Annotated in this window: 55 protein-coding genes and 2 pseudogenes; 34 read left to right on the top strand and 23 right to left on the bottom strand. The window is 64.9% G+C overall.

Annotated elements, in window-relative coordinates; all coding sequences use genetic code 11:
• Positions 1 to 45: 45 nt before the first annotated feature.
• The 6 genes from F3J15_RS14235 (at position 46) to F3J15_RS14210 (ending at position 7599) form a co-directional block, all read left to right on the top strand.
• Positions 46 to 2145, top strand: a complete 2100-nt coding sequence (locus F3J15_RS14235) for an EAL domain-containing protein (protein WP_345891541.1) — start codon at positions 46 to 48, stop codon at positions 2143 to 2145.
• 54 nt (positions 2146 to 2199) lie between these two features.
• On the top strand, positions 2200 to 4530 hold the full coding sequence (locus F3J15_RS14230) for an EAL domain-containing protein (RefSeq protein WP_166891788.1): 2331 nt from the start codon (positions 2200 to 2202) through the stop codon (positions 4528 to 4530).
• A 208-nt stretch (positions 4531 to 4738) separates the two neighbouring features.
• A complete protein-coding gene (locus F3J15_RS14225; RefSeq protein WP_089487124.1) occupies positions 4739 to 5056 on the top strand; it encodes a co-chaperone GroES in 318 nt (105 codons plus the stop codon).
• 76 nt (positions 5057 to 5132) lie between these two features.
• Positions 5133 to 6755 carry a chaperonin GroEL gene (groL, locus tag F3J15_RS14220; RefSeq protein ID WP_166891786.1) on the top strand — a complete coding sequence of 541 codons (1623 nt, stop codon included), beginning with the start codon at positions 5133 to 5135 and terminating at the stop codon, positions 6753 to 6755.
• 110 nt (positions 6756 to 6865) lie between these two features.
• Positions 6866 to 7120, top strand: coding sequence for a hypothetical protein (locus tag F3J15_RS14215; protein WP_069250263.1), 255 nt, complete (start codon positions 6866 to 6868; stop codon positions 7118 to 7120).
• A gap of 137 nt (positions 7121 to 7257) precedes the next feature.
• A complete protein-coding gene (locus F3J15_RS14210) occupies positions 7258 to 7599 on the top strand; it encodes a hypothetical protein (RefSeq protein ID WP_166891783.1) in 342 nt (113 codons plus the stop codon).
• A 214-nt stretch (positions 7600 to 7813) separates the two neighbouring features.
• Here the strand turns inward: F3J15_RS14210 and F3J15_RS14205 are convergent, their stop codons facing one another.
• From F3J15_RS14205 to F3J15_RS14195, 3 genes are all read right to left on the bottom strand, one after another.
• Positions 7814 to 8377, bottom strand: coding sequence for an Hsp20/alpha crystallin family protein (locus F3J15_RS14205; RefSeq protein ID WP_069249562.1), 564 nt, complete (start codon positions 8375 to 8377; stop codon positions 7814 to 7816).
• Between the two features lie 208 nt (positions 8378 to 8585).
• Positions 8586 to 8993, bottom strand: a complete 408-nt coding sequence (locus F3J15_RS14200) for an Hsp20/alpha crystallin family protein (protein WP_089487128.1) — start codon at positions 8991 to 8993, stop codon at positions 8586 to 8588.
• A gap of 15 nt (positions 8994 to 9008) precedes the next feature.
• The gene (locus F3J15_RS14195) at positions 9009 to 9449 is read right to left on the bottom strand and encodes an Hsp20/alpha crystallin family protein (RefSeq protein WP_089449507.1); all 441 of its coding nucleotides are present in this window, start codon (positions 9447 to 9449) and stop codon (positions 9009 to 9011) included.
• A gap of 255 nt (positions 9450 to 9704) precedes the next feature.
• On the opposite strand from F3J15_RS14195, the gene F3J15_RS14190 reads away from it, so the two are divergent.
• From F3J15_RS14190 to F3J15_RS14170, 5 genes are all read left to right on the top strand, one after another.
• Positions 9705 to 10088 carry a hypothetical protein gene (locus F3J15_RS14190; protein ID WP_069249559.1) on the top strand — a complete coding sequence of 128 codons (384 nt, stop codon included), beginning with the start codon at positions 9705 to 9707 and terminating at the stop codon, positions 10086 to 10088.
• A gap of 282 nt (positions 10089 to 10370) precedes the next feature.
• Positions 10371 to 11663 (top strand): divalent metal cation transporter, encoded by a 1293-nt coding sequence (locus F3J15_RS14185; protein WP_166891781.1) that lies wholly within the window; start codon positions 10371 to 10373, stop codon positions 11661 to 11663.
• Positions 11664 to 11751: 88 nt separating this feature from the next.
• Entirely contained in the window at positions 11752 to 12987 is a 1236-nt protein-coding gene (locus F3J15_RS14180; RefSeq protein ID WP_345891540.1) for a DUF2252 family protein, read from the top strand.
• A 461-nt stretch (positions 12988 to 13448) separates the two neighbouring features.
• Positions 13449 to 13655, top strand: coding sequence for a hypothetical protein (locus F3J15_RS14175; RefSeq protein WP_166891778.1), 207 nt, complete (start codon positions 13449 to 13451; stop codon positions 13653 to 13655).
• Between the two features lie 54 nt (positions 13656 to 13709).
• Entirely contained in the window at positions 13710 to 13898 is a 189-nt protein-coding gene (locus tag F3J15_RS14170; protein ID WP_069249558.1) for a hypothetical protein, read from the top strand.
• A 317-nt stretch (positions 13899 to 14215) separates the two neighbouring features.
• On the opposite strand, the gene F3J15_RS14165 is transcribed toward F3J15_RS14170, so the two are convergent.
• The 4 genes from F3J15_RS14165 to F3J15_RS14150 all read right to left on the bottom strand — a co-directional run bounded on the left by F3J15_RS14165 (position 14216) and on the right by F3J15_RS14150 (position 17425).
• On the bottom strand, positions 14216 to 15586 hold the full coding sequence (locus tag F3J15_RS14165; RefSeq protein WP_166891776.1) for an MFS transporter: 1371 nt from the start codon (positions 15584 to 15586) through the stop codon (positions 14216 to 14218).
• Positions 15587 to 16055: 469 nt separating this feature from the next.
• Entirely contained in the window at positions 16056 to 16370 is a 315-nt protein-coding gene (locus tag F3J15_RS14160; protein WP_069249556.1) for a helicase, read from the bottom strand.
• Positions 16371 to 16562: 192 nt separating this feature from the next.
• Positions 16563 to 16793, bottom strand: coding sequence for a hypothetical protein (locus F3J15_RS14155; protein WP_166891773.1), 231 nt, complete (start codon positions 16791 to 16793; stop codon positions 16563 to 16565).
• Between the two features lie 50 nt (positions 16794 to 16843).
• Complete coding sequence (locus F3J15_RS14150) at positions 16844 to 17425, bottom strand: hypothetical protein (RefSeq protein WP_166891770.1); 582 nt, start codon at positions 17423 to 17425, stop codon at positions 16844 to 16846.
• Between the two features lie 1363 nt (positions 17426 to 18788).
• Between F3J15_RS14150 and F3J15_RS14145 the strand changes: the two genes are divergently transcribed.
• The 10 genes and pseudogenes from F3J15_RS14145 to F3J15_RS14100 all read left to right on the top strand — a co-directional run.
• On the top strand, positions 18789 to 20033 hold the full coding sequence (locus F3J15_RS14145) for an acyl-CoA dehydrogenase family protein (protein ID WP_240158890.1): 1245 nt from the start codon (positions 18789 to 18791) through the stop codon (positions 20031 to 20033).
• A 57-nt stretch (positions 20034 to 20090) separates the two neighbouring features.
• Positions 20091 to 20588: a PhzA/PhzB family protein gene (locus tag F3J15_RS14140; protein ID WP_069249553.1), complete on the top strand. Its 498-nt coding sequence runs from the start codon at positions 20091 to 20093 to the stop codon at positions 20586 to 20588.
• A gap of 89 nt (positions 20589 to 20677) precedes the next feature.
• Positions 20678 to 21235 carry an isochorismatase family protein gene (locus tag F3J15_RS14135; protein ID WP_269466155.1) on the top strand — a complete coding sequence of 186 codons (558 nt, stop codon included), beginning with the start codon at positions 20678 to 20680 and terminating at the stop codon, positions 21233 to 21235.
• Positions 21232 to 23163 (top strand): anthranilate synthase family protein, encoded by a 1932-nt coding sequence (locus tag F3J15_RS14130; protein WP_166891765.1) that lies wholly within the window; start codon positions 21232 to 21234, stop codon positions 23161 to 23163. The genes F3J15_RS14135 and F3J15_RS14130 overlap by 4 nt, the downstream gene beginning before the upstream one ends.
• A gap of 45 nt (positions 23164 to 23208) precedes the next feature.
• Entirely contained in the window at positions 23209 to 24417 is a 1209-nt protein-coding gene (locus F3J15_RS14125) for a PhzF family phenazine biosynthesis protein (RefSeq protein ID WP_166891763.1), read from the top strand.
• Entirely contained in the window at positions 24383 to 25093 is a 711-nt protein-coding gene (gene phzG / locus F3J15_RS14120; protein ID WP_235986628.1) for a phenazine biosynthesis FMN-dependent oxidase PhzG, read from the top strand. The genes F3J15_RS14125 and phzG overlap by 35 nt, the downstream gene beginning before the upstream one ends.
• Before the next feature lie 26 nt (positions 25094 to 25119).
• Positions 25120 to 25959, top strand: coding sequence for an SAM-dependent methyltransferase (locus F3J15_RS14115; RefSeq protein ID WP_166891761.1), 840 nt, complete (start codon positions 25120 to 25122; stop codon positions 25957 to 25959).
• Positions 25956 to 26999, top strand: a complete 1044-nt coding sequence (locus tag F3J15_RS14110) for an NADP-dependent oxidoreductase (protein ID WP_166891759.1) — start codon at positions 25956 to 25958, stop codon at positions 26997 to 26999. Before F3J15_RS14115 ends, F3J15_RS14110 begins: the two co-directional genes overlap by 4 nt.
• An 81-nt stretch (positions 27000 to 27080) precedes the next feature.
• On the top strand, positions 27081 to 28490 hold the full coding sequence (locus F3J15_RS14105) for a 3-deoxy-7-phosphoheptulonate synthase class II (RefSeq protein WP_166891757.1): 1410 nt from the start codon (positions 27081 to 27083) through the stop codon (positions 28488 to 28490).
• 14 nt (positions 28491 to 28504) lie between these two features.
• Positions 28505 to 28715 (top strand): annotated as a pseudogene (locus F3J15_RS14100) (IS3 family transposase); the annotation flags it as partial.
• Between the two features lie 553 nt (positions 28716 to 29268).
• Here the strand turns inward: F3J15_RS14100 and F3J15_RS14095 are convergent.
• The 4 genes from F3J15_RS14095 to F3J15_RS14080 all read right to left on the bottom strand — a co-directional run bounded on the left by F3J15_RS14095 (position 29269) and on the right by F3J15_RS14080 (position 32497).
• On the bottom strand, positions 29269 to 30390 hold the full coding sequence (locus F3J15_RS14095; protein WP_166891755.1) for a DUF2827 domain-containing protein: 1122 nt from the start codon (positions 30388 to 30390) through the stop codon (positions 29269 to 29271).
• Positions 30391 to 30621: 231 nt separating this feature from the next.
• Positions 30622 to 31620: an ABC transporter substrate-binding protein gene (locus tag F3J15_RS14090; protein ID WP_166891753.1), complete on the bottom strand. Its 999-nt coding sequence runs from the start codon at positions 31618 to 31620 to the stop codon at positions 30622 to 30624.
• A 46-nt stretch (positions 31621 to 31666) separates the two neighbouring features.
• Positions 31667 to 32011: a DUF3088 domain-containing protein gene (locus F3J15_RS14085; RefSeq protein WP_166891749.1), complete on the bottom strand. Its 345-nt coding sequence runs from the start codon at positions 32009 to 32011 to the stop codon at positions 31667 to 31669.
• Between the two features lie 120 nt (positions 32012 to 32131).
• A complete protein-coding gene (locus F3J15_RS14080; RefSeq protein WP_166891747.1) occupies positions 32132 to 32497 on the bottom strand; it encodes a hypothetical protein in 366 nt (121 codons plus the stop codon).
• Here F3J15_RS14080 and F3J15_RS14075 point away from each other — a divergent pair.
• The 4 genes from F3J15_RS14075 to F3J15_RS14060 all read left to right on the top strand — a co-directional run bounded on the left by F3J15_RS14075 (position 32496) and on the right by F3J15_RS14060 (position 36902).
• Positions 32496 to 33680, top strand: coding sequence for a porin (locus F3J15_RS14075; protein ID WP_166891745.1), 1185 nt, complete (start codon positions 32496 to 32498; stop codon positions 33678 to 33680). The two genes, F3J15_RS14080 and F3J15_RS14075, sit on opposite strands and share 2 nt — an antisense overlap.
• Before the next feature lie 133 nt (positions 33681 to 33813).
• Positions 33814 to 35088 (top strand): sulfite dehydrogenase, encoded by a 1275-nt coding sequence (gene soxC / locus F3J15_RS14070; protein WP_166891743.1) that lies wholly within the window; start codon positions 33814 to 33816, stop codon positions 35086 to 35088.
• Positions 35081 to 35605, top strand: coding sequence for a cytochrome c (locus tag F3J15_RS14065; protein ID WP_166891741.1), 525 nt, complete (start codon positions 35081 to 35083; stop codon positions 35603 to 35605). The genes soxC and F3J15_RS14065 overlap by 8 nt, the downstream gene beginning before the upstream one ends.
• Before the next feature lie 109 nt (positions 35606 to 35714).
• Positions 35715 to 36902 (top strand): LLM class flavin-dependent oxidoreductase, encoded by a 1188-nt coding sequence (locus tag F3J15_RS14060; protein ID WP_166891739.1) that lies wholly within the window; start codon positions 35715 to 35717, stop codon positions 36900 to 36902.
• A gap of 2 nt (positions 36903 to 36904) precedes the next feature.
• Here F3J15_RS14060 and F3J15_RS14055 read toward each other — a convergent pair whose 3' ends face one another.
• From F3J15_RS14055 to F3J15_RS14040, 4 genes and pseudogenes are all read right to left on the bottom strand, one after another.
• Positions 36905 to 38266, bottom strand: a complete 1362-nt coding sequence (locus tag F3J15_RS14055) for an LLM class flavin-dependent oxidoreductase (RefSeq protein ID WP_166891737.1) — start codon at positions 38264 to 38266, stop codon at positions 36905 to 36907.
• Between the two features lie 40 nt (positions 38267 to 38306).
• Positions 38307 to 39524: an acyl-CoA dehydrogenase family protein gene (locus F3J15_RS14050; protein WP_166891735.1), complete on the bottom strand. Its 1218-nt coding sequence runs from the start codon at positions 39522 to 39524 to the stop codon at positions 38307 to 38309.
• Between the two features lie 268 nt (positions 39525 to 39792).
• A pseudogene (locus F3J15_RS38215) lies at positions 39793 to 40072 on the bottom strand (oxidoreductase); the annotation flags it as partial.
• 467 nt (positions 40073 to 40539) lie between these two features.
• On the bottom strand, positions 40540 to 41478 hold the full coding sequence (locus tag F3J15_RS14040; protein WP_166891732.1) for a response regulator: 939 nt from the start codon (positions 41476 to 41478) through the stop codon (positions 40540 to 40542).
• A 230-nt stretch (positions 41479 to 41708) separates the two neighbouring features.
• Here F3J15_RS14040 and F3J15_RS14035 point away from each other — a divergent pair, with 230 nt between their 5' ends.
• Positions 41709 to 42182, top strand: a complete 474-nt coding sequence (locus F3J15_RS14035; RefSeq protein ID WP_069249535.1) for a thioesterase family protein — start codon at positions 41709 to 41711, stop codon at positions 42180 to 42182.
• Positions 42183 to 42195: 13 nt separating this feature from the next.
• Here the strand turns inward: F3J15_RS14035 and F3J15_RS14030 are convergent, their stop codons facing one another.
• From F3J15_RS14030 to F3J15_RS14020, 3 genes are all read right to left on the bottom strand, one after another.
• The gene (locus tag F3J15_RS14030; RefSeq protein WP_166891729.1) at positions 42196 to 43638 is read right to left on the bottom strand and encodes a sensor histidine kinase; all 1443 of its coding nucleotides are present in this window, start codon (positions 43636 to 43638) and stop codon (positions 42196 to 42198) included.
• Positions 43639 to 44109: 471 nt separating this feature from the next.
• Positions 44110 to 44322: a twin transmembrane helix small protein gene (locus tag F3J15_RS14025; RefSeq protein WP_006489184.1), complete on the bottom strand. Its 213-nt coding sequence runs from the start codon at positions 44320 to 44322 to the stop codon at positions 44110 to 44112.
• On the bottom strand, positions 44319 to 44669 hold the full coding sequence (locus F3J15_RS14020; protein WP_089449483.1) for a hypothetical protein: 351 nt from the start codon (positions 44667 to 44669) through the stop codon (positions 44319 to 44321). Before F3J15_RS14020 ends, F3J15_RS14025 begins: the two co-directional genes overlap by 4 nt.
• Positions 44670 to 44938: 269 nt before the next feature.
• On the opposite strand from F3J15_RS14020, the gene F3J15_RS14015 reads away from it, so the two are divergent.
• Both F3J15_RS14015 and F3J15_RS14010 read left to right on the top strand, forming a co-directional pair.
• Positions 44939 to 45697 (top strand): YoaK family protein, encoded by a 759-nt coding sequence (locus F3J15_RS14015; protein ID WP_166891726.1) that lies wholly within the window; start codon positions 44939 to 44941, stop codon positions 45695 to 45697.
• Between the two features lie 87 nt (positions 45698 to 45784).
• Entirely contained in the window at positions 45785 to 45970 is a 186-nt protein-coding gene (locus F3J15_RS14010) for a ribbon-helix-helix protein, CopG family (protein ID WP_021158209.1), read from the top strand.
• Positions 45971 to 46014: 44 nt separating this feature from the next.
• Here the strand turns inward: F3J15_RS14010 and F3J15_RS14005 are convergent, their stop codons facing one another.
• On the bottom strand, positions 46015 to 46851 hold the full coding sequence (locus tag F3J15_RS14005; protein WP_166891723.1) for a spermidine synthase: 837 nt from the start codon (positions 46849 to 46851) through the stop codon (positions 46015 to 46017).
• A gap of 43 nt (positions 46852 to 46894) precedes the next feature.
• Complete coding sequence (locus F3J15_RS14000) at positions 46895 to 47239, bottom strand: zinc ribbon domain-containing protein YjdM (protein ID WP_021158207.1); 345 nt, start codon at positions 47237 to 47239, stop codon at positions 46895 to 46897.
• 128 nt (positions 47240 to 47367) lie between these two features.
• On the opposite strand from F3J15_RS14000, the gene F3J15_RS13995 reads away from it, so the two are divergent.
• Positions 47368 to 47865 carry an HPr family phosphocarrier protein gene (locus tag F3J15_RS13995; protein WP_240158883.1) on the top strand — a complete coding sequence of 166 codons (498 nt, stop codon included), beginning with the start codon at positions 47368 to 47370 and terminating at the stop codon, positions 47863 to 47865.
• Positions 47866 to 47928: 63 nt separating this feature from the next.
• Entirely contained in the window at positions 47929 to 48150 is a 222-nt protein-coding gene (locus F3J15_RS13990) for a hypothetical protein (RefSeq protein ID WP_069249529.1), read from the top strand.
• 33 nt (positions 48151 to 48183) lie between these two features.
• Here the strand turns inward: F3J15_RS13990 and F3J15_RS13985 are convergent, their stop codons facing one another.
• From F3J15_RS13985 to F3J15_RS13975, 3 genes are all read right to left on the bottom strand, one after another.
• On the bottom strand, positions 48184 to 49311 hold the full coding sequence (locus F3J15_RS13985; RefSeq protein WP_166891862.1) for a porin: 1128 nt from the start codon (positions 49309 to 49311) through the stop codon (positions 48184 to 48186).
• Positions 49312 to 49482: 171 nt separating this feature from the next.
• Positions 49483 to 50364 (bottom strand): endo alpha-1,4 polygalactosaminidase, encoded by an 882-nt coding sequence (locus tag F3J15_RS13980; protein ID WP_166891720.1) that lies wholly within the window; start codon positions 50362 to 50364, stop codon positions 49483 to 49485.
• 116 nt (positions 50365 to 50480) lie between these two features.
• Complete coding sequence (locus F3J15_RS13975) at positions 50481 to 52616, bottom strand: glycoside hydrolase family 36 protein (RefSeq protein ID WP_166891717.1); 2136 nt, start codon at positions 52614 to 52616, stop codon at positions 50481 to 50483.
• A 363-nt stretch (positions 52617 to 52979) separates the two neighbouring features.
• On the opposite strand from F3J15_RS13975, the gene F3J15_RS13970 reads away from it, so the two are divergent.
• From F3J15_RS13970 to F3J15_RS13955, 4 genes are all read left to right on the top strand, one after another.
• The gene (locus F3J15_RS13970) at positions 52980 to 53882 is read left to right on the top strand and encodes a DMT family transporter (RefSeq protein WP_069249526.1); all 903 of its coding nucleotides are present in this window, start codon (positions 52980 to 52982) and stop codon (positions 53880 to 53882) included.
• Positions 53879 to 55174 (top strand): D-tagatose-bisphosphate aldolase, class II, non-catalytic subunit, encoded by a 1296-nt coding sequence (locus F3J15_RS13965; RefSeq protein WP_166891714.1) that lies wholly within the window; start codon positions 53879 to 53881, stop codon positions 55172 to 55174. Before F3J15_RS13970 ends, F3J15_RS13965 begins: the two co-directional genes overlap by 4 nt.
• Positions 55175 to 55196: 22 nt before the next feature.
• Positions 55197 to 56369, top strand: coding sequence for an SIS domain-containing protein (locus F3J15_RS13960; RefSeq protein WP_166891711.1), 1173 nt, complete (start codon positions 55197 to 55199; stop codon positions 56367 to 56369).
• A partial coding sequence (locus tag F3J15_RS13955; RefSeq protein ID WP_166891708.1) for a BadF/BadG/BcrA/BcrD ATPase family protein occupies positions 56366 to 57191 on the top strand: 826 nt, incomplete at its 3' end. The genes F3J15_RS13960 and F3J15_RS13955, both read left to right, overlap by 4 nt.

Genomic DNA, 57191 nt, shown 5'->3' with positions numbered 1-57191 from the left:
GGGAATGGCATCGGCCCATGCGACGGATAGGGGAAGAAAGGTTTGGTGACAGTTTTCGGGTGCATCGTTCATCGGCACAATCACTGGCTGGTGTTGCTTGCCGCACTGTTGTGCGGAGGCGGCTCGTGGGTCACCGCGCGCCTGTTCCAGCGCACGGTGAACACCTCCGGCACGCAGCGGCTCGGCTGGCAGGTGCTGACGGCCATTTCGGCCGGCGTGGCGATCTGGTGCACGCACTTCATCGCGATGCTCGGCTTCGACGCCGGCGCGCCCGTGCACTTCAACCTGCCGCTCACGCTCGTGTCGCTGTTCATCGCGGTCGGCGGCAGTACGATCGGCTTCGCGCTGACGACCTGTCGCATCGTCAAGATCGCGCCCGCGCTCGGCGGCGCGATCGTCGGCGTGGCGATCGTGCTGATGCACTACACCGGCATGCTCGCGTGGCGGGTCGAGGGGATCGTGTCGTGGGACGTCGGCTACCTGATCGCGTCGGTGGTCCTGGCGATGACGCTCGCCGCGCTCGCGCTGCATCTGGCGATGCGGCCGTCGGCGCACGCCGTCAACCAGATGGCCGGCGTGCTGTCGCTCGCGATCCTTGCCTTGCATTTCACCGGGATGTCCGCGCTGCGCATCACGCCGCTGATGCTCGACGGCAACTGGACCGACGTGGGCGAGCTGCGTCCGCTGGCGCTGGCGGTCGCGGGCACGTCGCTCGTGATCGTCTGCACGGGGCTCGTGAGCTACGTGATCGACAGCAACGTACGGGCCGAATCGCTCGAACACCTGCGCCGGCTGGCGCTGAGCGACATGCTGACCGGCCTGCCCAACCGGGCCAGCTTCAACGAGCGGCTCGACCTCGAAATCGCGCTTGCGCAAGAACAGCGCACGAAGCTCGCGCTGATCGGCATCGACCTGAACCGCTTCAAGGAAATCAACGATCTGCGCGGCCACCATGCCGGCGACGAGGTGCTGCGCATCCTCGCGCGCCGCATGACGAACCTGCTGCGCGAAGGCGAGTTCGTCGCCCGCATCGGCGGCGATGAATTCGCGGCGCTCTGCCGGATGGATGACGACACGCGCCTGATGGATCTGCTCGAACGGCTCGAGCCGGCGCTCTACAAGCCGGTCAGGCTGGACGACTACGAGGTCGTGCCGGGCGCGAGCTTCGGCGTCGCCATCTACCCGGACGACGCCGCCACCAAGGCCGTCCTCATCAACAACGCGGACCTCGCGATGTACCGCGCCAAGGGCAGCATCGCGCAATCGATCTGCTTCTACGAGCCGGCGATGGACCTGATCGTCCGCGCGCGCCGCAGCCTCGCGGCCGACCTGCGCCGCGCGGTGGCCGACAACCAGTTGAGCATCCACTACCAGGTGCAGACGTCGCTCGCGACCGGCGAGATCCGCGGCTACGAGGCGCTGCTGCGCTGGCAGCACGCGACGCTCGGCATGATTCCGCCCGCCGAGTTCATTCCGCTTGCCGAGGAAAACGGCGTGATCCTGGATATCGGCGCATGGGTGCTGCGCGAGGCCTGCGCGCGGGCGGCCACGTGGGAGCCGCCCTACGCGGTCGCGGTGAACGTATCGGCCCTGCAGTTCATGCACGCGGACCTGACGGCGCTCGTGGCGGACGTGCTCGAAGAAACCCGCCTGCCGGCGTCGCGCCTGCAGCTGGAGCTGACCGAATCGACGATCTTCGCCGGCCGCGAGCGCGCGCTGGACACGCTGCGGCAGATCAAGGCGCTGGGCGTGAGCATCGCGCTCGACGATTTCGGTACCGGCTATTCGTCGCTCGACACGCTGCGCTCGTTCCCGTTCGACCGCATCAAGCTCGACCAGTCGTTCGTCGCGGACGCGGAAGCGAAACCGCAGGATCGCGCGATCATCCGCGCCGTGCTCGCGCTCGGCAAGAGCCTGGGCATTCCGATCCTGGCCGAAGGTATCGAGACGCACGACCAGCTTGCGCTGCTGGCCGACGAAGGCTGCGACGAAGCGCAGGGCTTCCTGCTCGGCAGGCCCGCCCCCCTCAACGAGATCGTCGGCAGCGGGCAGATTGCGCTGACCGGCGGCAACCGCGTCCGCACGGCGGTTCCTGCGTCCGAATCGGCCGTCGAGGCCGATCTCGACCCGGGCCCGCGCGGGTAACCCCTCGACGCCGGACACGGCAGCCCGTCCCCGGGTTGCCGCCGGCACGCTCACATGAAAATCCTCTACGCACGGATGGCAAGACTGGCAAGCATCGCGGCGCCGGCCCGGAACCCGGACCTGCTCGCGGCGCAATACCGGGTATTCGCCGGCCAGATCCCGGTGTCGTACCTGATCCTCATCTCGAGCACCTGGAGCCTCGCCGTCACGCACCTCGGCAGCACGCCGTGGTGGCTGTCGGTCGCGATGCCGGTCGCGATGACGCTCGCGGCGCTCGCGCGGCTGCTGCACTGGCACCGCACCCGGCTGCTGGAGCCGACGCCGGACACCGTGATGCGCGCGCTCACGGTCACGAACTGGCTGGTGATCCCGGTCGCGGTGACGTTCACCACCTGGGCGCTGCTGCTGTTCCCGTACGGCGATGCGTGGCAAAAGGCCCAGGTCGCGTTCTACATGGCGATCACGGTGATCGGCTGCGTCTTCAGCCTGATGTACCTGCGTACGGCCGCGCTGAGCGTGGCCTTGATCGTCAACGTCGCGTTCATCGCGTTCTTCCTCTCGACGCGCCAGCCGACACTCGTCGCCACCGCGGTCAACATGGCCTTCGTGTCGGCGGCGCTGATCGCCGTCATCTCCGTCAACTACCGGGGCTTCCTGCGCACCGTCGATGCGCAGGCCGAATCGCGTCTGCGCGAGCAGGCGCAGACGCGGCTGATGCGGATGATCGACGACATGCCGGTGGCCGTGATGACGGCCGACCCCGAGACGTTCCGCATCAACTACCTGAACGCGACGTCGCGCAACCTGCTGCGCTCGATCGAGCACCTGCTGCCGATCCGCGCGGACGACGCGCTCGGCGCGTCGATCGACTTCTTCCATCCGCACCCGCAGCACCAGCGCCGCCTGCTCGCCGATCCGGCGAACCTGCCGCATCGCGCCCGCATTCCGCTCGGGCCGGAAGTGCTCGACTTCCAGGTCTCGGCCGTGCGCGATGCCCAGGGGCGCTACATCGGCCCGATGCTGTCGTGGTCGATCGTCACGCAGCAGGCCGAGGCGGAGGCGCGCATTCACCAGCTCGCGCATCACGACTCGCTCACCGGCCTGCCGAACCGCGCAACCTTCCTGGCCGAATTCGACGCGAGCCTGCGCCGCTCGGACAAGGTGATCGCGCTGCTCTTCATCGACCTCGACGGCTTCAAGCTGATCAACGACGCGTGCGGGCATTCGGCCGGCGACGCGGTGCTGCGCCAGGTCGCGGAACGCCTGCGCGGGCAGTGTCCCGAGCCGGGGATGATGCTCGGGCGCATCGGCGGCGACGAATTCGCGGTGCTGCTGCGCGACACCGACGCGGACGGCGCGATGGGCGCGGCCGCGCGGCTCGTCGACACGCTCGTCGCGCCCTATGCGCCGTCGCCCGACCGGCCGTTCCGCATCGGTGCGTCGATCGGCTGCGTGCTGGCGCCGCATCACGGCAACGACGCCGGCGCGCTGCTGTCACGCGCGGATATGGCGCTCTATGCGGCCAAGAAAGCCGGGAAGGGCACCTACCGGATGTTCTCGCCGGACATGGAAACGAGCGCGCAGGAGCGGGTCGCGCTCGAATCGAAGCTGCGCGTCGCGCTGGACGAGAACCAGGGGCTGTACGTGTTCTACCAGCCGATCGTCGATGTCCTCACCCGCCAGATCACGACGCGCGAGGCGCTGCTGCGCTGGCATCACCCGCGCGCCGGCTGGATTTCGCCGGGCCACTTCATTCCGGTGGCCGAGCGCGGCGGCCTGATCGACCGGCTCGGCCGCTTCGTGCTCGAGCAGGCCTGCCGGGAGGCGGCGCGCTGGCCCGACGGCGCACGCGTCGCCGTCAACGTGTCGGCGGGGCAGCTCGGCCACGGCACGATCGCGCCGACCTTCGCGGCGGCGCTGGCCGGCGCGGGCCTCGCACCCGACCGGCTGGAAATCGAGGTGACGGAAACCGCGCTGCTGCACGACGAGGGCAAGGCCATCGCGGACCTGCGCGCGCTGCGTTCGATGGGCGTGCGCGTCGCCCTCGACGACTTCGGCACCGGCTTCTCGTCGCTCGCGCACCTGCGTGCGTTCCCGTTCGACAAGATCAAGATCGACGGCAGCTTCGTGCGCGATGCGGTCACGCGTCCGGACTGCGCGGCCGTCGTGCGCACGGTGGCCGATCTGGGCAAGCGTCTCGGCGTGACGACCGTTGCGGAAGGCGTCGAGACGGAGGAGCAGCTGGCGTGCATCACGGATGCGGGCTGCCGCGAGGTGCAGGGCTTCCTGATCGGCAAGCCCGCGCCGGGCGAGCAGGATGCGCCGGCCATCCGCTGGATCGAGCGGGCCGCGCTGGCGGCGCAGGCCACGGCCAGGCAGGCGTGAGCGGCGGCGAGGCGGCCAAGGCCATCGTTTGGGCAGCCTGAAACAATTTGTTACATAGAGCCCATTTCGCCCCCCTTGAAGTGAGCGACGAGCACCTCTATTTCGCTTTCCGCCAGACAGTGGCACGGCTGCCCGGCAGCGACGCTTGCGTCGCGTTGCCTGGCAGGCGGATTCCTTTTTCGAACCTTCAATCGCTCAGGAGATGAGAATGCAGATTCGTCCCCTCTACGACCGGGTTATCGTCAAGCGAATCGAGACGCAGCGGACGACGGCCTCGGGCATCGTGATCCCCGATTCGGCCGCGGAAAAGCCCGAGCAGGGTGAAGTCGTCGCGGTCGGCAATGGTCGGCTGCTGCAGGATGGAACGCTTCGCGCGCTCCAGTTGAAAGTCGGTGACCAGGTTCTCTTCGGCAAATACGCGGGCCAGACCGTCAAGGTCGATGGCGAGGAACTCCTCGTCATGCGCGAAGAAGACGTCATGGGCGTCCTCGAGGCCGATACCAGCGCGTCCCGCAAGGCCGCCTGAGATCCCGGGCAGATCGCGAACACCCGCGGGTCGTTCGCGACACATCGAATCAACGACTTCTATCCAGAGTAACAAGATGAGTGCAAAAGACGTCAAATTCCACGACGGCGCCCGCGCCCGTGTCGTCGAGGGCATGAACGTGCTTGCCGATGCCGTGAAGGTCACGCTCGGGCCGAAAGGCCGCAACGTGGTGATCGAGCGCAGCTTCGGCGCACCCACCATCACGAAGGACGGCGTGTCGGTCGCGAAGGAAATCGAGCTGAAGGACCGCTTCGAAAACATGGGCGCGCAGATCGTCAAGCAGGTCGCATCGAAGACCGCCGACGTGGCCGGCGACGGCACCACCACGGCCACCGTGCTCGCGCAGGCGATCGTGCAGGAAGGCATGAAGCACGTTGCCGCCGGCATGAATCCGATGGACCTCAAGCGCGGCATCGACAAGGCCGTGGCCGCGGTGCTCGATGAACTGCGCAAACTGTCCAAGCCGATTTCCACGAACCGGGAAATCGCGCAGGTGGGCTCGATCTCGGCCAACTCCGACGAGGCGATCGACAAAATCATCGCGGATGCCATGGAGAAGGTCGGCAAGGAAGGGGTCATCACGGTCGAGGATGGCAAGTCCCTCGAGAATGAGCTGGATGTCGTTGAAGGGATGCAGTTCGATCGCGGCTACGTCAGCCCCTACTTCATCAACGATCCGGAAAAGCAGGCGGCGTATCTGGACGACGCACTGATCCTGTTGCACGACAAGAAGATTTCGAACGTCCGGGATCTGCTGCCGATCCTCGAGGCGGCCTCCAAGGCAGGCAAGCCGCTGCTGATCGTTGCCGAGGACGTCGATGGCGAAGCGCTGGCCACGCTCGTGGTCAACGCGATGCGAGGCATCCTCAAAGTCGTGGCCGTCAAGGCGCCCGGCTTTGGTGACCGGCGCAAGGCCATGCTGGAAGACATCGCCACCCTCACCGGCGCAACCGTCATCTCGGAAGAAACCGGCAAGCAACTGCAGAAGGCCACGCTCGAGGATCTCGGCGGCGCGAAGCGCGTCGAGGTTCGAAAGGACGACACGATCATCATCGACGGCGCGGGCGACGAGCAGCACATCGCGGCGCGCGTGAAGTCCATCCGTGCGCAGATCGAGGAAGCCACGAGCGACTACGATCGCGAAAAGCTTCAGGAACGTGTGGCGAAGCTGGCCGGAGGGGTGGCCGTCATCAAGGTCGGGGCGGCCACGGAAGTCGAAATGAAGGAGAAAAAGGATCGCGTCGACGATGCGCTGCATGCGACACGCGCGGCGGTCGAGGAGGGCATCGTACCGGGTGGCGGCGTGGCGCTTCTGCGCGCGCGTTCCACGGCGACGAGCCTGAAAGGCGCCAACGGCGACCAGGACGCGGGCATTCGTATCGTGCTGCGCGCGCTCGAAGCACCGCTGCGCGTGATCGCCGCGAATGCCGGGGATGAACCTTCGGTCGTCGTTGCGAAAGTGCTCGAAGGCAAGGGCAACTTTGGCTACAACGCGGCCACCGGTGAATACGGCGATCTTGTCGAGGCAGGTGTGGTCGATCCGACCAAGGTCACGCGCACGGCATTGCAGAACGCCGCATCGATTGCCGGGCTCATCCTGACGACAGACGCAACGGTAGCCGAAGCGCCGAAAGACCCAAAACCGGTGCAGTCGGCCGCACCTGAGTTCGAGCACTGACCCCGGCAGCGGGTCGTGTACGCGCCGGCCAACAGTCGCGGCCGGTGCGAGTCGTTTGGCGCCGCAGGCTGCCCCTCATCATGCGGCGCCCCTTTTTGCCGATGATCGACATGAAACTCGAACTTTGCATTGACTCGAAACCGCTCGACATCGAGCTTGACGACGTCGTGGCAGGACTGCTGGCCGTTCGGCTCGATTTGCCGGAAAACGCCGATCACCGGGACGCCATCACCCGTTATCTCAACGAGAAGGGGGCGCCCTGGAGCCTCGACGCGGACCACATGCGCCGACGTATTCTTCGCCGACTGATCCTGGATATCGCCGATCCGGCACTCGTGATTCGCTATCTGATGGCGGGCGACTGAATCGGCCTGGCCGGTTTCAATCGGCAGGCAGGGCATGATGCGCGTTTGCATCCATAAGTTATCCTGCTGATTTGGTCGCGTCGATGCCAGGCAATCGCCGCTCGCCCGTCGCTTCGCCGCCAAGGATTCCCGCCGGGGTGCTCGGTCTGGACACCCTCAAGTTCTTGCAGCTCTCGATTGACGCAGGGCTTTCCGGCCTCGGCCAATTCAGCAGCGAAGCGCTGGAGGAGGCGATGGTCGCTGTCCGATGTGGCTCAATGCGCGCGGCACGACCGGCAATGAAGGTCTTCTTTGATGGCTGTCGGTTCTGGCTCGCCAGTCACTTTCACCGTCATGAGGCGGCCCGCCGTCTCGGTGCCCGTCATCAGGAATTCTGGTGCGAGATCGAGTCAGGCTCGAAGCTCGACGCAGTGCGATATGCGTCGAGCGTTTCCGGCCTCGAGCGTTTCTGTGACGACCCGTCCACATCGGCCGGCTGACCGCCATCCGTGGATTCGTTGCGTTCGTCGCCCGTCGGCGCAACATGACCCGTCCTGATACCAGGCGCGTTCTGCGTGATTCCGCGTGCGGCACTGACTCAACGAAGCGTTTCCTGAAAGCGGCGTAGCCAGGTATTCGGGCCATCCGCATCAAGACTTCGCATGAGAAACGCATGCACCCGGAAGCCGACACCGGCGGGCAGGGGAAACCCGATCAGCCGATATCGATCGTGCGACTGGTGGACCTGGCCGGCTCCGATTTCGGTACGGTCAACGTGAGGACACCGTTGTCAAACTTTGCCAAGGTGTGGTCAGGGTCGGCATTTTCCGGCATCGGGATCGTGCGCACGAAGCTTCCATGGGCGCGCTCCAGCCGGTAGCAACCGTTTTCTTCACTGCTCACGTCTTGCTTTTTCTCTCCGCGCAGCACGATTGCCCCATCCTCGACGCTCACCTTCAGATCTTCGCGCTCCATTCCGGGCAGTTCGGCGGTCACGCGCAGCACCGGGCCTTCATCGACGACGTCGATGCGCGGCTGGAAGCGCGATGAACTGAAGTCGCCAAACCACCGTTCGAGCGCGCCGTGGCCAGCGAACGGGTCATGAAGGAATTCCTCCATGGCGCGCAATGGTTCTCGTGAAAACAGTCGCGAAATGTCGGGCCACGACGTACGCCACGGCTCGCCTGTCGGCGGACTGTCCGGGCCTTCCGCATCGGACTTGCGGGTGGCCCCGCGAAGGAACTTGAAGGGGTTCCACTTTTTCGGATCGACATTCATGGCGTCCTCCGATTGATCTCCAGTCTGTTTTGAGCCTGGCGTAGCCGTCCGGTTCGGACACGCGCGCCATGATCCGTTTCACGAGGATCGTGCGGATCCGGATCGCGTGTCCTCACCGATACGCCTGCGTCAACTCAGGCAGCGAAGCCTCGCTGATCCTGTTCTGAGTTGACGGAGGGGCTCGTGCTGCGCCTTGGCTCATGACGCGTCAGCCGGTCTTGATTTCGATGCGTCGTGGACGCGCTTCGTCGCGGCGCGGGATGGTCAGCTTCAGCACCCCGTCCTGAAGGCTCGCCTCGATCCTCGACGAGTCGAGATCCGCCGACAGCGTAAACGTGCGGGCGAAATGCGGCTCCCGAACCTCGGCATGCTGAAGCCGCAGATTTGCCGGCGTCGGCACCACAGCCTCGGCCTCGATCAGGAGGCTGCTGTCGTGAACCTTCACGTCCAGCTTGTCCTTCGTCACGCCGGGCAAATCGGCCCACAGCGTGACGCCGTGACTGTCCTCGTATACGTCGACGGCCGGCACGAGCGTCACCCGGCGCACGGCCTGTTCGGTTTCGCGACGCGCAACGGCAGACGCGTCGCGTTCCGCCAGTTGGGTAGTGTCTTTCATGATCGGCTCCTTTTCTTACTGGACAGCGATGGCACGCGGCTTGGACGATTCACGCTTGCCAATGCTGATTGATAGACACCCGTTTTCGTAGTGCGCCTGGACCTTGTCGGGATCGGCGGCCTCGGGCAGCTCGATGACCCGCCGGAACGTTCCGGCAAAGCGCTCTTGCGCATAGGTGCGCCGCTCACCCCCGGTGTCGCGTTGTGCCGATTTGCGTTCGCCGCCAATGGTCAGCAGCCCCTTGTCGATCGACACATCGAGCGCGGCGGCGTCGACGCCGGGCGCGAACGCGACGATCTCGATTGAATCGTCTGTCGCGCCGATATTGATCTGAGGGAAAGTGCCGAAACGGCTCGCGCGAATGCTGGACGGGAAACCGCCGAAGCGTTGCGCCATCTGTTGCTGCAGGCGGTCGAACTCGCTGAAGAGATCGGTTCCGAAATAGAGATCGCTCATGATCTTATCCTCCTGGCCTGTTGCAGCATGGAGGCGAACGGGCCTACGCGCTCCAGTTCGCCTGCCAGACTGCGTGGCAAACAAATCGAAACACGCAGCGCGCGGAATGGAGCGACCCGCGCGTCTGCCTGAGCGAAACTTAAGATAGGAATTCTGCGGAGAAATTCAAGGGGCGCCCGTCATTTTTTTGCACTTGAAATCGGTGCGCTGGACCCTATCATCGCGGCGAATCGGTACTACGTTACGGAGGACGCCATGGAGTTCGACACTGATTGGCTGACGCTCGGCAGACATCGTATCCGGCTGCGTTCGACGAGGGGGTTTCCGACCGAGTCGATGCGCACCGTGGCGGAGGTCGTCCGGCTTGCGATCGACAACAACATGAGTGCGCGGGCTCGACTCGTCGAGGTCGTGTGCCGGCAGGAAAAGACTTACGACGTCGTCGTTGGCACCACGATGGCGGAGGACAAGTTTTGTGCGCCGCAACTCGAAGCGGCCGTGGCCGTTGTGCTGGGCCTGTTGCCTGACCAGATCAACATCACGGTCACACCCGTCACGCAAAAGGAGGTCGATCTGCACTTCGGCGTGTATGAGCGGATGCTGTCGGAGAAACTGGGTACGACATCGCCAATCCGATGATCGGCCGGCCCGGCACGGGGCGGTGCGGCGGCCTCCAGCCGGATCGCCCCGTCGCGTCACCGCGCAGCGGCGAGGTCGTGATCGATATCCCGATGGAGGGCAGGCGGACCTCGCATCAGGCGGCCATTCCGCCGGACCAGCGTGACTCGGAGCAGCACGCGGAAAATGCATGAGAGGGTGGCCTCGCGTGATCCACGAGGATCGAACCTCAGCGCGTACCGGATGGCGACCTGCATCGAACGGGTACGTGAATTGCTGGGGCCGTATCGGGAGGCCACCATCATGAACAATCCTGAACCGCTCGAAATCGAGAAAACGACGCCTAAGCCGACCGGCCAGAACTGGGCACGTCGCCTTGGCCCCGGCTTGATTACCGGTGCGGCTGACGACGATCCGTCAGGTATCGGTACGTATTCGCAAGCCGGCGCGCAGTTCGGATTCGAATTGCTATGGACTCTCTTCCTGACATACCCGCTCATGACGGCCATACAACTGGTGAGCGCGCGGATCGGGCGAGTGACCGGCAAGGGGCTTGCATCGAACATGCGGGCTCACTACCCGATGTGGCTGCTCTATAGCGCGGTCGTGCTGCTGATGATCGCCAACGTCATCAACATCGCCGCCGACCTGTCGGCGATGGGCGCCGCAGCCGGCTTGCTGCTCCCCGGGCCGCACCAGCTCTACGTCGTTGGGCTGGGTGGCCTGTCGGTCGTGCTTCAGGTGTTCGTTCCCTATGAACGGTACGCGCGCCTTCTCAAGTGGACGGCGCTGATCCTGCTCGCTTATGTGGCGGTTGCCCTGATCGTCCCGATCCGGTGGACCGAGGTGGGCCGTGCGATCGTATGGCCGCATATCGTGCTGGCGCCGGACTACCTCACGACGGTCGTCGCGGTCCTCGGCACGACCATCAGCCCGTACCTGTTCTTCTGGCAGGCCTCGCAGGAAGTCGAGGAACTGCAATCCGCGCCGCGTGAAGGGCCGCTTCGCCGAGTTCCCCGCCAGGCCCCGGCGCAGTTGCGCCGAATCAGTTTCGATACCTGGCTGGGGATGGGCGTATCGAATGTCATTGCCTTCTTCATCGTGCTCACCGCGGCGGCTACGCTGCATGCGCACCACATCGAGGTCAAGACGTCGGCTGACGCCGCGCGGGCCCTTGCCCCGATCGCGGGTCACTTCGCCTATATGCTGTTCGCGCTCGGGATCGTCGGCACCGGCCTGCTGGCGCTGCCGGTTCTCGCAGGATCGACCGCATACGCGGCGGCCGGCACATTCCGCTGGCGCAATAGCCTCGCCCTGAAGTTGACGCTCGCGCGACAATTCTACGCGGTCATCGCATTGGCAACCGTGGGTGGCGTGGCAATCACGTTCATGCATTTCGATCCGATCCATGCGTTGTATTGGAGCGCCGTGATCAACGGGGTAACGGCGGTCCCCATCATGGTCATCATGATGCTGATGGCTCGGAGCAAGCGGGTCATGGGTGAGTTCGCCATTGCGGGACCGCTTGCGTGGGGAGGGTGGCTTGCAACGCTTGCAATGGCAATTGCAGCCGCGGGGATTTTTGTGCCGGGATGAAACCGACTCCTCAAGGCGACGCATTCAGTTCACGCAGGCAAGCGGCTACCGATCGGAAGCGTGTTGTAACGCGACAGCTGGGGGCATTGTGACGAAGAAAACTTCGAAATTGATGGGGTTGCCTGCCGTTGATCAGAGGTCGATCTTCCTCGCGGAGCTTCGCCACGAGAAGATGGCGCGTTCGGTGCACACATATGTGCGTGGCAGCGCCGCACACTTTTACGAGTGGCTCGGGAGTCGCAAAGAAGGATCCCTTCCTGACGGGCCGCCGGTCTGGATTTGCGGGGACTGCCATCTTGGCAATCTCGGCCCCCTCGCGTCAAAGACGGGAGAGGTGACGGTGCAGATTCGTGATCTCGACCAGAGCGTGATTGGCAATCCTGTTCATGATTTGCTCCGGCTTGGACTTTCGCTCGCGACCGCGGCTCGTAGCTCCGATCTACCCGGCGTCATTACCTGGCGCTTGATCGAGGCACTCGTCGACGGATACGAACAGGCGTTCGACCGGAAGGCCGAAGACCGGCCAGATGGGATACGCCGTCCGACCGCGGTTCAGATCGCGATGAAAGCGGCCCTGCATCGGTCGTGGCGGAAGCTCGAACGGCAAACGATCCGGAATGTCGAACCTCACATTCCACTGGGCAAGCGATTCTGGCCACTCTCGACTCAGGAAAAATCGGCAATACACGCGTTGTTCGAATCCGCGCCTGTTGACACGATCGGCGCGGCGCTCAGTCACGGCGCGCGCAGCACCGCCAAAATGAAGGTGCTCGATGCTGCCTACTGGGTAAAGGGTTGCAGTTCTCTGGGCCGGCGCCGGTATGCCGTGATGCTCGACATCGATGGCGCGTGTTCCGACGGCGGGCCGCCATGCCTGATCGATATCAAGGAGGCTGCGGTCGCCGCAGCGCCCTCGCATGCCGGTGCACGAATGCCCCGGGATGCCGCTCAACGCGTGCTCGAAGGAGCGAGACGCGTCTCTCCCATGCTGGGAAGCCGGATGTGCGCGGCGCGACTGGACGGGCGCTCTGTCGTGATTCGCGAACTGATGCCGCAGGATTTGAAACTGGCGGCCGAGCAACTCTCCGAAAACGATGCCGTCAAGGCTGCCCGCTATCTTGCTTGGGTCGTGGGACGCGCACATGGTGAGCAGATGGACGAGCGGACCCGCCTCGCGTGGCGCGCCGAGCTGAGGCGTCACCACCCCAAGACCGTCGATGCACCCTCCTGGCTGTGGCGAAGCATCATCGAACTGATGGTCGCGCATGAGGAGGCCTATCTCGAGCATTGCCGGCGTTATGCACTCGGCAAGCCCATCCGATAGGTCGATGAAACTCCAGCCTCCGCACAGCGGGCAACCATTCCGGTCGTTTCACGATTGAATCAGATGGCCTCGAACACCGAAACGGAACGGCACCAGCGATACAACGGTGGCCGACACGCGGGGATTGGACGGCGAGCGAATCGATCCCTACTTGTCGGCGCCAGACTGATAGCTATGAGAGACGGTCAGCGGACGCCGAAGCGAGCTGTCGGGCACGCCCGGCGGCGCTGATTTCAAGTTTGAAACATCCGTCCACAAGACCGTACGACAACGCGCCATGGGCCGGACTCGACTGCGTTGTCACGGTATTGCTGCGTGACGCCCGACGATCGCCGCGCCGAGCGTCGCCAGCAAGGTCCCGGATTCAAGGGGACCCCCGCCCGTCGATTCATTCGTGAAACGATCGGCACGAGTGTTCACCTGGAACGGCAAAAGGACGAAGGGGCGGGGAGCGGTGACGCGTGACCTTGACGGCCGCCGAGCAAACTGAACTCGAAGCGCTGTTTCTTGTCCATCGTGAGTTGCTTGCGTCCATCGCTACCTTGAGGCGATGGAGCGGCGGGCGGCCCGGCATGGCGCCGACCGCTGCGGTGCATGCGACAAGCGATGCGACGGCAGTGGATTTGCATCGCGCGCCGCGTCATCGCAGCGACATCTTTCTCGCGTAAATCTATGGTACTTCGCCAGTCGGCGAGGTACCGTTTTCTCAAGGAATACCGACCATGGCGGCAAAACGCCTTCGCATCAACATGATTACCCGTCGCCAGTCGACGTTCGACGGCCGGCATCTCGACACCGAGGCGGCACGTCGCCTCGGCGCGCACGCACAGGACGCGATTCCCGCCCACCTGAAAGGTACGCAGGGCGCCGAGGCAGAATGGCTGCCGCGCGTGAAGGTCAGCGAGCGATAACCCGATTACGCCGGGCGAGGCACTGCGCGACAGCACCGATCTCGCAGTCCGGCGGCTCTTCCCATTTCGATCGAGATGGAACGCGTTCGCCGGACGGCGAGCGCCGGATCACGAACGTCTCGGCTCGCGTATCGCGCCCTGTCGTCAGACCCGCTCCGGACGGGGCGGGTAGGCGTACCGCGGCGCCCGGCGCCGTCACGCGGCATGTCGGCCGCCAAGCCAGGCTCGATGCACCCGCAAGCAACGTCCGTCTCGCGTCCGTGACGCCTTGCGATCGCGGTTGCGGGCGTCATCGCCGGCCTGATCGGGCCCATTCGTCAAGTTAGCGGCGGCGCGTGCCCGTGATCCCCCAATCCCCGTGCATCGTCGTATTCCCGCGAAATATCCTTGTTCGTATAGTCCCCGAGCTTCGACGCGGCGACCACGCTCAGCACCGCACACACCAGCACGTACGCCGCGATCGCATACCCCGAGTGGTAGTAGGCAAACAGCGCGGTCGCGATCAACGGTGCCGGGCCACCGGCAATGACCGAAGCGAGCTGATAACCCATCGACGCGCCGCTATACCGCAACCGCCCTGTGAACGATTCGGCAATCAGTGCAGCCTGTGGTCCGTACATCATCGAATGCGGGACCAGCGACAACACGATCGCCGCGAAGATCCACACCGGATTGCGGCTATCGACCATCGCGAAGTAGACGAATCCGAACACGCCGACGACAGCCGCACCGATCATGTACATCCGCCGCCGTCCGATCAGATCCGACACGTGCCCGAACAACGGAATGGTGAAGAACTCGACCACGGATGCGGCCAGTACCGCCGCCAGCAGCAGTTCGCGCGTGACGCCCAGCGCCGTGATCCCGTAAGTGAACACGAACGCCGTATAGATGTAGAAGGGCGCCTGTTCGGCCATCCGCGCAAACGCCGACAGCACGATATCCCTCGGCTGCTTGCGCAGCACTTCGAGCATGGGCGTCTTCTCGATCCGACGCTCGGCCAGCAGTTTCGCGAAGATCGGCGTCTCGAGAATATTCAGGCGAATATAGAGCCCGATCGCGACCAGCACGACGCTGAGGATAAACGGCACGCGCCAGCCCCATGTCAGGAAGGCGCTGCCGGAAAACCAGCTCATGGCCAGCACGGCAAGGTTGGCGAGAAACAGGCCCGCCGGCACGCCGAACTGCGGCCACGACGCGACGAAACCGCGATGGGCATTGGTGCGCGCCCACTCCATCGACATCAGGACCGAGCCGCCCCATTCGCCGCCCACGCCGACGCCCTGGATGAAACGCAATACCGTGAGGATGACGGCGCCCCAGATGCCGATCGCGGCGTAGGTCGGAACGAAAGCCACGGCGAACGTGGCGAGCCCCATCAGCAACAGGGTCACGATCAGTGTGGCCTTGCGTCCGATGCGGTCGCCGTAATGGCCGAAGATCGCTGCGCCGACCGGACGTGCGACAAAGCCGACGGCATAGATCAGGAACGCCTGTAGCGTACCGACGAGTGGGTGGGATTGGGGGAAGTACAGCTTTGCGAAGACCAGGCCGGTGACCGTGCTGTAGAGGAAGAAGTCATACCATTCGATCGTGGTGCCAATCGTGCTGGCGATGACGGCGCGGCGTAACTGGAGCCGGGCTTCCTCGTCGGAGAGGGGCGTGGCCGCGGATTGCATGGCAGCCATTTTGATATCTCCCGGAACAGGGCGATAGAGAAATTAACCATACGCCCCGCGACAGGTTCCGGCAAGCGCGAGCGACGAATGGCCGCTTCGTCGCCCGGGCCCTTCATTCAGCCATCCTTAAATATCATAATATGACGTTTGACCATCATTCGCCTTGGCAACGACGAGGTGGGTGTGATGTTCGAGCCGTACGCACGCAGAGACGCCGAATGGCATGTCACGGAGCATTCGACGACCGCACCTGATGCCGTTACGGGTCGCACTGTGGAGCGTCAGTGCGCGATGTCGATCCGGCGGATAGGCATGCGCCAAACGCGCGCGAAGGTGACGGCTGCAAACATTCGGACAATGGCCGATAGCGTGCGTGAAGCCGTCGCAGTCCTGCAAAGGCAAGTCGGAAAACACGGGCAAGCGGCTAAGCGATCCGTAGTGATCGGCGGTGGACCAACCAGGCCTGCTCACCATTCATTCATGCGTCTTTCAGCCAGGGCATTTCCACGGGTGACACGACCAGTTGCCGGAATTCGCGTTTCAGATCGAAGATGAACCCGACCAGGATCATGGAGTCGGCGTAAGGAATCGGAAAGACATGCGGATTTTCCGGCGTACGCAGCGGGCGCTCGGGGCTGTCGGCCGTCGCCGCGGCGTTCTCGCGAACGCTTTCCAGTTCGTCGGCCATGGCCACGCCACTGATTTGCAGCACACGGCTGCGCAGGTCACTGAAGGGCTCGATGCGCGCAGCGTCTTCGTGGTATTCGGGCACTTCGTAAACGAACCAGGACATTTTCGTCTCCTGTGAGAAGGGGCGCTATTTTAACGCTGCGCGACGCTTCACCGGGAGTCGGCCACGTTGTGCGGCGGCCGCGGTTGCTCGAGGCAGTCCGGCAGGGGCGATTTCTCCGGACGTCCAGGCTTCAAACCCGTGTCCACCACGGCCTGGACCACCTTGAGTCGGTCAAGAGCTCGCTTGGCGCGCTCAGTCTCGGGCGCGTGGCGACTGGCAGGAAATGGCGCGTGACCGGCTCGAATCGCCGGAAATCAAATCGAATGCCAGCAGCGATGTTGTGCGGATAGCCGATCCGGCGACCGCTTGCGGCGCGCCGTGTACGAGCGTGACGTGCGAGGCGTTGCAGTGCCGCAAATGGACGTACGGCGTGTCGATGATTTTTGCTGCAAGATCGGACACTGCGTGGGTGTGAACGATCATTAGCGCAGGCAAGGCGCCCGGGCATGCACCGCCGCCCGGGCGCCGCGCGCTTACCGCGCGAATGTGGATATCGGCCGGCCGGCGTGGGTGCAGGTGAGCCCGAACGAGAACGGCAGGTTGCCTTCGTCGTACGTACCGCTTACCTGATAAGCCGCTCCGACTTTCGGAATCGGCTTGTTGACCGCAAAGACCCCGGCCCGCAACTGCGTCAACTGCGTCCCGTTGAAATCGATCGACGCGATGCCGTCGACCAGCACCGGATCGCCATGCAACGCGACGACGCGCACGTCATGCGCGTGGCGTGTCACGACCGCCGCCTGCTCGAGCGAACGCCGGGGAATCCAGCTCTGCGCACCGAGCGCCAGCGCCTGCGCCTCGGTAACGCCTTGCGCGAGCAGATCCCCCGCACCCGCTTCAAAGCGGTACGCATCGCCGAGTGCTTCGGCACCGGGCTCATCGTCGGCGAGCGCGAGGACAGGCTTGCTCCGCGCCGGCAATTGCTCGATCGTCACGCCGAGGATGAGCGGCGAGTCCGACGTGGAGGTGCCGGTAAAGCTGCGTCCCGCCTCGCTGTAGCTCCACTGCGCGCCTGCCGCTATTGGTATGCTGCTGCCGGCAATCGCCTCCGCCACGCGATGCCCCCAATCGCGAAATCGACTCGCCATCGCCTGCACCCGTTCAATCACGGAATCGATGATTCAGGCATGAGAATAAAGAACAAAATCATGCCGCTCCGATCATCAATTGAAGGGGAAAGGTCATCGACACACTTCGGAAGTGCTTTTTGCGCGCCTGAAGTTCAATTTCCAGAATTGGAAATTTAAACTGAATTCCACAGGCGCAAGGGTGAGAGTAGATCAGCGCGAAACCAATTCAAGATGTACTTGTGCGACACATTTATTTAAATGCATACCCGATTATTCGCTGCCTCATTGACCACACAACCCGTAAATTTCTTCATTCCGGTCATTAGAAACGAATCGCTTGATGATAATCCTGCACGATCCAATCGATCGTTTCACCCCGGCTTCCGCCGACAATCCGATTGTCGAAAGCCCAGCAATTGTGCGATCCATTTATTAAAGTTCAGAATCAACGCCAGCCCGCTCGACAAGACGATCCAATATTCAATCATTCAGTTCGGACAGGCCGATGAACTCACTGTTTTAACCAACGCAACTCAGCTCTCGTCTCTTGCACTTATTGATGCTGTTGGTGTTCGAAGTTATCCGCAGTTCATCACACCCGACCGCTTAGAGCCACGAACGGTCTTCGCTCGGACCCGATATCGGGCATCATTAGATTTTTAAAATGATCGCCAAATTTATTTTCCTCACGGTCTCATTCAGCTTGGCGGAGTATCACCCGTCAAATTTAACAGGTGGTAATTTCTCGGAATTATCCTACGCTTAACCGTCATATATGGATGGGGGATGCGCGGCATAATGGGGTGGGATTTATATTTATGCCATTAAATGGGGTGGGAAACCTGATGACCCCGGTTTGCGCCGAAGGCTTGTCTCGATTTGCCGGATATTGTTCGGCGCCCGCTGAATAGCATCAAGAGTAGGAAGTGCTGGCGAAGCTGAATAACTCGTGCGGCGCTCCATTGTGTAAAGAGGCGCCCAGAGGCTCCATCACTCAGGCTTTGAACAGGAACTCGACGAGACAGCTTGTCTCGCGAAGGACTGGCATGCCCGGCCGCTTTAAATGAAAAACGCAAGAAACCTATAAGGGAATTGAAATAAAAATGCCTTTTTGAGTGATAAGGCACAGCTGGGTGCGGATCTCATGGCTGTTGTCGCGCCAATATTTTCCGAATTCCGGATGCGCCCACTAAAGGCGGTGGCGCTTGCTTGCTTCGGTTTCCTGATTAATTGATCGTTGAATTTTTCGCAACCCTTATTGTTTTAAATTTTTCAACAAAAAAGATTGTAAGTCCATTCTGGAGACGCCGTGAGCACGATACAGACCTCGCAGTGCATGACTCGTGAAATGACAAATGAACGCACGTTGCAGGAAGGGAATTCGGCCGGACATGACGCCATTGGGCTCGATGAATCGGTGGTCGAGCATGAGCAATTGATCGCGAAGGCGGCAGAAGTCGCCCGCGTGCTCGCGGAAGAATCGCACGCTGCCGATACCGGGCGCCGCCTGACCGAGCGTGCCGTCGCCGCGCTGACCGAGGCGGGGCTGATGCGGCTCTTCACGCCGCGCCGGCTCGGCGGCTACGAAGCGCGTCCCGCCACGCTGTTCGACGTCTGCTACGAGCTGGGGCGCGGCTGCTGCTCGGCGTCGTGGGTCACGAGCGTGCTCAACATGGGCAATTACATGATCGCTCACTTCCCCGAGAGTACGCAGGACGACGTGTGGGGCGGCAACCGCGACACGCGCACCGCGCTCATCATTGCGCCTTCGCGCGCCCAGGTCGAACGCGTCGACGGCGGTGTCGTGGTGACGGGAGAGTGGGGTTATGCATCGGGCAGCCTGCACGCCGAATGGATCGGCGCGCTGATCCCGAAAGGCGTCGATGCCGACGACGAGACGATCAACTTGGTCCTCATGCCGATGAGCGAGCTCGAAGTCCGCGACACCTGGCATATCACGGGCATGCGCGGCACCGGCAGCAACACGGTCGTGGCGAACCGGCTGTTCATTCCGCGCCATCGCGTGACGCCTTACGCGCCGATCGTGCAGGGCCGGTCGCGCCTGCCGTCGGAACGCCACCGTTTATATAGCGGCGCGTTCTCGGGCTTGCTGTCGATCGGTCTGCTCGGACCGCAACTCGGGGCGATCGTCACCGCGCTGGAGCTCGTGCGCGATCAGGCCCACGAGCGCCGCGTCGCCTCGTCCACGTTCAAGAGCCAGGCTGTTTCGCCGGCGTTCCAGACCGATCTCGCCGAAGCTTCGATGATGATCGACGGCGCGCAGCTGCACGCCCGCCGCATCGTCGAAACGGTCGAGCACCACGCAACGGCCGGCGTCCTGCCCGACGAAGTGACGCGTTCGCGCTTTCGGATGGAATCGACGCGCGTCACGCGCCTGTGCCGCGAGGCCATCGATCGCCTCATGACGGCCTACGGCAGCGCCGCCTTCATGGAATCCAATCCCCTGCAGTTGATCTGGCGCGATCTGAACGTGGCGAGCCGCCACGCGGGCTTCGGGATGGGCATTCCGCAACTTGTCTACGGCCGCGCGCTCGTCGGCCTCGATCCGCGCGAAATCAGCTACCTCGTGTAATCCCACGCGGCCTCCCGGTTCCCGGCGGGGCGGCCCTCTTTGACGACAGGAGCTTGCATGTCAGACGTCGAATCCCTCGAAAACAAGCCGGAAAATCACGCGCACGTCGCGGCCCGGCAGCACAACCGCAAGATCGTCGAGCAGTACATGCACACGCGTGGCGAAGCGAGGCTCAAGCGCCACCTGCTGTTCACGGAAGATGGCGTCGGCGGTCTGTGGACGACCGACAGCGGCCAGCCGATCGCGATTCGCGGCCGCGAGAAGCTCGGCGAGCACGCCGTGTGGTCGCTGCAATGCTTCCCCGATTGGGTCTGGACCGACATCCAGATCTTCGAGACGCAAGACCCGAACTGGTTCTGGGTCGAGTGCCGCGGCGAAGGCACGATTATTTTCCCCGGCTACCCCCAAGGCCATTACCGCAATCACTTCCTTCACTCGTTCCGCTTCGAAAACGGATTGATCAAGGAGCAGCGCGAATTCATGAACCCTTGCGAGCAATTCCGTGCGTTGGGTATCGAGGTTCCCGAAGTGCGCCGGGATGGTCTACCGAGCTAACGCATACCCAATGGAGGAGACGAATGGCTGGTATCCCGTCGATTCAACCGTACGCGCTGCCCGATTCGAGCAGCCTGCCCGAGAACGTCGTGTCATGGCGTGTCGATCCGTCGCGCGCGTTGCTGCTCATTCATGACATGCAGAACTATTTCCTTTCGCCGTTGCCGCCGACGCTGCGCGAGACGTTGACGACCAATGTCGCGTCGCTGCGCAAACGGTGCAAGCAGGCCGGTATTCCCGTCGCGTACACGGCCCATCCCGGGCGCATGACCGAAACGGAACGCGGTTTGCTGCGCGATTTTTGGGGGCCTGGCATGGAGACGACGCCGGCCGATCGGGACGTCGCCGAGGCCGTCGGCCCTTCCCCGGACGACTGGATGCTCACGAAGTGGCGCTACAGCGCATTTTTCCGCACCGACCTGCGCGAGCGCATGCGGGAGAGCGGTCGCGATCAGCTGATGCTGTGTGGCGTCTACGCGCACATCGGCGTCATGATGTCGGCCGTCGATGCGTTCACGAACGACATTCAACCGTTCTTCGTCGCCGATGGCGTGGCGGATTTTTCCGAAGACCATCATCACCAGGCCCTGGAATACGTGGCCCAGCGTTGCGGCAAGGTGGTGAGCACCGAGGAGGCGCTGGCATGAACGCCGCTCCGAACCGCAACCTTTTCGATCGCATCCTCCACGGACAAGCACCGTGCTTCGCGTTGATCGCGCGTTCGACGGGTAGCGCTGGGGAGCGCGCGACGATCGATGTCTTCGCCGGCGCGGTTTCCTATCCGTCCTCCCTGGCCGAGCTTCCGTTGGCCGCACCGACGGTGGCGGGCGCGGACCGTCAGGAGCTGCTTGTGCTCGTGCCATACCGGCAGTTGCACGAGCGCGGCTTCAGAGCACACGACGACGGCGCTCCGCTCGTCGCGATCACCTGCGACGAGCACGAAACGGTGTCCGCGCAGCTCGCGCTCGCCGCCATTCCCGATGCCGATACCGCGCTCGGCGAGCGTCACTTCGATATCGACGACGAGGCCTACGCCGAGATCGTCGAGCGCGTCATCACCGACGAGATCGGTACCGGCGCGGGCTCGAACTTCGTCATCAAGCGCACGCTCGAGGGCGATCTCGACGACTATTCGCCCGCCAAGGCGCTGGCAGTCTTCAAGCGTCTGATGCGCCGGGAAGTCGGCGCGTATTGGATCTTCGTGATTCATACCGGGGAGCGCACGTTCGTCGGCGCCACGCCGGAGCGCCACCTGACGCTGCATGAAGGCCGCGCGACGATGAACCCGATCAGCGGAACTTATCGATATCCGCAAAGCGGGCCGACGATCGATGGGATCAACGCCTTTCTCGGCGACCGCAAGGAATCCGACGAGCTGTACATGGTGCTCGACGAAGAGCTCAAGATGATGGCGCGCATCTGCCCGACCGGCGGCCAGGTCACGGGGCCGCACTTGCGCGAGATGGCGCGGCTCGCCCACACCGAATATTTCATCGTCGGGCACACCGAGGCCGATGTCCGCGACTTGCTGCGCGAGACGATGTTTGCGCCGACGGTCACCGGCAGTCCGATCGAAAGCGCGACCCGCGTGATCGCGCGGCACGAGCGGACCGGCCGCGGCTACTACAGCGGCATTGCCGCGCTGATCGGCCGCGATGCGTGCGGCGGGCGCACGCTCGACTCCGCCATCCTGATCCGCACCGCGGAGATCGACCGCGCCGGCCACGTTCGCATCGGCGTCGGTTCGACGCTCGTCCGGCATTCGGACGCGGTATCGGAAGTCATGGAGACGCATGCCAAGGTGGCCGCGCTATCGAACGCATTCGATCCGCCGGAAGCCGGCCCGGCGCTCGGACAGCATCCATCGGTGCACGCGGCGCTGCGCGAGCGCAACGAAGGCATCGCGGACTTCTGGTTTCGGCCCTATGGCGAGCGACAAGGCGAGACGGCCGATGAGTTGGCTGAGTTGAGCGGCTGCCGCGCGCTCATCATCGACGCCGAAGATCACTTCACGGCGATGATCGCCCAGCAACTGTCGTCGCTCGGCCTCGTCACCGAAGTGTGCGGCGTTCATGACGCAGTGGACCTTGCGCGTTACGACGTCGTCGTCATGGGGCCGGGCCCGGGAGACCCGAGCGACGCCGGTGATCCACGCATCGCTCGCCTCTACGCGTGGCTGCGGCAACTCCTCGACGAGGGCAAGCCGTTCATGGCCGTCTGCCTGAGCCATCAGATCCTGAACGCCATCCTCGGCATTCCGCTCGTGCGGCGCGAGGTGCCCAATCAGGGCATCCAGGTCGAGATCGATCTGTTCGGCCAGCGTGAGCGCGTGGGCTTTTACAACACGTATGTCGCACGGACCGTCCAGGACGAAATGGAAATCGACGGCGTCGGCACGCTGGCCATCAGCCGCGATCCGCGCACGGGCGAAGTGCATGCTTTGCGCGGTCCAACGTTCAGCTCGATGCAATTCCACGCCGAATCGGTCCTGACCGTCGACGGGCCGCGCATTCTCGGTGAAGCCATCACACACGCGATACGCCGCGAAAAACGCATGACAGCGTTGACGGCCTGACGACTCTTTGCGCTTTTTATCGAACCCTATAGGACACGCGTTTTCATGATTGTCGACATCGTTTGGTGGAACCTCGACGGTTCCGAGCAGAGCATCGAATCGCTGAAGGCGCGTGTGGACGACAGCACTCTCGCGCGCTGGTCGAACGTGCCGGGCTTGCGCGAGAAACATTGGATCGCCGACGACGACCAGAATCGCTGGGGCGCGATCATGCTCTGGGACGGCGAGCGTCCGCCCGCGCATCTACTGCCACCGAACGACGCGCAGACGCTGATCGGCTTGCCGGTTGCCGAGCGCTTGCGCTTCTCGGTGGAGGCAAGCGCCGCGAGCGGTGAGATCGCGGCGCGCATGCGCGCGCTCGAGCCGGCAGCATCGCACGCGAATACACACGCGGCGGCGCCGATCCATGCGTCGCATCCAATCGACTACATCGTCGTTGACGCCTTCACGCGCACACCGCTCGAAGGCAATCCGGTTGCCGTCTTCCTGGTCGACGATCCGCTGCCGGCGGAGCGCATGCAGCGGATCGCCCGCGAAATGAATCTGTCGGAAGTGGTGTTCGTGATGCCGCCGAAGCAGGGCGGCGACGTGCACGTGCGCATCTTTACGCCGGTCAACGAGCTGCCGTTCGCGGGCCATCCGCTGCTGGGCACGGCCGTGGCACTCAGGCACGTCAAGGCGCAGGATCGCTTCGTGTTCGAGACGGGCATGGGGCTCGTGCCGTTCGACGTGCGATCCGATGCGCCCGGCGAGGCTTACGTCACCATGCAGCAGCCGATCCCGACGTGGACGCGCTTTGATCGGGCCGAGCGTCTGCTCGAAGCGCTCGGCGTCGAAGCGTCCGTGTTGCCCGTGGAGGCCTATCGAAACGGCCCGCGCCACGTGTTCGTCACGGTGCCCGACGCCTCCGCGCTTTCCGACGTGCAGCCGGACCATCGCGCGTTGGCCGAGTTCGAGGATATGTCGGCCATGTGCCTGGCCCCGGCGGGCGACCACTGGCGCTGCCGGATGTTCTCGCCGGCCTACGGCGTCGTGGAGGATGCGGCGACGGGCTCCGCCGCCGGTCCCATCGCCATTCATCTTGCCCGCCACGGACTGATTTCGTGGGGCGAGCCGCTGCATCTTCTCCAAGGCGTCGAGATCAAGCGCCCCTCGCACATGCATGCGCGGGTGAACGGCTCGGAGCACGGCATCGAGGCGGTCGAGGTCAGCGGTCACGGTGTCGTCGTCGCGCGCGGCCGCCTGGGCGTCTAGCGTCGCCCCCGTCTTTTGCCATCACGAAAACATTGCTATGAACACCAGTCGATTCGAAAGCCTCACCGGACGTGTCGATGTCCTGTTCCCCGAATATGACGACCCGCCGTCCGAGCCGATCACGCTGCTCAAGCGCTGGCTCGCGACGGCCGATGAAGCGGGCGTCCGCGAGCCCAAGGCGCTCGCGCTCGCGACCGCCACGTCCGACGGACGCATCTCTTCTCGCATCATCGCGTTCTCCTCGATCGACGACCGTGGCGTGATCTTCTGCACGCATTCGACGAGCCGCAAAGGACGCGAACTCATGGAGACGGGCTGGGCCTCGGGCTTGCTGTATTGGCGCGAAACCGGGCAGCAGATCATGATTTCCGGCCAGGCGGTACCGCTCGAGGAAAGCGAGAACGACAAGCTCTGGTTCGGACGCTCGGTGCCGATGCACGCGATGTCGAGCGCCTCGCACCAGAGCGACGAGCTCGTCGACCGCGAAGCGCTGCTCGCGCACGCCGCCGAGTTGCTCGCGCTCGGCGTCGCGTTGCCGCGGCCGCCGCGCTTCGTCGGCTATCGGCTCGAGCCTCACGAGATGGAATTCTGGGCCGCCAGCTCCGACCGGCTTCACCGGCGCCTCAGGTACGAACGCGATGGCGACGATTGGAAAACCACCCAACTCCAACCTTGATTCTCTTGCGGATAAGGAACTTGCCTGTGTCTACTTTCGATATTCCGGTTGGCGTCGGCCAAACCGCACTGTTCATCGCCTGGCAACGTCATGCCGAAGGCCAGCGCCCGGATGCCTTGTTTCACGATCCGTTCGCCGCAGCGCTGATCGAGCACTTGGCCGGCACGCCGACGCATGAGCACGTCAGCGAAGTCGCGCGGCGCGCGAACTTTCCGCAATATTTCGTCGTCCGCACACGCTACTTCGACGATGCCATTCTCGCGAACCTGAGCCGCGGAATACGGCAGGTCGTCACGCTGGCCGCCGGCATGGACGGCCGCGTGGCGCGCCTGGCGTGTCCGTCCGGCACGCGCTGGTTCGAGCTCGATCTCGACGACATCATCGCCTTCAAGCGCGAACTCATGAAGCAGTCCGGGTTGCCGCTGCAGTGCGATTGGCGGCCGCTCGTCGCCGATCTGACCTCGGATTGGGCGAGCCCGTTGCGCGCGGCCGGCTTCGATCCCGCCAAGCCCACGATCTGGCTCATCGAAGGGCTGCTGATGTATCTGCGCGACACGGACTGCGACGCGCTGATCCGTCAGGTGGGCGACCTGTCGGCGCCGGGCAGCGCGCTCATGCTCGAGCATCTCGCCGCGCGCATGATGAGCGACGAGGGCAGGGAAGCCCGGGCGCGCGTCGAATCGCAGGGCGCTCGTTGGCTCTCGTCCCGCGACGATGTGCGCGACTGGCTCGGCCGATACGGCTGGACAGCGACCGTGCATGCCTCGGACGACCCGACGATAGCCTACGGCCGCAGCGTCGCGCGCATCCCGGCGGGCTGGTTCGCCTCATCGACGCGCACGGCGCCCGGCGGGAGCGGATCATGAATCGGTCGATTCCCATGCGGCGCGAGGTGCGCTTGAAGGCGAAGCTGAAAGGCCTGCCGACACCGGACGATTTCGAAATCGTCACCGCCGCCGCGCCGGCGGCCGGCTCGGGCGACGTGCTGGTGCGCAATCGCTATTTCCTGGTCTCGGCTTCCTTGCGCGCGATGATCAGCGAAGGCGCGGAAGACGTGCCCGGTGTGCCGTTTCCGTGTTTGTCGGCGGGTGACGCGCTGATGGGCGAAGCGCTAGGCGAGGTGGTGAGCGCGCCCGCCGGCAGCGGTTTGTCGTCCGGCGACATCGTCACGCACTTCCACGGCTGGCGAGACTACGCGGTGGTGCCCACATGGGGCTGCCAGCGCGTCGGCGAGGCGCTGCCGGAGCCCGCCGGCTATCTCGGCTACCTGGGGCACGGCTGGACCGCCTACGCGGCGCTGACGCGCGGCGTGCCGATCCGTCCGGGCGACACGGTGTTCGTCACGAGCGCGGCCGGTGCGATCGGCGCGATGGCCGGACAGATCGCGCGGCGGCTGGGAGCGGGGCGCGTGATCGGCAGCACGAGTTCGCGTGACAAGGCACGACGCCTCATTTCCGAGCTCGGATATGACGCCGCCGTCATGCGTGGCGACAGCACGCCGTTCGCAGAGCAGTTGCTCGAAGCGGCGCAGGGCGGCATCGACGTCCTGATCGATTCGGTCGGCGGCGAGCAATTACAGGCGGCCGTCACGGCCGCCCGCGAAGGGGCGCGCTTCCTGATCCTCGGCGCGCTGTCGGGCCAGCTTGCCGCGACGGGAACGGGTCGAACCGCGCCCGCCGAAATCGATACCGTTCAATTTCTCCTCAAGAGGATCACGATGCGGGGCTACAGCGCCGACGACAATCCGGAGGCGAAGGGCGAATGGTTCGAGCGTTTCGCGCAGTGGCTGCGCGCCGGAGAGATCGCGTTCCCGCATACGGTGATCGACGGCCTCGATGACGCGCCGAGCGCGTTGTCCGACACGTCCAGCGGACGTTATCTGGGCACGGTGCTCGTCAAGCTGTAGCGGTGCGGAGCGTGGGCGTCGCTTGCATGCCAGGCGACGACACCCGCTCGATCGGCAGCATTTCATTATGGGAGTGGAACTGTGGAATGCAATCTTTCTTCGGCGCGCGTTGCCGCGAATTGGACGCCCGCTTCCTGGAAGACGAAGCCGGCGCTGCAGCAACCGGTTTATCGCGATGCGGCGGCGCTCGATCGCGCCCTGACGCAGCTGCAGGCACTGCCGCCGCTCGTCACCGCATGGGAAGTGCTGACGCTCAAACGCAAGCTCGCGGACGCTGCGGCGGGACGATGCTTCTTGCTGCAGGGCGGCGACTGCGCGGAAAGCTTCGACGATTGCACGGCGCCGATCATCGCCAATCGGCTCAAAGTGCTGATGCAGATGAGCCTGGTGCTCGTGTATGGCTTGATGCTGCCGGTGGTTCGGGTCGGCCGCTTTGCCGGCCAGTACGCGAAGCCGCGCTCGGCGGATACCGAAACGCGCGACGGTGTGACGCTGCCTTGCTACCGCGGCGACATCGTCAACGCCAGCGCTTTTACGAAAGACGCGCGCGAGCCCGACCCGAAGCGCCTGCTCGAGGCGCATTCCAAATCGGCGCTGACGATGAATTTCGTGCGCGCGCTGAGCGATGCCGGTTTTGCCGATCTGCGCCACTCCGAACATTGGGATCTCGCTTGGGCCTCGCATTCGCCGCTTTATGACGAGTATCGCAAGATGACGCACTCGATCGGCGAATCGCTGCGCTTCATGGAGGCGCTCGCGGGCGAGCCCGCCGGCAGCGATGCGAGAGTCGATTTCTATACGTCGCATGAGGTTCTGCTGTTGAACTACGAAGAGGCGATGGCACGGCAAGTGCCGCGGCATTGGGGCTGGTTCAACCTGTCGACGCATTTTCCGTGGATCGGCATGCGCACCGCGCAGCTGGACGGCGCGCATATCGAATACTGCTCCGGTATCCGCAATCCGATCGGCCTGAAAGTCGGGCCCGGGGTGAGCACCGACCAGTTGCTGCGCACGATCGACGCGCTGGACGCCACGAACGAGGCCGGCCGGTTGACGCTCATCACGCGCATGGGCGCGGCGAAGATCGAAGCGGAGTTGCCGAAGCATCTGCATGCCGTCAAGGCCGAGGGCCGGCGTGTCTTGTGGTGCTGCGATCCGATGCACGGCAACGGCGAAACGACCCCGGGCGGCGTGAAGACACGGCGCTTCGAGAACATCCACGCCGAGCTCGAGGCGGCCTTCGACATTCATGCCGCCTGCGGCACGCATCTGGGCGGCGTGCATCTGGAGCTGACCGGGGAGGACGTGACCGAATGCCTGGGCGGCGCGCGCAATCTGACTGAGGCCGATTTGGCCCGCGCTTACAAGTCGACGGTCGATCCGAGGTTGAACTATGAGCAGTCGCTGGAGATCGCGATGCTGATTGTGCGCAAGTTGGGTATGACGCGGGTTGCCGAAATCGGCGCCAAGTGGGAATTGGCGTATGCGTAGCGGGGCGGCATGAGGCTGGCAAGGGCTGCTTGCCCGACAACGCAGCGTGCGAAGGCTTCTGGACGGCTGAAAACGGAACTGTTTTACTCTCGGGACTGGCAGACCGTCAGCACCGACCAGTTCATTGAGGTCGTTGACTCGTACATTCGTTGGTACAACGAGAAACGGATCAAGATCTCGCTTGGCGCACTCAGTCCGATTGAATACCGGGAGAGCCTCGGGCTGGACGACATAAACCAGTCCAAGAATTCCGCCGCACCCCCAGACACGACATTAGGATATGGCTGCTACAACGGAAAAATGTGATCATACATATTATGTCAAATTAATGATATTCGCTGATTGCCATGGATACAGGACCGGCCATCTCGCTGGAGCACTTGGGCGGCCCGTATGGGTATTGCTGTCGGCTGCACGCGATGAGCGTTGGTCCGACAGCCATCGCGACGCGCCGTGGTACAGGCCCATGCAGTTGTATCGGTAAGCGACATGGGTGGACTGGCGCAGACTGATATCGGAAATGGCGGAGGCGTTGTCCGGCCAGGACACGGTATGGTAGTCGATGTCAATTAGGCACATCGCCAGCGAGCGTGCTGCCCGAGATAAGCGTTGAGCATCAAATAGCGCATTCAACGGGTACGACCAACCTCACTCCACTTGTTGCTACCGGCTCTCGGTCAATGCCGATCTCAAGACAGCAGCGATGTGTACATTCCGAATAAAATCTCACTCGCCTCAGTCAACGACTTATTCGACCTCACAATGAAATATCGTGAATCTAATCAAAAAGACCGATCAGCAGTCGGTCATACGATTCGATCTGCCTCGAATTTGTCGACAAAAATCCACCGATAAATTCGCGCTGCCGATTCTTGTAGTCGACCCATTTTTCATCGTGCGTATCCATTGCCTGCCCGAGTTGCAGAGCACCCTCCTCCACATCCTGTTTATTATAAAAATAACCAAGCTCGCGACAGAGAAATGCGTTATGAATCAATGCATACCCGTTCCAGCAAACATCGAAATAGAAGTAGTTCAGCGCGAGCCCTGATTGATGGGATATTACGATATCGGTGTATTCTGAAAGAAACTGAGGGGTGCTGTAATAACCGACAAAGCTTACCTTTGAATCTCGCACAAGGTCCAGGTGGTGCGCGATGCCAATAAATTCGGGGCTGTTTTTTGCAAGATGCTCCGTGTTCGTCGCGTGCACATAAGATATCTTTTCACCAAATCTTCGATAGCCCAGTTCTGCGATCAAGAGCGGATAGAGGCAAAACTTCGTAACGTCGATATTCGGCTCCATGATGGAGAGGCGCTTCGGTTGGCCGCTTGGACGATATTCCCCGCGATGCGGGAGCGCTGCCGAACGCTCTTCGATGCACATCGGGTCCCAAACGAACGGGACTTCACGAACCGGCTGGCGCCGTAATACGCTGAAGTAGCTCGCGCTGGTATCGACAACTTGCGGGATGATCCACACTTGATCATAACGTTGGTTGATGAATACCGTTTCCGCATGCCGTCTGCCGAAAATCATGGCCTGCATCATGTGCACGTATTCCGGACCGCAGCAATAGCTCACGACTTTTGTACCGCGTGCCTGCAGATACGCGGTTTGCTGCTGGTCAATTTGTCCCCCGAGTTCGATCAGGACATCGAGCGAGTCTTTCGTATCGTCGAACGAGCGTATCGGATACTGCGTGGTATCCCACGGAAGTTCCGACGTGATCTTGACGTTCGTGGTGTTGACGAGGGTTACCTGATGCCCAAGAGGCGAATGTTGAAAGAGCTTCATCAGATACAAGGCGTTCTGCTTGATGCCGTTGACCCAGAGACTCTCTGCCGCGTGGTGAAGGCCAATTGTGATACCGATGCTGAGTGAGCGCGCCAAACTCATGGGGGGTTCTCCAGGATGCCCATCCAATAAAGAGTTAGATCATAGCGCTGCACTGATCTCGAGCTGTCAAGAACTGTCAAAATGTGACATGCGGCTCGGCACGGTTGATCCTGCTTCCTCGGGCCGCGACGGTTGGCGCCATCAAAAATGTGCTCCTACCCGGGACGTTTGTTAAATAGCTTGAATGCCCGCCAACGTGCGAATGATTGGGCGCCTTCTCATGGCCCTCGATCACGTCGCCGCGACCAGCGCGTTGAACGACGTATCCCACAGCGGCGCCACATTGGCCGGCCCATCCAGCACACCGATCCGCGCGAACACATCCGCGACCTGCTGATGCTGCGCCACCACGTCGGGCGTCACCGGCAGCAGCGCGTAGTCTTCGCTGCGCTGATCGAACATCGCGACGAGATCGGCAACCGGCACGCGCGTCTCGCTGTTCTGCACGAGCGCATAGTCGCGGAAATGCCCGTTCGCCCACGCATACGCGCGCCGGAACCGCAGCAGCAGATCGCCCGTCGCCGCGCGACGGCGCGCATCGTCGAGCGTGCGCGGGTTCGCATAGACCGGGAAGTTGCCCGACAGATAGCCCTTCCCCGTCTTCAGCACGCGCGCACCGTAGCGATTGCGCGCGAGCTGGCCGTTGTAGCCGTAAATCGCCCATGCGTCGATGTCGCCGCGATCGTAGGCGGACAAGCCATCGGTCGGTGACAGGTTGATCGGCTGGATATCGTCGAAGCTCAGGCCGGCCTCCTTGAGCTGGCGATACAGGAAGTAGTGCGACGTCGTCGCACGCACGTACCCGACACGCTTGCCCTTCAGGTCCGCGATGCCGCGGATCGGCGTGTCCTTGCGCGCGAGCGTGACCTGGTTGTTCAGGTCTTCGCGCACACGGGTGATGAGCCGCACGTTGGCCTTCTGTCGCGCGGCGAACACGGCCGGAATTTCGCTACCCGAACCGATGTCGAGCGCATCCGCGTTGAGCGCCTCGATGTGCAGCACGCCGTTGTTCAGCTCGCGCCAGTCGATCCGGTACGGTGTGTCGGCCAGCCCCGCCGCCTGCAACAGCGCGCGCCAGCCGCCCTTGTAGGTTGCGACGCGCAACGTGGTGCCGGCGAGATCGGTGTTGATCGCGGGCGTGGCGGAGGCGGCCTTCGCGGCCCATGGCGCCGCCGCCGCCGCGGCACCGGCAAGCAGCAAACGGCGACGTGCCGCCGAAATTGACGACATCGGATACTCCTGTCGGTCGATCAAACGGAAAGTGAAAAACGCCGCGTCAATGCAGCACCGGAAATCCGTGGCGCTCGGCCAGCAGTTCGAGGATGCGGCGCGCGTCGGTGACGAAGCGCACGTCGCCGAGCGTCTGTGCGTCGTCCGGCGCCGGCTGGTCGCGGCCGAGCACGAGGACCGGCAGCCCCTGGTGTGCTTCGTCGAGCGCGTCGATCACTGCGTGCCGCGGCCGCTCGAAGCCGACGCGCTTCACGTCGATTCGACCCGCGTGATCGGGCGCGCTCGCCAGCAGCCCCTCGATCGACAGTCCATGCGGGCAGACGAAGCGCTGGCCCGGATGCTTCGGATCGGCAAAGCCCGGTTCCAGCAGAAACAGCACATCGCGACTCATGACAGACGGCTCCCGTGTTCGTTGTCCAGCCGGGATGAATGGGCTGGGGCGCCCTTCTGCTCCCGGAGCATGCCGGCCCGAGGCCGGATGCCCGACTCTACCGTCATGCGTCGCACGGCCCTACCAACGTTTTGCGGAATCGATATGCGGCCGCACGTAGCGCATCGGGCGAGCGCCGCACAGCGGGCGTTGCGTAAAAACATCGCGCGCCGGGCCGCAGGTATTGCGCACATCGAACGATTTCATCGATCGATATGACGGCGCCCACGTGTATCCGGGGCTCGACGTTCGCCGTTCGCGCGATGCGTTCGTCGCAGCATGGGTACCGGACGCGATCACGGCGCACATGCCGGGTTTGCGGCAACACACATTGCAAATCGGCCGCGCGGCGATTTGCAAACCACGGATCGACCGTTCGCCGGCACCGCCGTCGTCAATAGGATCGTGATCCTCACAGATGTACCCATAAAAACAGAGGATAGTCATGATCAAAAAATCGGTAGTCCTGGGTTTGGTTTCGATCGGTTCGGTCAGCGCGCATGCGCAGAGTTCAGTCACGTTGTACGGCGTCGTCGATGCCGGTTTCGCTTATACGAACAATCAGGGTGGCGCGAGCAACATCCAGCAGACGAGCGGCAAGCTGAGCGGCAGCCGCTGGGGCCTGAAAGGCGTGGAAGATCTCGGCGGCGGCCTGCAGGCGGTCTTCACGCTCGAAAGCGGATTCCGGCCGAGCGACGGCGGGCTCGGCCAGGGCGGCCGCCTGTTCGGCCGCTCCGCATACGTGGGACTCGCCAGCAAGGGGCTCGGCACGCTGACCTTCGGCCGCCAGTACGAGCCGATCACCGACCTCGTTGCGCAGTACTCGGGGTCCGGCTTCTGGTCGCCGGCCACGCACGTGGGCGACAACGACAACTTGAACCAGAGCTTCCGGCTGAACAACGCGGTGAAGTTCCGCAGCGACACGATCGCCGGCTTCACGGCCGACCTGCTCTATGCGTTCAGCAACCAGGCCAACGGTGGCGCGGGCACCGGATTCTCGAACAACAACGCGTGGGGCGCGTCGGCGAACTACGTGAACGGACCGTTGTCGGTGGGCGCCGGCTATGTCCGCATCAATCATCCGAATTCGACGTCGAATACGAGCGGCGCGGTGGGCGGTGCGACCTCCACCACCGGCAACGATTACAGCGGCGGATTCTTCTACGGGCTGAACGGCGGCGTGCTCAAGCAACAGATCGGCGTGGCCGGCGCGAACTACGCGCTCGGCCGTGCGACGCTGGGCTTCGCGTGGAGCCACACGCAGCTCGACTATCTCGACGGCTCGTCGCGCAAGTTCAACAACTACGACGTGAACGCGCGTTACCAGATCACGCCGGCCGCCACGCTGATCGGTGTCTACACGTTCACCGACGGGCGCGCGAGCGGCCTGCCGGGCACCAGCGGCCAGACGCTGAAACCGCGCTGGCACCAGTTCACGCTCGGGTTCGACTACGCGCTGTCGAAACGCACCGATATCTACCTGTCCGGCATCTACCAGCTCGCGGCCGGCGACGCGAGCACGGCAACGGCGGGCGGCTATCGCAAGATCGCGGCGATCTCGAACATCGGCAGCGCGTCGTCGACGAACCGCCAGGTCGCGTTAGTCACTGGGCTGCGCGTGAAGTTCTGACGGCGCGCGCATCGGGCGCGGTGCAGCGTGGTGCGATAAGCAAAGCGGGAATCGTTGTTTGTCGCGCCAAGCCCGGTTGTCGAGAATGGGCGATTCCCCGCGTGCTGCCCCGGCGCACGATACGCATTCGACCATGACCGACTCCCGTTTCCCGCCCCATCCACCGCGCAGCAGCCGGCGCGCGGCACTGCGCCAACTCGCCGGCGGATGGGCGGCAGCGATGCTGCCTGCCCGCGGCGCGCTGGCGAGCCAGCCGCTCGCCCCGCTCTCTCCGCTCGACGTGCCGCCATGGACACGCGGACCGGGTGCGCCGCTACTGTCGCCACCCTACGGCGTGCCGGGGCCGCACGAACGCGACGTGATCCGCCGCAGCGCCCGCACGCCGGCATTGCCCGGCTCCGGCTCGTCGATGACGCCGCTCGCCGACCTGTTCGGCGACATCACGCCGAACGGCCTCGTCTACGAGCGTCATCATGCGGGCGTGCCGGAGATCGATGCGCAGCGTCATCGCATCGTCGTGCACGGCCTCGTGCGCGAGCCGCGCGTGTTCACGATCGACGACCTGCTGCGCTTTCCGTCCGAGTCGCGGATCCACTTCCTCGAATGCTCGGGCAACACCGGCAGCGAATGGAACGGCCCGAGCGGGCTGCCCGTTCAGTTCACGCATGGGCTGCTGTCGTGCTGCGAATGGACGGGCGTCCGGCTGTCGACGCTGCTCGACGAAACCGGCATCGATCCGGACGCGCGCTGGCTGCTCGCCGAAGGCGCCGACGGTGCGGCAATGACGCGCAGCCTGCCGCTTGACCGGATCCTCGAGCGCGCGCTCGTCGTCTATGCGCAGAATGGCGAACGGCTGCGCCCCGAGAACGGTTATCCGGTACGGCTGATCGTGCCGGGTTTCGAAGGCAACACGAACATCAAGTGGCTGCGGCGGCTGAAGCTGGTGCGCGCGCCGGAGATGACGCGCGAGGAAACGTCGAAATACACGAACCTGCTGCCTGACGGCTGCGCGCGCCAGTTCGTGTTCGAGATGGATGCGAAGTCGGTCATCACACGGCCGTCGGCCGGCCATCGGCTCGCCGCGCACGGCTATTACCCGATCGGCGGCTACGCGTGGTCGGGACGCGGCCGGATTCGCGCGGTCGACGTCTCGACCGACGGCGGCCGCACATGGCGGCCCGCGCGACTCGCTGGAGACGTGCGCGATCGCGCGCTGACGCGCTTCGAAGCCGACTGGATCTGGAGCGGCGAGCCGGCCGACCTGCAAAGCCGCGCCACCGACGACACCGGCTATGTGCAGCCAACCCGCGAGGCGCTCGTCGTCGCCCGCGGCGTCAACTCGCAGTACCACTACAACGGCATCCAGAACTGGCGCGTCGGCGCGGACGGCGAGGTGCGCAATGCGTAAACCGCTTGCCTGCCTGCTCGTCGCATCCCTGGGCGTCCCGAGCGCATTCGGCGCGGGCTACGGTCTAGGCCAGCCGGTCGACCGTGCGGCGCTCGCGGCGTGGGACATCGACGTCGCGCCCGACGGCAGCGGCCTGCCGCCCGGCTCGGGCACGGTCGCGCGCGGCGCTCACGTGTTCGCGGACAAATGCGCGATGTGCCACGGCGCCGGCGGCGAAGGCAGCGTCGGCGATCCGCTCGTCGGCGGACTGGGCTCGCTCACGAGCGCCAAGCCGAAAAAGACGGTCGGCAGCTACTGGCCGTACGCGACGACGCTGTTCGACTACATCCGCCGCGCGATGCCGTACAACGCGCCGCAATCGCTGAGCGCGGACGAAGTCTATGCGGTCACCGCGTATGTCCTCCATCTGAATGGCATCGTGCCCGGCGATGCACGGTTCGACGCGCGCACGCTGCCGCGCGTGCGGATGCCGAACCGCGACGGGTTCGTGTCCGATCCGAGGCCCGGCACGCTATGACGCGGCTCGAACCACGCGCAGGCACATCGTGCATGACACCCGGGCGATTCGCCACCGCACGTGCGTCGCGTTGTCGTCCGGACCCTGTCCAACCCGCAAGGAAGCCTTCATGAGCGACACTTCCGTCGCCGCTCCGGTCGCGCCGTCGCCGTTCGTCGACGTTCGCTCACCGGCGGATTTCCCCGACAGCCCGGTGTCGCGCGTCCTCGCGCAGCCGCTGATGCTCGGGCTGTTCCTGCCGATCCAGGCCGGCGGCTGGAGCGCGTCGACGCTGCCGCGCACGACCGACTGGACCTTCGACTACAACGCCGACCTGGTCGCGCGCGCGGAGGCCCTCGGCTTCGATCTCGTGTTCGCGCTGTCGCAGTGGCTGCCGAAAGGCGGTTACGGCGGCGTGTTCGACGGCCAAGCGCTCGACTCGTTCATGACGCTGGCCGCGCTGACCGCGCGTACCGAACGGATCATCCTCGTCGCGACGAGCCACGTGCTCTATGGGCCATGGCATCCGCTGCATTTCGCGAAGTTCACCGCGACGCTCGATCACATCTCGCGCGGGCGCTGGGGCATCAACGTCGTGACCGGCCACCGCGCAATCGAGCACGAGATGTTCGGCTGGAACCGGATCGAACACGACCGGCGCTACGAAATGGCCGCCGAATTTCTCGATGCGGTCCAGCAGTTGTGGGCGCAACCGGACAATTTCAGCTATACGCCGGCGCTGTCGAGCTGGCGGCTGGGCGGCGCATTCGTGACGCCGAAGCCGCGCTACGGTCGCCCGCTGCTGATCAACGCGACGGGCTCCGATGCGGGCATCGACTTCGCGGCACGCTATTCGGACATCGTATTCGTCACGAGCCCGGCCGGCCCGGATGCCGAACGCGCGCTCGACGCCCTGCCCGCGCATACCGCACGCGTGAAGGCCGCTGCTGCAGCGCGCGGCCGGACGATCCGCACGCTGCTCAACCCGCTCGTGATCTGCCGCGAAACGGCAGCCGAAGCGCGCGCGTACCGCGATGCAATCGTCGCGCACGCGGATGAAGGCAGCTTTCATCGCTTCGACAGCGATGCGCATGCGTGGCGCGGCGGCTTCGACCAGCGCTCCCAGGCGGCCGCGCGCGCGATCGGCGGCAATATCTCGATCACGGGCTCGCCCGAGGAAGTCGCCGATACGATCGTGCGGCTGCATCGCGCGGGCATCGACGGCATCCAGCTGAGCTTCTACGACTTCAAGCCCGATCTCGACTTCTTTGGTGAGCGCGTGCTGCCGCTACTGCACGCCGCAGGTTTGCGGCGCTGACGTCAAGCGGCCGTTTCGGTACGGGCGGTGGTGTCGTGGCGTACGGGCCGCCGCAGCCCCAGATGCTCGCGCAGCGTATGGCCCGCATAGTCGTTGCGAAACAGCCCGCGGCGGCGCAACTCGGGCAGCACCAGCGCGATGAAATCGTCGAGGCCGCCGGGCAACGTCGGCGCCATCACGTTGTAGCCGTCCGCGCCGGAACGCACGAAGCGCTCTTCGAGCTGGTCGACGATCTGTTCCGGCGTGCCGACGAGCTGCCAGTGGCCGCGCGCGCCTGCGACACGCAAATAGAGTTCGCGGATCGTCAGGTTTTCGCGGCGCGCGAGCTCGATCGTCAGTGCCTGCCGGCTCTTGCTGGCGTTCGTCTCCGGCAGCGGCGGAATCGGACCGTCGAGCGGATACGCGGACAGGTCGAATCCACCGGTGAGGCCCGATACGAGCGCGAGCCCGACCGTCGGGTCGATCAACGACTGCAACGCGTCGAATTTCTCCCTCGCTTCGCTTTCGGTACGGCCCACCACCGGAAACACGCCAGGCATGATCTTCAGCGTATCGGGATCGCGGCCGAACGCCGCGAGCTGGCCCTTCACGTCCGCATAAAACGCGACCGCGTCGTCGAGCGTCTGCTGCGCGGTGAAGATCACCTCGGCCGTGCGCGCGGCCAGCCGCGTACCCGCCGGCGACGAACCGGCCTGCACGACGACCGGATGTCCCTGCGGCGGCCGCGCGACATTCAAGGGCCCGCGCACCTGGAAGAAGCGGCCGCGATGGTCGAGCACGTGGCGCTTGTTCGGATCGAAGAAGCGGCCCGATGCGCGATCGCGCACGAACGCATCGTCGTCCCAGCTATCCCAGAGGCCACGCACGACATCCGCGAACTCCTCCGCACGCGCATAGCGTTCGGCGTGATCGAAATGCGCGTCGCGATTGAAATTGCGCGCCTCGTGCTCACTCGACGACGTGACGAGGTTCCAGCCCGCTCGACCGCCGCTGATGTGGTCGAGCGATGCGAACTTGCGCGCGATGTGGAACGGCTCGTTGAAACTCGTCGACGCGGTGCCGACGAGGCCGATCCGCCCGGTGACGGCCGCGAGCGCCGACAGCAGCGTCAGCGGCTCGAATTGTGCGATGTAGCTGTGCGCGGTGCGACTCAGGAACTCGACGTCGTCTCCGCGCGTGCCCACGCCGTCGGCAAGAAACACGAGATCGAATTTCGCGGCCTCGGCCGCCTGGGCAAGCCGTACGTAGTGGCGAAAATCGACGCCTGCGTCGGCCTGCGAACCGGGATGGCGCCACGCGGCGATGTGATGGCCGGTCGGGTACAGGAATGCGCCGAGATGCAGGTATCCGGTGCGGGTCGTCATCGGGACGGGTTTCCAAAAAATAGGACCGCGCGCGGCCAGGTCAGAACACGCGGCCTTCGGTCAGGTGTGTCGTCACGCCGTTCAGCTCGTAGTCGCCGATCACGCGCGCCTTGTGCAGCAGCGGGTTGTGGCTGAAGATCGTGCGCAGGTTGCGCCAGTGCCGGTCGAGGTTGTGTTCGCGCGCCGTCGCCGACGCGCCGCCGACTTCGAACAGCCGCTCCGCCGCATGCAGCGCAAGCTTGCTGACGATGAGCTGCGTGCGTGCCGTTGCGAGCGCGCTGTCGAGCACAAGGGCATGCGCATCGGCGTCGCCGGCTTCGATCGCGTCGGCGGAACGGTCGAGCGTCCGCGCGTTTTCGCGCACGAGCCCGTCGATCGCGTGGCTGTGCGCGGACAGCTCGCCGACGACCTGCTGGATGAAATGATCGTCGCGCGCGGTCGGCGCCGGGCTGTGCAGCACCGGGCGGCCGTGCGCGAGCACGTAGCGGCGCGCATCGGCAACCACGTTGCGCACGATGCCAGCGCCCGTCGCGACGAGATGCAGCTGCCGCAGCGCGCCGCAATGGCGGCCGACGAGCGTCGAACCGTCGCGCGCGGCGACTTCATCCGCGAACACCTGCACGTCGTTCAGCAGCAGACTGCCGCTCGCGGTCATGCGCTGGCCCATGCCGTCCCAGTCGTCGAGCACCTGCACGCCGTCCCGCGCGACAGGAATGATCACGGCGACCGCGTCGCCCTGCTCGTTCTCCACGTTGATGCGCGCGAAATCGGCAAACGCGGTGCCGGTCGAATAGTATTTGCGGCCCGTCACGCGATAGTGATCGCCGTCCCGACGCAACACCGCGGTGTTCTCGCCGGGCCGCGACGTGCCGCGCTCGGTTGACGCGCCGCCGAAGATCGCGCCGGCCAGCGCCCGCTCGAGCTGCACGTCGTTGAACGGCGTGCGCGGCGACAGCCGCAGCGTCTCGATCTGGTCGTAGTGGATCCGCAGCGCGTGTGCGAGATTCGAATCGGCGGCGGCCAGCGTCGCGATCGTGTCGAACAGATCGACCAGCGTGCCGCCGAGGCCGCCGCGTTCAACCGGAATCCGCAGCACGCCCAGCGCCGAGCGGCGGAAGATCGCAAACCCATCGAACGGCAGTTCGCGACGCGCCTCGCGTTGCGCGGCATCCTGCCCGATCGCATTCGCGAGATCGGGTAGCGCGGCAAGCGCGTCGCGCAACGTGTCGCGCGGATCGACGGCATCACGGGCAGTCATTCGGCAAGTCCTTGTTCGGGAAGATCGGGCGCTGCGCAGCGCGATCGCGGCCTTCGCGAACCGCTACCTGCGCAGCATCGCAAAGTATAGGGACGCAACTGACGCGCGCGAAAAACCGATTTCAGCTTACGTTATGCCCGCGCCGGGATTGATCGGGGAGATGCGCGTCGCGTGTCGCCCGCCCCGCGGATAAGCGGCCGCGCGGGAATCCCGCACCGGCCGCGAGACCTTGTCGTTGCCGGTGCATTCCGCCATGAGCGCTTCGGTGTCCCGGATGCAGCGAATAGGCGCGCACGCCAAACGGTGTGCCGAGCACGTCGAGCTGCACTGCGAACAGCGTTGGCAGTCTTTGACTGCCCGTACGCCAGCCATTTGTCGTAGCCGTGTGCGACCTGGACGTCATCCCAGCGAATCGGTGACAGCCGGTGCCCGAGCGACGACACTGCGACCACGCGGGCGCCGTCGCCCTGCGCGAGCACGGGCCACAATCCATTGAAGAGCGCGTAGTGCCAAAGATGGTTGACGGCCATCCGCGTTTCGCGGCGATCACGGCGACGCTCTCGATTTCAGTTCGATAGCCGCATTCCCGCGCGTATCCATGGCGTTGGGCGTCTGAGGGCGTCCATTTCAATGCATGACGCGCCCTGCGGACGCAATGCGGCGAACGATCTCAATCGACGCGACGTGAAAACGAACTTCAACGCGCCAGTCGGAAATTTGCGGATCGTTTGTCGCTGCAGCTTTTGTGAATCGTAATGACAACATCAGATCGAGAATCGATCGATATTGGGAGCGCGTGCAGACCGCTGGTCAACGGTCTGCACTGAAAGGATGTGCCGTCTATTGGAATATTGGAAAAGTGGGCGGCCCTCGGAACAAGGCGCAATTGGAACAAAATTCCGCGCTGCTGATAACTGTCAATATTGACAGGTATTGTTCCAATTTGAGTGGTTTCCGAGTTGACGACAGCACCGCCTCGCCGATTCTTTCCGTTTGAAAATGGGCGGATGATCTTTTACGCGTGACGCCATTTTGCCAATGTAGGCAGTTCGCGCTCGGCGGCCGGATCATCCAGGCGGATCCAGCTATGAAACGTGCCGTGCCATCCCGGAACGGGTAGCGGGGCCGCGCAGCGAATGTCCGCGAGGCCCGGCCGATAGGCCTGAAATGGCCAGAATAGCGGCATGATGCGGCGCGCTTCCATGCCTTGGCGCAATTCGGCCGGTCCGCCCGCGTCGGACACGATATCGCATTGGAACGCCCAGTCCTCTTCGCTCCAGGCGAGAAATACACTGGGCGCGCCGACGGCATCGAACATCAGCACCGCGTCCTGATTGGGGCGCCAGTAGTATTCGACGATCCCTTCCCGCGCGGCCACCTCATCGATCAGTTTGACGATCCGTGGATCCCGGTAGGTCGCCCCCGCTTCATGCAGGCTGATGTGCCCGCGGGCCGCACAGCACTTGCGTTTTGCGTCATCCAGCACGGTTGCCAGCTTGCGCGCCATCTCGACGTCGGTTTTCTTCAGATAGCAATCGATCAGCCCCGCGTTGAAGGCGGCCACAGCCTCGCGCTCGTCGGCGATGCCGGTGAGCAGGATTTTCGTGCAGTTCGCGTTGCGGATGGAGGTCAGAAACTGGATGCCGTCGACCTCCGGCATCGAATAGTCGACGACCACCGCGCCCACCGCCTCGAATCGGGCTGGATCGGCGAGCGCATCCTCGCCGATCGCATTCCCGCCGGATTTCTCCGCACCGAAATAGTCCGCGGCCGTGGGTGGCATCTCCGCGTCACGCGACGACACGAAGTCGAGCGCCGCCTGGGGGTGCGTAAAAAAGCGGTTCAGGCGTTCGTCCGGAAATGCGCCCCGCAGCGCCTGCAGGAAATCCGGATTGTCGTCGACAAATACCACGGACACGGGGTAAAGCACCGGCTGCCTAACGAAGGGTTGCATAAGAGTCTCGATAAATCAGCAGAAGAGGATGCGGTATCGGAGACGCTTTACCGCGAATGATTATCGCGGCAATTATCCGGCGAAAGTGGGACGCACATCAACTGCTTCTCATTCGCGAATTCGGCATGTTTCGATCGCGCGCTCGGGAGAATTGCACGGGGAGAATCGGGCCATTCCTTCTCGTTGAAGGAATGCGCCGCTACCGCCAGTAGCGATTCAAGGAGTTATCCATGTTGACGCGAGACGCAATTCTTCACGTCCTTTCCAACGAAACGGCACATCTGTCCGAGAAAACCTTCCACCATGTGGTCGATATTTACCTCAAGGATTCCAATGCCTTCATGAATACCTATTTCGCACGCTATTTCGAATGGCAGGGCGTGTGCCGTGAACGCTGGTTTCACGAATGCATCCACAACAACCTGATGGGGGCCGGCGGGGCATTCGTGACGAAGCGCGCGCATCAGGAATACATCCATGAGACGTTTCCGTTCCAGCGCGTGGATTGCTATCTCAATACGTTCGAGGTTCGGCAGTGTTCGGCCTATCTGCTGTTTCGCTTCTACGTTGACGGACGGCAGGTGTCGCTGGGGTATCAGCAGATCGTATTTGCCGGTTCCGACAAGCGGATCCGCCGGTTTCCGCCGGGCATCATCGAACGGGTCAAGGCGTATGAACTGATCCTGCCGTCCACCGCGAACTGAATGTGAGACCGACCTACCCGACGCGATAGCGCGGGGGGAGCGCCGGCGGACCGTTCAATGTCGGGTCCGCCGGCGCACCGGGTTCCGGCAGCCGAATCGTGAACGTGGTCCGGACGCCGGGGACGGATTCACACGTGATGGTGCCACCGAGCGCTTCACATACGCGGCGGCAAAAACTCAGGCCCATGCCGGCGCCGCGACCGTGCGACTTGGTCGAGAAAAAGGCGTCGAAGATTCGAGGGAGCACATCGGGGGCGATGCCCGGGCCCGTATCGCTGAAACGCACCACGCAGTAACCGTCGCTGCGATGCGCGTCGATCTCGATCTGCCCACGGCCGTTTGCGTGGATCGCGTACAGGGCGTTTTTCAGCAGGTTGAAGATGACGAAGATCACGAGCGAGTCGGATCCGAAAAACCGGATGTCGGTATCGATCGCGTCGACCGATACGCGGTCCCGCTCACCCGGACGGAAGGGAAAGCGATCCACGGCGGCGTCGACACAGGCCCGTATCGGATAGGCCGCAAAGCTGTGGCGATCGAGTCGGTCCAGCGTAAAGGACGCCAGGGACATCTCGACCACCGTACTCGTGGTGTCGACCTGGCGCCGGATCGACGACGCGAGCGTCGGTAGCCGCTCCAGCTGTCCAGGATACAAATCGTCGGCGCACAACCGGTGCTCCACCGCCAGCCGATATCCGCGCAGCAGCACCGGCAGGACGGTGCGCAGCTCGTCCGCGTGCAGGCCGATCGCCGCCAGCGGTGTGGCCACTTCGTGCGCGACCGTCGCGGCCAGGAGATAGGGGCCCATCAGGCCGTAGCGGACGATCGACGTCGCGAGAATCCCGAGACTGATCGCGATAAACAGCACCCCCACCGGATAGAACTCGACGCCATAGTTCACCGCATAGTCGGTCGCTGCGAGCGAGTAGAGGCCCAGGCTGACGAGGCATTGCGTGAGCAACTGCCGGACGTCTCGCGCCCGCCCCTGACGTCTAGCCTCGATCAGGAGCCAACCACTGCGGCCGACCAGGAGTACCGTCTGCACGACGTGCAACGGATGCAGTGGGCCCGCGTTGGGATACGGGCCAAAGAAATGCAGGCGGAATCCATCGACGACCGCATTGCTCGTGACCAGCAGCACGGCCAGCAGGACGCAGAGTCCGTAGGACGCGAATATGATCGGCCGCTCGTCCCGACGCGACACGATCTCCGTCATGAAATGATAGAAGGTCGTCGGCAGAAAAAGGATGAACAGGTAGCCTGCCTTGACCAACACGTTGGCGACGTCCGCGTCGGCCGTCTGGAACAGGAAGGCCCACGTTCCCTGCCAGACGAAGGTCGTCGCGCACATCAGGGCGAACGGGACGGATACCCGCGTGAGTCCCTTGGTGGCCAGCACGTAGAGGCCAAACCCGAGAAACAACGCAGATACAAACGCGGGCAAGATCGAATACATATGCGTGAATCCACCATGTTCACTGGTCGCGCACCACTGAACTGTCCTGGCCGGTGCCAGTCGCGAGAGTAGCACGCCGCGGTAGGCGAGCGAGCGCGGCGGCTTTGTCCACGGGGCCTCCGCGCATCACAACTGTTGCTTGCGCGGTGCTGGGTGCCGGGTAGCGTTGACCAGAATGAAATTGTCGCGGTTTGCGAAGCAAGGTTGTCACTTCGCCGTTCAATGTTGGCCGGAAGGTGCGAAGGCCTCATGAATTCATGAGGCTGCACGTCGCGAATCACGTTGTTACTGGCCGTGGTCTCCCCTGCGGGGGCGTTGCAGCGTTGGCAGTCTCTGTCGCGCGTCGTGCGAAACCTGATTTTGGATCACACAACGCCATCGTCACGATAAGTTTTCTTATCATAATACCTCGATCAGAGAGCCGAACTCACATTTACGCGAACGCCCCGCATGCAACGGGGCGTTCGCGTTTCAGCGCCCGATCGGCAACCCGGTCGGCTCGATCCAGCCCAGCTTGTAAGCGATCAGCAGCGACAGGAACAGCGTGACCGACAGCCCGACGCGTGCCGCGAGCGACCATGCCATCCGCTTGGACTTGCCGCGATCGTGATTCATGAAATACAGCGCGAAGATCAGGCTCGCGATGATCATCGCGAATGCCACGGAAACCAGCAGAGTTTTCATTGGTGATGCCCTTGAAGATCGGAATCGGCCTGAATCAGTTCGGCCAGTTTGTGCCGCTCGTCGGCGAGCGCGCCGACGCCCGACGCCGGCCAGTCCAGCGCGACGCCATTGCCCAGCGAATCGCGCACGAGCGCCTGGTAGCGCCGGTCGTTGATCCGGCCGTGGTCGATCGTTTCCGCGATCTCGCGCCGGAACGGCAGCGGGAAACTCGCGTACGCGCGCGACAGCGCCGCATATTGTCTCGCATCGATCTCTTTCGACGATGGTATGACAGTCCAGATCACCACAGCCACGATGGCCGTGAACGGGATCGCCGTGTAGCGAAGAATGAACTTGATCGGGGTCATGAAACGGTGGGCAGAAGTGATCGCGAATGCGGGCGGCGCGGCCCTTCGGCAGCGAAGCCGCAATCGGGCCACGGTCGGGCCGCGCCGGATGACATTGTACTGAAACCCCTATTCGACTAACAGAGTATGATAATGTCATTATCATGTTCGTCACATGATTCGAGAGACCCGGCACCTGTGCGCAGGTGGTGTGCCCGCCCTGCCGTCCGGTGCCGGTCGTCACGTCCGTGCCCGCGATTCGCGGTGATTGAGCGAAGCCCCCAGCCCCTATGCCAGCGCAGTACTTTCGAAACCTGACGGGAAAACACCGCAGCGCGACCGCGAATCGTCAGCTCGGGTTTTCGCTGGCGTTCGTCGCCGGCGCGGCCAATGCCGGCGGCTTTCTCGCGGTCAAGCAATATACGTCGCACATGAGCGGCATCGTGTCGGCGATCGCCGACCAGACGGCGCTCGGCGACGTGCGGCTCGCGCTGGCCGGCATCAGCTCGCTGGGGTCGTTCCTGATCGGCGCCAGTTGCTCGGCGATCCTCGTCAACTGGGGCCGCCGCCGCGGCCTGCACAGCCAGTTCATGCTGCCCCTGCTGGTCGAGGCCGCGCTGCTGCTCCTGTTCGGGCTGCTCGGCAGCCACCTCGCGCTGTGGGAAACCTTCTTCGTGCCGGTGACCGTGACGCTGCTGTGCTTCATCATGGGATTGCAGAACGCGACGATCACGAAGCTGTCGGGCGCGGAGATCCGCACGACGCACATGACGGGCATCGTGACCGACCTCGGCATCGAGCTCGGGAAGCTGTTCTACTGGAACCGGTCGGCGGCCGACGTCGACGCGCATGCGGTCGTCGCCAACCGCTCGAAACTGCGGATTCACGCGACGATGCTCGCGTCGTTCTTCATCGGCGGCCTGGCCGGCGCGATCGGCTTCAAGCATGTCGGCTACGTGTCGACCGTGCCGCTTGCCGCGGTGCTCGTCACGCTCGCGATCGTGCCGGTGATCGACGACCTGCTCGTGTTGCTCCGCAGCAGGCGCTGATCGCGCACCGCGAGCGCGCTTTCGGCGGTGGCGCCGAAGGCGGATCGATTATAATTTGATTAACATACCGACCACCCTCACCTCGCAATGGAAACGAAAACCGCCCGCCTGACCGTCCTGATCGACCCCGCGAAAAAGGAAGCCTTCGAAATGCTCTGCGCGGAGCAGGATCTCACGCCGTCGCAAGTCGTGCGGCAACTGATCCGCGAGTATCTCGACCGCCACGGCGTGACGTACAAGACCAAGAGTGCGCTCGGCAAGCGCGTGAAGTAAGCGCGGCCGTACAGGCCGCGCCGGCGGCGGCGCCTGCATGCCGGCTACGCGCCGATTTCCCATCGCCCGTGCGGCTGCGCCCGCATCACCAGCCGCTGCGGGTCGACGCTCTCCCCGGCCTTCATGCGCCTCGCCGTGGCCGCCAGCTTGAGCTCGCCGGCCCGTGCACACGCCAGTGCGCGTTCGAGCAGGATCCGCAGCGACGGCAGCCGGTTGCCACCCTTCCATGCGAACGCGATGAAGTTGTTGTCGTCGCCGCACGGTACCAGCGTATACGACACACCGAACACCGATCGCAACTGCTCGAGATGCGCCGGCAGCGCCGGATCGTCGTCCATGAAGTTGATGGCCAGCACGCCGTTTTCGCTCAGGCGCGCGTGACAGGCGGCGAGGAATGCGGCGCCCGTACAGCGGCCCCGCATGCCGTCGGCGACGAACGCGTCGTGCAGGATCACGTCCGTCCGGACATCCGCTCTGTCCAGATGATCCGCACCATCGGCGCACACCACCGTGAACCGGCCGTCATCGGCGGGAATCCTGAAAACGTCACGCAGCGCGATCACGTCCGGGTTGATCTCGACCGCGTCGATCGTCGCGCCGGGCAAGTGCCGGTAGCAATACTTCGCCAGCGAACCGCCGCCGAGCCCGAGCATGCAAATGTGCGCGGGCTCGGGCTGCAGCAGCAGAAAGCCCATCATCACGCGCGTATAGCCGAGCTCGAGCCGGCCCGGATCCCGGAGCGACATGAAGCTCTGCGTGCCGAAGTGGTCGAAGTGCAGCGAAAGCGCGTGCTGCGTCTCCAGCACGAACGGCCGGCCGTCGTTCAGCGGCGTCGCCAGGAACCTGACGAACGCGTCGTAGGAAATTCGATCCTCGGCCATGAACGGGCAGTCGATGGGTGACGGTCGATTGGAGCGTGCGCGCTCAGACTTTCTTCAGGTAGCAGGCCTTCAGCATGAAGCCGCCCATGTCGGTCTTGCAGTCGACCTCGTGATCGCCGCCGACGAGCCGGATGCTCTTGACCTTGGTGCCCATCTTAAGCGTGATCGACGAGCCTTTCACGCGCAAATCCTTGATCAGCACGACCGAATCGCCATCCGACAGCACGTTGCCGTTGGCATCCTTGACGACGTCGCCCGCCGGTTCGTCGCCCGTTTCGGCGCCGGCGCCGGCCGACCATTCATGGCCGCAGTCCGCGCACACGGTCAGCGTGCCGTCCGGGTAAGTGTTTTCCATCGCGCATTGCGGGCAGGCGGGGGCGGCGTTCATTGCAGCTTCCATTCAGGGGGAGTTGAGTCGTCGATAAAAAGGCCGGGCGCGCTGGCAGCGTCGCCCGGCCTGCCTGAAGGCGCGCGCCGACGGGTCGGCGAGCCGCCTCCGGCGCACACGACATTATAATGCAATACACATATCTTGGCTGCTGTATTATAATGGGCGTTTTCGCGCCGTTCGCCGGACTTGCAGCCCGTTTCACCGAGAATGCCGGCACATCCGCGCAGGATGTCATGTCCCGGCTGCGCTGCCGGCTTTCCGGAGTCATGCGGAAAAGCGCGCTTCCCGCATGCCTGGCGCACCGTCGGCCCGGCGCCGCACACCGATCCCGACGTTCCGTCCAGAGGCTCTCCGACATCGTGGCAACCGTTGTGTTCGTTGAAATCGGCCCCGCGTGGAACCGCAACCGCGGCTGCGCCGCACGAGCGGCAGCCGTCGACGCTGCGCGCGGCTTCGAAAGCGACATCCTGCTGATCGCGAACGGGATCAGCAGCGATGCGAAGGACAGCGCCGCCGTGGCGGCGCTGCAGGTGCACGGCGGCACGTCCGCACAGGTGCTGGCCACCGGCCCCGACGAGGAGGCGGCACTGCAGGCGCTGCTGCCCGTGCTGCAAGCGCGCTGACCGGCGCGCCACCCGATGTCACGGCATCCCGCCCACCCCGAATCCCCTTTTCACGAGGAAGCGATGAGCGACAACTTCACGTCCAACACCCCGAACCTGTCGGCCTCCGCCATCTGGGCGCTCGAACGCCTCGCCGACGTCCGCTACGGGCGCGACGCACCGGCGCTCGGCTGGTCGATCGCGAGCGAACTCGTCAGCGCGGGCTTCGTCAGCCATGCCGCACACGGCCGCTCCGGCGCGTCGATCACCGCCGAAGGGCGGACTTTCCTGAAGAGCCGGAAGTAACGCGCAAACGGGCCGGCGCGCTCAGCGGCGAACTCAGAACCGGTGCCGGATACCGACGATCGCAAGCAGTTGCGAATTCGTACCGGCATCGACGTTGTACGAGCCGATTACCGCCTGGGCCGGCCCCGCCCCGTTGAATCCGTTCGCGTGCTGGTAGCCGACGGTCGTATAGCAGTCGGTGCGCTTGCTCAACAGATAGTCGACGCCGACGTTGGCCTGGTGATAGCGCGCGGACGAATCGCCGCCGGACCACGTGAAGTTATAGCCGACGATGGCCAGCAGCGACGGCAGCGCCTGCCACTGCGCGAACGCGGAACCGTTCCGGTAGCGCTCCGCCCGCACGAACGTCGACGATGCGTCGGGAAGATACTCGCTGAAGCTGAACACCGCGCCGACCGTCACGTTGCCGATCGCATATTGCGCGCCGGCGCGCGCGATCCCGATCGACCGGGCCGAGGCATACGCACGACTGACGGCGCTTTTGAAGAACGCATCGGCCGACGACGCGCCGCGCGTCGAACGAATCGCATTGCCGTTGTCGACGTGCAGGTAGCCGGCCGCGGCGCTCAGCGGACCGTCGGCATAGCCGACCGCCCCCGCATACACGAGGCCCGACCCCGACGCGCCGGCCACACCGCCCGGCGAGACCATCGCCGCGACCGTCACGCCGCGCCACGTCGCGCTCGTCCACTTGACCGCGTTGCTGAACGTCACGCTGCTGTCGTAGTTGTCGACGTCGCCGGGCGGCGCGAAGAGCCCGCTGAATGCGTCGGCCGTGATCGGCTGCACGAGATCCGTCACGGGATCGTTCTGCCTGCCGAGCGTCAGCGTGCCCCATCTGTCGGATGCGACGCCGACGAACGCTTTCGAACCGAACAGCCGCCCTTCGTCGAGCTGGCCGGTCGCGACGTCGAAATTGTTCTCGAGCGTGAAGATCGCGTTCATCCCGCCGCCGAGCTCCTCGTTGCCGGTCAACCCCCATTCGTTCGCCGACAGCGCGCCCGACGACATCGACACGCGCGACTTCCCTCCTTCCGCATGGTTCAGGTAGGCCATTCCCGTATCGATCGTGCCGTAGAGCGTGACCGAGCCCTCCGCGCGCGCGGCGACGGAAAGCGCGGCCGCCACGGCAGCGCCTGCAATCAGCATGCAATTTTTCATCGTGATCATGGATAAGTACTGCGAATCGATTGGAACGGGCGCCGACACGACATCCGACGTGCACCGTGCCGGGTCGCGACATCGCGACGCTCGCGGCGCGCACGCCTTGGGCACATGGCATGCGCGCGCGTCGGTCACTCAGGTTCGCCCGCTACGACGGGCGCGGCTCGATCAGGATGCGTCGCAGCTGAACCGGTAGCTGTCGTCGAGCTTCTTCGCCAGCACGAGCGTGCGCATGTTGAGCGCGCGCGCCGCATCGCACAGCGTGCGCTGCCCGCTCGGCGTGCGGTATTTGCCTGCATACTCGGCGTTCAGCACAGGCTTGTTCTTCGACGTGAACACCTTGTAGCCGCCGCACTCCTTCTGCTCGTTGCACTCCTCGTTCACCGCGAAATCGAACGACGGCTCGAGCGCCACGAGCTGGTCGACGTCGTTCTTCAGCCCGACCGCCAGGTTGCGCTTGTGCGCCTCGTTCGCGATGAACACGTTGAACGCATACTGGTCGGTGTCCTGCAGCGGGAAACCGGTATCGTTCGCGTAACCGTCGACGTTGTCGGGCTCGACGCCGTCGCACCCCTTCGCCACCGCGCGATCGAGGCGGGCCGTCATGATGTCGCGCACGTTGCTCGACCGGATGTCGAGCCAGCGCTCGCCCTCCCAGTCGTCGAGCTTGTTGCCCTGGTCGGATGCCTTGAACTTCGAGAAATCGGGCCGCCAGTTCTCCGAACTCCCCGCCGAGAAATAGCAGACGACCTTGCGCCCGGCCTGCTTGAGCGCCGCGATCGTCGACGGATCGGTATCGAACAGGTCGATGTCGTAGATCGCGACGTTGTACGACGTATTGAGCTTGCCCTTGAGCTGCCATTGCCACGTGTCCGACGCGGCGGGCGTCCAGTGCGACGCGGCGCGCGCGGGCGCTGCCGCGGCCGGCGGCGGCGCGGCAAAGGCCCTGGCCGACAGCGGGTCGGACGACCCGTCGCCGCAGGCCTGCAGGATCGATGCGCACAGCGCGAGCGCCGCGACACAGGAAAGGTTGCGTACGGTCTTTTTCATCGAAGCATCTCCAGTGGAGGGATCGGAATGACGAGTGGAACTGCGCGTTGCGGAACTGCCGGTTGCCCGGCGATGCACGCTGCCGGGCGGTGGTACGCGGTGATGCCGGTTGATACTCACGCGTCGAGCGGCTCGGCGCGCAGCAGCGCCGCATGCTCGAAGCGCAATGCGATCGCATCGTGCCCGGGCACGATGCGGCCGACCTCGCGATGGCCGTTCCCGTAGTCGACGATCCGGTATGACCGGTCGGGCTGCAGGCCGCGCAGCGCGACCGGGCCGCTCCAGCGGTCGGCGTAGAACGCGTAATGCAGCACGCCGTCCTTTTCCACGACGTGCGCCTCGGGCTTGTCGAATGCGATGTCGTACAGCTCGCCGCGATAGCGGCCCTCGGCGAGCCGGTGCGCGTGGTAGACCTCGACCCAGTGCCGCCATGCCTGCTCGTGCTCGGGCGTCAGCAGGAACGAATCCTTCGGCTTCGGATCGACGGGCCACGTGAACTTCGTCGAGATGACGGCGCCGACGCCCACTGCCGACGCGAAATCGCGGCCGCCGTCGCTCAGTTCGACGTGATCGCCCGCATACGCGGACGACGCGCCCATCAGCGCCTTCAGCGTCTTGCCCTTGTGGCGCACCTGCCAGCTCGACAACGGGTCGGACGCGGGTGCCTGGTCGATGTAGCGCATGTTGTGGAACGCGTACGCGGTGCCGCACGGGCACACTTCGACGACCGCATCCGGCTTGACCGCATGCGCGGCGTCGTGGAACGTGCGGTAGAAATCCGCGAGATGCTCGACGGAATCCTCCGGCCGCGCATGGCGGTGCGCGGGGTTGTAGCACGGCGCGACGCCGTTCAGGTGCTGGCCGTCGATCTTCATCCCGTCGAAGCCCCACTCGCCGATCACCTTCTTCACGAGCGCGGCGACATGCGCCTGCGTCTTCTCGTAGGCCGGGCACAGGTAGAAGCTGTTCCACCACGTGATCGCCTGCGGCGCGCCGTCCGCGTCAAGCAGCAGCATGTCGGTGTGGTCGTGCAGCGCGTCGCTGCCAGGCGCGACCGCGAGCGGCGCGATCCAGAGCCGCGCCTTCTGCCCACGTGCATGAATGTCGTCGACGAGCGCCTTCATGTCCGCGTCGCCGGCCGGGAATTTCGCGCGGTCGGGCACCCAGTCGCCGGTCCGGACTTGCCAGCCGTCGTCGAGCACGGCCCACTTGAAACCGAGTTCCTGCACCTTCGGCAACGTGGCGCGCACGTAGTCGAGGCTGAACTGGCGCTCGTAGCCCCACGCGCACCAGATCGGCTCGTAGGCGCTGGCCGGCGGCTGCGGCGAATGAAAACCCTGCGCGCCCATCATCTGCCGGTACGTGTCGAGCGCGACGAAGTAATCCCCGTCGTGCAGCATCACGAACGCGGTCGGCGCGTCGAGCGTCGCGCCCGGCGCGAGCGTGACCGTCTTCTCGCCGCGCAGGCCGAGCGCCACTTCGTTGCGCACGGCCTTCACCGGCAGCGACACCAGGCGCGGCACGGTGTCGAGATGGCCGAGCGCGATGCCCTGGTCGCGCCGCCACACGTCGACGACCGGTGTGCCGCCGCCGTAATCCGACGCGTTCATGCCCATGAAATTGCGCTGGTCGAAGCCGGCCTTCACCGGCTGCACCCAGTCGCGCCGGTCCGCATGGCTCGCGCCCGAATAGGTCCAGTAGCCGCCCGCGCCGGCGGCGGCGGGCAGCAGCCGGTGCGCGCCGACGTTCCATGCGCGGATGTCGGCCGCCTGCGTGCCGACGTTGCGGAACTGCGTGTCGATCAACGCGACGCCCGGCCGCGCGTCGAGCAGCGTGACGCGCACCGTCTTCTCGAAGCCGTTCGCCGAGCGCCCGGCCAGCCGCAGCCGACGCCCCGTCCCGAACACGGTCGAGACGTCGGCGTGCGCGGCGTCGACGATCGCGAAACGGTCGATCGTGCGCACCGGCCGCGTGTCGGGCGCGGGGCCATCCGAAGTCGGCGCCGGCGCCGGACCGATCAGCTGTTCGAGCGTCTCGCTTGCATCGAACCGGGTCAGTGCGCGCGTGCCGCCACCGCGACGCATGGCCAGCCGGCTGCGCATCGCTGGGTCGAACTCGATCACGAGCCGGTCGTCACGCAGCGCGACGCGCTGCGGCACGGCGCCGTGTGCATCGCGCACGCCGACGCCGACCAGGATCGGGCTCGCCGCGCCGGCGGCCAGCCACTGCACGAACGCGCGCCGGGTGGTCATGGGCGCACCTCGCGACGAAACGGCACGTACCGCTCAGGCCCGCCGGCAAGCCGGGCGGGCCTGAGAAATCGAAAGAAAAAGCAAGCGTTCATACGGAATTCCTCGTGAAGAAGGGCCGTGCGCCGACGCATCCGCCTCGCGCAGATCGGCAATCTAGTCTATCTTTCGTATTCTTTCGTTTGTGGTTTACGCTAATAACGAAAGAAATCGAAAGCGCATAGATTGGCGGCTCACGGCGCGTGATTCGGCTATTTTTTCCGGACACGTCTCCGTGGCGGCCCGCCGAACGCCTCCGGTTTCGCCTCGCATGGCAGAAAACGAAAGAATTCGACGGATTTGAACCCACTTCGAAAAACGCGACCGATGCAAAACAACTGGCTCGTTCACGCGCTCGTCACGACCCTGCTGTGGGGCGTGTGGGGTGCATTCACAGGCTTGCCCGCCGAGCAGGGCTTTCCCGATACGCTGATCTACGTGGTCTGGGCGTTCACGATGATTCCACCCGCGCTGGTCGCGCTCGGACGCGCCGGCTGGCGCGTGCGGCACGACGGCCGGTCGCTCGCGCTCGGGCTCGCCATCGGGCTGCTCGGCGCGGGCGGGCAGATGCTGCTGTTCCGCGCAGTCGAATCGGGGCCGCCGTATCTCGTGTTCCCGATCGTGTCGCTGTCCCCGGCGCTGACGATCGCGCTGTCGTTCCTGCTGCTGCGCGAACGCACGGGCAAGCTCGGTGTGGCCGGCATCCTGCTCGCGCTGTGCTCGCTGCCGCTGTTCGATTTCCAGTCGGGCCAGGGGCCCGCCCGGTTCGGGCTGTGGTTCGCGCTCGCGCTGCTGGTGCTCGTGGCGTGGGGGCTGCAGGCGTATTTCATCAAGATCGCGAACGCGACGATGGACGCGGAATCGATCTTCTTCTACATGGCGCTCACGGGCCTGCTCTGCGTGCCGTTCGCGCTGTGGATGACCGACTTCGGCCACACGATCAACTACGGAATCAGCGGGCCGGGCCTTGCCGCCGTGATCCAGGTGCTGAATGCGATCGGTGCGCTGACGCTCGTGTATGCGTTCCGCTTCGGCAAGGCGATCGTCGTGTCGCCGCTCGTCAACGCGGGCGCGCCGCTGCTGACGTCGGTGATCTCGATGGCCGTCACCGGCACGACGCCGACCGGCAGCAAGCTGACGGGCATCGCGTTGGCGCTGCTCGCCGCGCTGCTGCTCGCGCTGCAGCCGGAAGGCGCGGCGGCCCCTGACGCGGCGGGGGAATCGGCATGAACACCCTGCTCGATCTCGTCCGCCGTCACAAGCAGGCCTCCCGTCACGCGTCGCACGGCGCGCCCGCGATCGGCATCCCGTCCGTGTGCTCCGCGCACCCGGTCGCGATCGCCGCGGCGCTGCGCGAATGCGCGGCGCGCGAGCGCCCCGCGCTGATCGAAGCGACCTGCAACCAGGTCAACCAGGACGGCGGCTACACGGGCATGACGCCGCACGACTTCCGCCGCTACGTGTTCGACATCGCCGCACGCGAAGGCGTCAGCCCCGATGCGATCCTGCTCGGCGGCGACCATCTCGGCCCGAACGCCTGGCGCCGGCTGCCGGCCGCGCACGCGATGGACAAGGCCGAGATAATGGTCGCGCAATACGTGGCGGCCGGCTTCCGCAAGCTGCATCTCGACTGCTCGATGTCGTGCGCGGACGATCCGTCGCCGTTGCCCGAAGCCGAGATCGCCGCACGTGCGGTGCGCCTGTGCCGCGCCGCCGAAGCCGCGTGGGCGGCCACCTCGCCGCGCGGCGAGGCGCCTGTCTACGTGATCGGCACCGAGGTGCCGGTGCCCGGCGGTGCGCACGAGACGCTCGACGCGCTGGCCGTCACGACGCCCGACGCGGCCGGCTCGACGCTGGCGCTGCATCGCGACGCGTTCGCGCGCGCCGGCCTCGACGATGCGTGGTCGCGCGTGATCGCGATGGTCGTGCAGCCGGGTGTCGAGTTCGATCATCACAAGGTCATCGACTACGATGCCGGCAACGCGCGTGCACTGAGTGCGTTCATCGAAAGCGAACCCGCGCTCGTGTTCGAAGCGCATTCGACCGATTACCAGACGCCCGACAATCTCGCGCAACTCGCGCGCGACCACTTCGCGATCCTGAAGGTCGGCCCCGGCGTGACCTTCGCGATGCGCGAAACGCTGTGGGCGCTCGCCGCGATCGAGCGCGAATGGCTCGGCGGCGACGCCGGCTTCATCGCGACCGTGCTCGGCGTGATGCGCAGCGAACCCGCGCACTGGCGCGACTACTACGCGGCAGGCGCACAGCTCGAACTCGATCTCGCCTACAGCCTGAGCGACCGCATCCGCTACTACTGGGCCCATCCGGCCGTGCAGCGCGCGTGCGCCGACCTGCTCGCGCGCCTCGACGCATCGCCGCCGCCGCTCACGCTGGTCAGCCAGCACCTGCCGCGCCAGTACGAGGCCGTCCGCGAAGGGCGGCTCGAGCTGCGTGCGAGCGCCCTGTTGCAGGACGGCACGGCCGCGGCCGTCCGTCCGTATCTCCACGCGTGTGCCGCGTGACCGACTCTCCTCAGATCCGCTCATGGAATTTTTCGACCTCGATCCCGCCGACCTCACCCGCCGCCACGCCGCCCACACGGCCCGCGAAATCGCCCAGCAACCCGACGTCTGGCCCGACGTGCATGCCGTCGTCGACGCGCAACGCGCGGCGCTCGACGCATTTCTCGCGCCGCTGCTCGCCGACCCGCACCTGCGCATCGTCCTGACGGGCGCCGGCAGCTCGGCGTTCATCGGGCAATGCCTCGTGCCCGCGCTGCGGCACCGCTTCGGCGGCCGCGTCGAAGCCGTGGCCACCACCGACATCGTCGCGAACCCCGGCGACACGCTGCAGCCCGGCGTGCCGACGCTGCTGGTGTCGTTCGCGCGCTCGGGCAACAGCCCCGAAAGCGTCGCGGCCGTCGATCTCGCGGACCGCTTCGTCGACGGCTGCCGCCATCTCGTGCTGACCTGCGCGGCCGACGGCATGCTGAACCGCCGCCTCGGCGCGCATCCGCGTGCACACGTCGTGCTGCTGCCGGAGGCCACGCACGACCAGGCGTTCGCGATGACGTCCAGTTTCAGCGGCATGCTGCTCGCCGCGGCCTGGGCGTTCGGCGTGGCCGGCATGCCGGTCGGGCCGCTGGCCGATGCGGCGCGGACGCTGCTGCGCGAACAGGCGTCGCGCATCGCCGCGCACGTGCGGCAGTTGCCAGAGCGCGTCGTGTATCTCGGCAGCGGCACGCTGCTCGGGCTCGCGCGCGAGGCCGCGCTGAAGCTGCTGGAACTGACCGATGGGCTGATCGTCTCGATGGCCGAATCGCCGCTCGGCTTCCGGCACGGCCCGAAGACGTTCCTCGACGAGTGCACGCTGGTCGTCGTGCTGCTGTCCGGCGATCCGCATACGCGCCGCTACGATCTCGACCTGCTGCGCGAACTGCGGCGCGAAAACCGTGCGGCCGGCATACTGTCGATCGGCGTCGCATCGACCGACGGCGCCGGCGCGTGGCCGCCCTCCGACGACGACCTCGCGGTGCCGCTGCCGCCCGGCCTGCCCGATCTCGCACTGGCGCCCGTCGCGCTGATCCTCGCGCAGTGCTTCGCGCTGCTCGCGTCGCTGCGGCTCGGGCTCACGCCCGACAACCCGAGCGCGTCCGGCACGGTCAACCGGGTCGTCGCCGGCGTCACCATTCATCCGTATGCGGGGCAGCCCACATGACTCCACTCTTTCTCGGCATCGACGGCGGCGGCACGAAAACCGCGTTCATGGTGATCGACCAGCAAGGCCGCGTGCGTGCGCGCCATGAAACGACCACCAGCTACTACCTCGAGATCGGCATGGACGCGCTGCGCACGCTGCTCGCCGACGGCGTGCACGCGGTGCTGGCCGCGGCGAACGTCGCGCGCGACGAGATCGCGTATGCGTTCGCCGGCTTGCCCGCGTATGGCGAAGACAGCCGCCTGCTGCCCGAGCTCGACGGCCTGCTCGCCCCGCTGTTGGCGCGCGAGCGCTACCGGATCGGCAACGACATGGTGTGCAGCTGGGCCGGCACGCTGGCCGGCGCCGACGGCATCAGCATCGTCGCCGGCACCGGGTCGATCGCGTACGGGCAGCGCGACGGCCGCGCCGCGCGCTGCGGCGGCTGGGGCGAAATCTTCGGCGACGAGGGCTCGGCCTACTGGCTCGCGCGCGAAGGGCTCGCCGCGTTCTCGCGGATGGCCGACGGCCGCACCGCGCGCGGGCCGCTGTTCGACATCGTGCGCGCGCACTTTTCGCTCGACCATGATCTCGACCTGTGTGCGGCCGTGAATGCGGGCGCCGTGCGCAGCCGCTTCGCCCAGCTGTCGCGGCTCGTGATCGACGCGGCGCACGCGGGCGACACCGAAGCGCATACGCTGATCCTGCGCGCGGCAGACGAACTCACGCGGCTCGCGGCCGGCGTCGCGCGCGCGCTCGGCTGGCCGCCCGGCCAGCTGCTGCCCGTGTCGTATTCGGGCGGCGTGTTCAATGCGGGCGCGCTCGTAGATCGGAAGAGCACAC

Origin of the sequence: Burkholderia sp. Ap-955 (assembly GCF_011753045.1) — a bacterium.
GTDB classification, from domain to species: Bacteria; Pseudomonadota; Gammaproteobacteria; order Burkholderiales; family Burkholderiaceae; genus Burkholderia; species Burkholderia lata_D.
This window is presented reverse-complemented; position numbering and strand designations above follow the sequence as displayed.

Bases quoted from the DNA above. Each gene is read 5' to 3' on its own strand.
- F3J15_RS14230 (WP_166891788.1), top strand. From the start codon at position 2,200: ATGAAAATCCTCTACGCACGGATGGCAAGACTGGCAAGCATCGCGGCG.
- F3J15_RS14225 (WP_089487124.1), top strand. From the start codon at position 4,739: ATGCAGATTCGTCCCCTCTACGACCGGGTTATCGTCAAGCGAATCGAG.
- groL (WP_166891786.1), top strand. From the start codon at position 5,133: ATGAGTGCAAAAGACGTCAAATTCCACGACGGCGCCCGCGCCCGTGTC.
- F3J15_RS14215 (WP_069250263.1), top strand. From the start codon at position 6,866: ATGAAACTCGAACTTTGCATTGACTCGAAACCGCTCGACATCGAGCTT.
- F3J15_RS14205 (WP_069249562.1), bottom strand. From the start codon at position 8,377: ATGAATGTCGATCCGAAAAAGTGGAACCCCTTCAAGTTCCTTCGCGGG.
- F3J15_RS14200 (WP_089487128.1), bottom strand. From the start codon at position 8,993: ATGAAAGACACTACCCAACTGGCGGAACGCGACGCGTCTGCCGTTGCG.
- F3J15_RS14195 (WP_089449507.1), bottom strand. From the start codon at position 9,449: ATGAGCGATCTCTATTTCGGAACCGATCTCTTCAGCGAGTTCGACCGC.
- F3J15_RS14190 (WP_069249559.1), top strand. From the start codon at position 9,705: ATGGAGTTCGACACTGATTGGCTGACGCTCGGCAGACATCGTATCCGG.
- F3J15_RS14185 (WP_166891781.1), top strand. From the start codon at position 10,371: ATGAACAATCCTGAACCGCTCGAAATCGAGAAAACGACGCCTAAGCCG.
- F3J15_RS14170 (WP_069249558.1), top strand. From the start codon at position 13,710: ATGGCGGCAAAACGCCTTCGCATCAACATGATTACCCGTCGCCAGTCG.
- F3J15_RS14165 (WP_166891776.1), bottom strand. From the start codon at position 15,586: ATGGCTGCCATGCAATCCGCGGCCACGCCCCTCTCCGACGAGGAAGCC.
- F3J15_RS14160 (WP_069249556.1), bottom strand. From the start codon at position 16,370: ATGTCCTGGTTCGTTTACGAAGTGCCCGAATACCACGAAGACGCTGCG.
- F3J15_RS14155 (WP_166891773.1), bottom strand. From the start codon at position 16,793: ATGATCGTTCACACCCACGCAGTGTCCGATCTTGCAGCAAAAATCATC.
- F3J15_RS14145 (WP_240158890.1), top strand. From the start codon at position 18,789: ATGACAAATGAACGCACGTTGCAGGAAGGGAATTCGGCCGGACATGAC.
- F3J15_RS14140 (WP_069249553.1), top strand. From the start codon at position 20,091: ATGTCAGACGTCGAATCCCTCGAAAACAAGCCGGAAAATCACGCGCAC.
- F3J15_RS14130 (WP_166891765.1), top strand. From the start codon at position 21,232: ATGAACGCCGCTCCGAACCGCAACCTTTTCGATCGCATCCTCCACGGA.
- F3J15_RS14125 (WP_166891763.1), top strand. From the start codon at position 23,209: ATGATTGTCGACATCGTTTGGTGGAACCTCGACGGTTCCGAGCAGAGC.
- F3J15_RS14110 (WP_166891759.1), top strand. From the start codon at position 25,956: ATGAATCGGTCGATTCCCATGCGGCGCGAGGTGCGCTTGAAGGCGAAG.
- F3J15_RS14095 (WP_166891755.1), bottom strand. From the start codon at position 30,390: ATGAGTTTGGCGCGCTCACTCAGCATCGGTATCACAATTGGCCTTCAC.
- F3J15_RS14090 (WP_166891753.1), bottom strand. From the start codon at position 31,620: ATGTCGTCAATTTCGGCGGCACGTCGCCGTTTGCTGCTTGCCGGTGCC.
- F3J15_RS14085 (WP_166891749.1), bottom strand. From the start codon at position 32,011: ATGAGTCGCGATGTGCTGTTTCTGCTGGAACCGGGCTTTGCCGATCCG.
- F3J15_RS14075 (WP_166891745.1), top strand. From the start codon at position 32,496: ATGATCAAAAAATCGGTAGTCCTGGGTTTGGTTTCGATCGGTTCGGTC.
- F3J15_RS14080 (WP_166891747.1), bottom strand. From the start codon at position 32,497: ATGACTATCCTCTGTTTTTATGGGTACATCTGTGAGGATCACGATCCT.
- soxC (WP_166891743.1), top strand. From the start codon at position 33,814: ATGACCGACTCCCGTTTCCCGCCCCATCCACCGCGCAGCAGCCGGCGC.
- F3J15_RS14065 (WP_166891741.1), top strand. From the start codon at position 35,081: ATGCGTAAACCGCTTGCCTGCCTGCTCGTCGCATCCCTGGGCGTCCCG.
- F3J15_RS14060 (WP_166891739.1), top strand. From the start codon at position 35,715: ATGAGCGACACTTCCGTCGCCGCTCCGGTCGCGCCGTCGCCGTTCGTC.
- F3J15_RS14055 (WP_166891737.1), bottom strand. From the start codon at position 38,266: ATGACGACCCGCACCGGATACCTGCATCTCGGCGCATTCCTGTACCCG.
- F3J15_RS14050 (WP_166891735.1), bottom strand. From the start codon at position 39,524: ATGACTGCCCGTGATGCCGTCGATCCGCGCGACACGTTGCGCGACGCG.
- F3J15_RS14040 (WP_166891732.1), bottom strand. From the start codon at position 41,478: ATGCAACCCTTCGTTAGGCAGCCGGTGCTTTACCCCGTGTCCGTGGTA.
- F3J15_RS14035 (WP_069249535.1), top strand. From the start codon at position 41,709: ATGTTGACGCGAGACGCAATTCTTCACGTCCTTTCCAACGAAACGGCA.
- F3J15_RS14030 (WP_166891729.1), bottom strand. From the start codon at position 43,638: ATGTATTCGATCTTGCCCGCGTTTGTATCTGCGTTGTTTCTCGGGTTT.
- F3J15_RS14025 (WP_006489184.1), bottom strand. From the start codon at position 44,322: ATGAAAACTCTGCTGGTTTCCGTGGCATTCGCGATGATCATCGCGAGC.
- F3J15_RS14020 (WP_089449483.1), bottom strand. From the start codon at position 44,669: ATGACCCCGATCAAGTTCATTCTTCGCTACACGGCGATCCCGTTCACG.
- F3J15_RS14015 (WP_166891726.1), top strand. From the start codon at position 44,939: ATGCCAGCGCAGTACTTTCGAAACCTGACGGGAAAACACCGCAGCGCG.
- F3J15_RS14010 (WP_021158209.1), top strand. From the start codon at position 45,785: ATGGAAACGAAAACCGCCCGCCTGACCGTCCTGATCGACCCCGCGAAA.
- F3J15_RS14005 (WP_166891723.1), bottom strand. From the start codon at position 46,851: ATGGCCGAGGATCGAATTTCCTACGACGCGTTCGTCAGGTTCCTGGCG.
- F3J15_RS14000 (WP_021158207.1), bottom strand. From the start codon at position 47,239: ATGAACGCCGCCCCCGCCTGCCCGCAATGCGCGATGGAAAACACTTAC.
- F3J15_RS13995 (WP_240158883.1), top strand. From the start codon at position 47,368: ATGCAATACACATATCTTGGCTGCTGTATTATAATGGGCGTTTTCGCG.
- F3J15_RS13990 (WP_069249529.1), top strand. From the start codon at position 47,929: ATGAGCGACAACTTCACGTCCAACACCCCGAACCTGTCGGCCTCCGCC.
- F3J15_RS13985 (WP_166891862.1), bottom strand. From the start codon at position 49,311: ATGAAAAATTGCATGCTGATTGCAGGCGCTGCCGTGGCGGCCGCGCTT.
- F3J15_RS13980 (WP_166891720.1), bottom strand. From the start codon at position 50,364: ATGAAAAAGACCGTACGCAACCTTTCCTGTGTCGCGGCGCTCGCGCTG.
- F3J15_RS13975 (WP_166891717.1), bottom strand. From the start codon at position 52,616: ATGACCACCCGGCGCGCGTTCGTGCAGTGGCTGGCCGCCGGCGCGGCG.
- F3J15_RS13970 (WP_069249526.1), top strand. From the start codon at position 52,980: ATGCAAAACAACTGGCTCGTTCACGCGCTCGTCACGACCCTGCTGTGG.
- F3J15_RS13965 (WP_166891714.1), top strand. From the start codon at position 53,879: ATGAACACCCTGCTCGATCTCGTCCGCCGTCACAAGCAGGCCTCCCGT.
- F3J15_RS13960 (WP_166891711.1), top strand. From the start codon at position 55,197: ATGGAATTTTTCGACCTCGATCCCGCCGACCTCACCCGCCGCCACGCC.